Annotated in this window: 34 protein-coding genes (2 of these 34 cut by a window edge); 23 read left to right on the top strand and 11 right to left on the bottom strand. The window is 59.7% G+C overall.

Features of this window, described 5'->3' with window-relative positions:
- Positions 1-6,603: the 3' portion of a lamin tail domain-containing protein gene (locus N3J91_12405; GenBank protein ID MCX8157225.1), read on the top strand. Its footprint begins 2,064 nt before the window's first position; the window shows 6,603 of its 8,667 coding nt (coding positions 2,065-8,667); its start codon lies off the left edge, out of view; its stop codon occupies positions 6,601-6,603.
- A gap of 83 nt (positions 6,604-6,686) precedes the next feature.
- Here the strand turns inward: N3J91_12405 and N3J91_12410 are convergent, their stop codons facing one another.
- The gene (locus N3J91_12410; protein MCX8157226.1) at positions 6,687-7,988 is read right to left on the bottom strand and encodes a PQQ-like beta-propeller repeat protein; all 1,302 of its coding nucleotides are present in this window, start codon (positions 7,986-7,988) and stop codon (positions 6,687-6,689) included.
- 169 nt (positions 7,989-8,157) lie between these two features.
- Between N3J91_12410 and radC the strand changes: the two genes are divergently transcribed.
- Positions 8,158-8,895, top strand: a complete 738-nt coding sequence (gene radC / locus N3J91_12415) for a DNA repair protein RadC (GenBank protein MCX8157227.1) — start codon at positions 8,158-8,160, stop codon at positions 8,893-8,895.
- Between the two features lie 9 nt (positions 8,896-8,904).
- On the opposite strand, the gene N3J91_12420 is transcribed toward radC, so the two are convergent.
- Positions 8,905-10,056: a Gfo/Idh/MocA family oxidoreductase gene (locus N3J91_12420; protein MCX8157228.1), complete on the bottom strand. Its 1,152-nt coding sequence runs from the start codon at positions 10,054-10,056 to the stop codon at positions 8,905-8,907.
- A gap of 137 nt (positions 10,057-10,193) precedes the next feature.
- Here N3J91_12420 and N3J91_12425 point away from each other — a divergent pair, with 137 nt between their 5' ends.
- The 9 genes from N3J91_12425 to N3J91_12465 all read left to right on the top strand — a co-directional run bounded on the left by N3J91_12425 (position 10,194) and on the right by N3J91_12465 (position 27,667).
- Positions 10,194-11,279 (top strand): glycosyltransferase family 4 protein, encoded by a 1,086-nt coding sequence (locus tag N3J91_12425; protein MCX8157229.1) that lies wholly within the window; start codon positions 10,194-10,196, stop codon positions 11,277-11,279.
- A gap of 236 nt (positions 11,280-11,515) precedes the next feature.
- Positions 11,516-14,152, top strand: coding sequence for a hypothetical protein (locus tag N3J91_12430; protein MCX8157230.1), 2,637 nt, complete (start codon positions 11,516-11,518; stop codon positions 14,150-14,152).
- A 49-nt stretch (positions 14,153-14,201) separates the two neighbouring features.
- Entirely contained in the window at positions 14,202-16,256 is a 2,055-nt protein-coding gene (uvrB, locus tag N3J91_12435) for an excinuclease ABC subunit UvrB (GenBank protein ID MCX8157231.1), read from the top strand.
- 31 nt (positions 16,257-16,287) lie between these two features.
- Entirely contained in the window at positions 16,288-17,172 is an 885-nt protein-coding gene (locus N3J91_12440) for a rhomboid family intramembrane serine protease (GenBank protein MCX8157232.1), read from the top strand.
- Between the two features lie 30 nt (positions 17,173-17,202).
- A complete protein-coding gene (locus N3J91_12445) occupies positions 17,203-18,228 on the top strand; it encodes an aldo/keto reductase (protein ID MCX8157233.1) in 1,026 nt (341 codons plus the stop codon).
- 125 nt (positions 18,229-18,353) lie between these two features.
- Positions 18,354-21,074 carry a bifunctional YncE family protein/alkaline phosphatase family protein gene (locus tag N3J91_12450; protein MCX8157234.1) on the top strand — a complete coding sequence of 907 codons (2,721 nt, stop codon included), beginning with the start codon at positions 18,354-18,356 and terminating at the stop codon, positions 21,072-21,074.
- A gap of 67 nt (positions 21,075-21,141) precedes the next feature.
- On the top strand, positions 21,142-21,954 hold the full coding sequence (locus N3J91_12455; GenBank protein MCX8157235.1) for a DUF3299 domain-containing protein: 813 nt from the start codon (positions 21,142-21,144) through the stop codon (positions 21,952-21,954).
- Between the two features lie 74 nt (positions 21,955-22,028).
- Positions 22,029-24,989, top strand: coding sequence for an excinuclease ABC subunit UvrA (uvrA, locus tag N3J91_12460; GenBank protein MCX8157236.1), 2,961 nt, complete (start codon positions 22,029-22,031; stop codon positions 24,987-24,989).
- Complete coding sequence (locus N3J91_12465) at positions 24,986-27,667, top strand: tetratricopeptide repeat protein (GenBank protein MCX8157237.1); 2,682 nt, start codon at positions 24,986-24,988, stop codon at positions 27,665-27,667. The genes uvrA and N3J91_12465 overlap by 4 nt, the downstream gene beginning before the upstream one ends.
- Positions 27,668-27,723: 56 nt before the next feature.
- Here N3J91_12465 and N3J91_12470 read toward each other — a convergent pair whose 3' ends face one another.
- Entirely contained in the window at positions 27,724-28,605 is an 882-nt protein-coding gene (locus N3J91_12470) for a YicC family protein (protein ID MCX8157238.1), read from the bottom strand.
- Between the two features lie 292 nt (positions 28,606-28,897).
- On the opposite strand from N3J91_12470, the gene N3J91_12475 reads away from it, so the two are divergent.
- Both N3J91_12475 and N3J91_12480 read left to right on the top strand, forming a co-directional pair.
- Positions 28,898-33,028: a serine/threonine protein kinase gene (locus N3J91_12475; protein MCX8157239.1), complete on the top strand. Its 4,131-nt coding sequence runs from the start codon at positions 28,898-28,900 to the stop codon at positions 33,026-33,028.
- Positions 33,025-33,777 carry a sigma-70 family RNA polymerase sigma factor gene (locus N3J91_12480; GenBank protein MCX8157240.1) on the top strand — a complete coding sequence of 251 codons (753 nt, stop codon included), beginning with the start codon at positions 33,025-33,027 and terminating at the stop codon, positions 33,775-33,777. Before N3J91_12475 ends, N3J91_12480 begins: the two co-directional genes overlap by 4 nt.
- Before the next feature lie 16 nt (positions 33,778-33,793).
- Here N3J91_12480 and N3J91_12485 read toward each other — a convergent pair whose 3' ends face one another.
- A complete protein-coding gene (locus N3J91_12485; GenBank protein MCX8157241.1) occupies positions 33,794-34,663 on the bottom strand; it encodes a transglutaminase-like domain-containing protein in 870 nt (289 codons plus the stop codon).
- Positions 34,664-34,822: 159 nt separating this feature from the next.
- On the opposite strand from N3J91_12485, the gene purF reads away from it, so the two are divergent.
- The 3 genes from purF to N3J91_12500 all read left to right on the top strand — a co-directional run bounded on the left by purF (position 34,823) and on the right by N3J91_12500 (position 38,413).
- Positions 34,823-36,286, top strand: a complete 1,464-nt coding sequence (gene purF, locus N3J91_12490; protein MCX8157242.1) for an amidophosphoribosyltransferase — start codon at positions 34,823-34,825, stop codon at positions 36,284-36,286.
- A 300-nt stretch (positions 36,287-36,586) separates the two neighbouring features.
- Positions 36,587-37,924 (top strand): NADP-specific glutamate dehydrogenase, encoded by a 1,338-nt coding sequence (gdhA, locus tag N3J91_12495; protein MCX8157243.1) that lies wholly within the window; start codon positions 36,587-36,589, stop codon positions 37,922-37,924.
- 120 nt (positions 37,925-38,044) lie between these two features.
- Entirely contained in the window at positions 38,045-38,413 is a 369-nt protein-coding gene (locus N3J91_12500; GenBank protein ID MCX8157244.1) for a hypothetical protein, read from the top strand.
- A gap of 12 nt (positions 38,414-38,425) precedes the next feature.
- Here the strand turns inward: N3J91_12500 and N3J91_12505 are convergent, their stop codons facing one another.
- Both N3J91_12505 and N3J91_12510 read right to left on the bottom strand, forming a co-directional pair.
- Entirely contained in the window at positions 38,426-39,874 is a 1,449-nt protein-coding gene (locus tag N3J91_12505) for a hypothetical protein (GenBank protein ID MCX8157245.1), read from the bottom strand.
- 455 nt (positions 39,875-40,329) lie between these two features.
- A complete protein-coding gene (locus N3J91_12510) occupies positions 40,330-40,887 on the bottom strand; it encodes a hypothetical protein (GenBank protein ID MCX8157246.1) in 558 nt (185 codons plus the stop codon).
- 597 nt (positions 40,888-41,484) lie between these two features.
- Here N3J91_12510 and N3J91_12515 point away from each other — a divergent pair.
- A complete protein-coding gene (locus N3J91_12515; protein MCX8157247.1) occupies positions 41,485-42,351 on the top strand; it encodes a glycerophosphodiester phosphodiesterase in 867 nt (288 codons plus the stop codon).
- 50 nt (positions 42,352-42,401) lie between these two features.
- Here the strand turns inward: N3J91_12515 and N3J91_12520 are convergent, their stop codons facing one another.
- Both N3J91_12520 and mnmA read right to left on the bottom strand, forming a co-directional pair.
- Positions 42,402-44,630 carry an acyl-CoA/acyl-ACP dehydrogenase gene (locus tag N3J91_12520; protein MCX8157248.1) on the bottom strand — a complete coding sequence of 743 codons (2,229 nt, stop codon included), beginning with the start codon at positions 44,628-44,630 and terminating at the stop codon, positions 42,402-42,404.
- 74 nt (positions 44,631-44,704) lie between these two features.
- Positions 44,705-45,781 carry a tRNA 2-thiouridine(34) synthase MnmA gene (gene mnmA, locus N3J91_12525; protein ID MCX8157249.1) on the bottom strand — a complete coding sequence of 359 codons (1,077 nt, stop codon included), beginning with the start codon at positions 45,779-45,781 and terminating at the stop codon, positions 44,705-44,707.
- Positions 45,782-46,005: 224 nt separating this feature from the next.
- On the opposite strand from mnmA, the gene N3J91_12530 reads away from it, so the two are divergent.
- The 6 genes from N3J91_12530 (at position 46,006) to ccsA (ending at position 53,527) form a co-directional block, all read left to right on the top strand.
- A complete protein-coding gene (locus N3J91_12530) occupies positions 46,006-47,805 on the top strand; it encodes a phosphoenolpyruvate carboxykinase (GTP) (GenBank protein MCX8157250.1) in 1,800 nt (599 codons plus the stop codon).
- A 509-nt stretch (positions 47,806-48,314) separates the two neighbouring features.
- Positions 48,315-48,683, top strand: a complete 369-nt coding sequence (locus N3J91_12535) for a hypothetical protein (protein MCX8157251.1) — start codon at positions 48,315-48,317, stop codon at positions 48,681-48,683.
- Positions 48,684-48,840: 157 nt separating this feature from the next.
- Complete coding sequence (locus N3J91_12540) at positions 48,841-49,239, top strand: hypothetical protein (protein MCX8157252.1); 399 nt, start codon at positions 48,841-48,843, stop codon at positions 49,237-49,239.
- A 217-nt stretch (positions 49,240-49,456) separates the two neighbouring features.
- Positions 49,457-50,440, top strand: coding sequence for a hypothetical protein (locus tag N3J91_12545; protein ID MCX8157253.1), 984 nt, complete (start codon positions 49,457-49,459; stop codon positions 50,438-50,440).
- Positions 50,430-51,602, top strand: coding sequence for a cytochrome c biogenesis protein ResB (locus N3J91_12550; GenBank protein MCX8157254.1), 1,173 nt, complete (start codon positions 50,430-50,432; stop codon positions 51,600-51,602). Before N3J91_12545 ends, N3J91_12550 begins: the two co-directional genes overlap by 11 nt.
- Positions 51,599-53,527, top strand: a complete 1,929-nt coding sequence (gene ccsA / locus N3J91_12555; GenBank protein MCX8157255.1) for a cytochrome c biogenesis protein CcsA — start codon at positions 51,599-51,601, stop codon at positions 53,525-53,527. Before N3J91_12550 ends, ccsA begins: the two co-directional genes overlap by 4 nt.
- 15 nt (positions 53,528-53,542) lie before the next feature.
- Here ccsA and N3J91_12560 read toward each other — a convergent pair whose 3' ends face one another.
- From N3J91_12560 to aat, 3 genes are all read right to left on the bottom strand, one after another.
- The gene (locus tag N3J91_12560; protein ID MCX8157256.1) at positions 53,543-54,916 is read right to left on the bottom strand and encodes a Gfo/Idh/MocA family oxidoreductase; all 1,374 of its coding nucleotides are present in this window, start codon (positions 54,914-54,916) and stop codon (positions 53,543-53,545) included.
- Between the two features lie 74 nt (positions 54,917-54,990).
- Positions 54,991-56,535: a ThuA domain-containing protein gene (locus N3J91_12565; GenBank protein ID MCX8157257.1), complete on the bottom strand. Its 1,545-nt coding sequence runs from the start codon at positions 56,533-56,535 to the stop codon at positions 54,991-54,993.
- A gap of 565 nt (positions 56,536-57,100) precedes the next feature.
- Positions 57,101-57,671, bottom strand: the 3' portion of a protein-coding gene (gene aat / locus N3J91_12570; GenBank protein ID MCX8157258.1) for a leucyl/phenylalanyl-tRNA--protein transferase. Its footprint extends 98 nt past the window's final position; the window shows 571 of its 669 coding nt (coding positions 99-669); its start codon lies off the right edge, out of view — the gene reads right to left on this strand; it ends in the stop codon at positions 57,101-57,103.

Consider the following 57,671-nt stretch of genomic DNA (forward strand, 5'->3'; position numbering starts at 1 on the left):
AACGGCCTGGCGGTTCAATCTGCCCGGCTGAGTGAAGATGGCTTGACCGTCAGTCTGGGGACGGCCGGGTTGAACTATGGGGTAACTTACACGCTGACCCTGCAGGGGATTAGCGATCGGGCCAGCACTCCGAATGTATTGGCGAGCGGTACCACGGTGACCTTTTTGGCTTCGCCCTATGCCCCGTTGGACATTGGCGGGGCACAACCGGCTTCGTACCAGATTGCACAACCCTCGGGCTACCAGGTGTCTGGCGCTGGCGAAGGGGCCGGTGGCACGGCCGATCAGTTTGGTTTTCAATACCGGCTGGTCTCCGGTGACTTTGACGTGCGCGTCCAGGTGACGCGCCTGGAGGGGGGCGATTTGTGGGCACAGGCCGGCTTAATGGCGCGGGAATCACTCGAGGCCAACAGCGTCTTTGCCGCCACCTTCACCTCTCCTGGCGCTGTGGGACAGTACTTCCAATATCGGCAGGGGATGGGGCTGCGCTCCGTATCCAGCGGCTCCGTGCCGCCCAATTATCCGCATGTGTGGCTGAGATTGCAGCGTGTGGGCAATGAATTCCATGGTTATACGAGTGCCGATGGCCAGACGTGGAGCCGGCTCGGTTCAGTGACGCTGAATGTGGGGCCGGCCATGTACCTGGGCATGGCGGTGGCCAGCCATGTCAATGGGGCCTTGGCCACGGCTGAGTTCGCGGCTTTGGGTGACAACCCCAGCCAGCTCGTGGCCCCGCTGGTGCAACCAGGTGAGCCGCTGGGGCCGTCCTCACGCCGCACGGGCCTGGTGATTTCTGAAATTATGTACCGGCCTGCTCCCCGTGCAGATGGCAAAAACCTGGAATATGTTGAGATTTACAATAGCAATCCATTCTTCCATGACCTGAGCGGTTACCGGCTCTCTGGGGACATCAGCTACACCTTCCCGGCAGGCACCAAATTGCCCGGAGGCGGTTTCTTGGTGGTGGCGGCCAACCCTGGTCAGGTCAGCGAAGTATATGGCCTGCCTCAGGTTTATGGGCCTTACACCAACACTTTGCGCACCAGCGGCACCCTGCGCCTGCGGGACGAGCAAGATGCCATCCTGCTGGAGATCCAATATCGCAATACCCATCCCTGGCCCATGGCGGCCGACGGCACGGGCCATTCCATTGTGCTGGCCCGGCCAAGTTATGGCGAGAATGATCCGCGGGCATGGGACATCAGTGACGTGATTGGCGGATCACCGGGCCGTCTGGAAACTTACCGCCCCAGTCCTTTGCGGGACGTGGTTATCAATGAAATCCTTGCCAATGCCGGGGCGGGGGAAGATTACGTGGAGCTGTACAATCATAGCCGGCAGACCAATGATCTTTCCGGGTGCATCCTGACGGATACGCCGGCCAACAACAAATTCCGCATTCCTCAGGGCACTTTAATACCGCCGGGCGGGAAATTGGTTTTCTACCAGAGTCAACTGGGCTTTGGTTTGAAGGCGGGCGGGGACACGATTTACTTCAAGAATCCACAGGCCACGCGGGTTTTGGATGCGGTGCGGTTTGAGGCGCAGGCTGAAGGCGTGGCATATGGCCGGTGGCCTGATGGGGCCAGGGAGTTTTATCTACTAGGCGAGAAGACGCCCGGCCAGGCCAACAGCGCACCGCGGCCCAGTCCGGTGGTGATCAACGAAATCATGTATCATCCCTTGAGTGAGAATGACGATGATCAGTATGTGGAGTTGCACAACCCGGGTCAGGCGGCGGTGAATCTGGGTGGGTGGCAGTTTGTGGATGGGATTCGCTATACTTTCCCGCCGGACACGCTAATCCCAGCGGGGGGTTACTTGGTGGTGGCCCGCAATCGCACCAATCTGCTGGCCAAATATCCGGGCCTCAGTGGCAGCGTGGTGGTGGGAGATTTTGAGGGCCGGTTGGCCCGCAACGGGGAGCGCCTGGCGCTGGCGCAACCCTGGGTAAATATCACCACCAACAATCAGGGGCGTACGGAGACCAATCTGCTCATGGTGGTGGTGGAGGAGGTCACCTACGCGGATGGTGGCCGGTGGGGGCAGTGGTCGGATGGCGGAGGCAGCAGCCTGGAATTGCGGGATCCGCGTGCCAATCGGCGGCTGGCCTTCAACTGGGCGGACAGTGACGAAACGCAAAAGGCGCCCTGGACCACGATTGCGGTGGTGGACGGCATGTTGGACAACGGCTCCAGTTACAACAACGAGGCCATTGCCTTTTTCCAGGTGGGCCAGTTGGGGGCCGGGGAGTGTTTGGTGGACAATTTTGAAGTGCTGCGCACCGGCAGCACGCAGAACTTTGCCCTCAATCCCGACTTTGAAAGCGGGATGACAAACTGGGCTGTATATGGATGCTTTGTGCGATCGCATTTGGCGCCGGGACAGGGCGTGGGCGGTGGGAATGCCCTGCGGCTGCGCACGCATAACCGGTTTTTCACCCTGGCCAATCACGCGGAAGGGGCCATGACCAGCGGGGCGCTGGCCGCGGGAAATACTGCCACCTTGCGGTTTCAGGCCCGCTGGCTGCGTGGGTGTCCGGACATCATCATGCGCCTGCGGGGCAACTGGCTCGAGGCCGCTGGACGCATGATTGTCCCGTCCAACCTGGGCACTCCGGGCGCGCCGAACAGCCGCCTGACCACCAATGCGGCGCCGGCCATTTATGCCGTGACACATCAGCCGGCCTTGCCCGCGGCGGGAGAGCCGGTGCGGGTGATTGCGCGGCTGGAGGACCCGGACGGCGTGACGGGGGCGTTGCGTTACCGGCTGGACAATCAAAGCTCCTACACGGAGGTGCCACTGCGGGATGATGGTACGCAGGGCGATGAAGTTGCCGGGGACGGCATATACAGTGCCCTGATCCCGGGTCAAGCTGCGGGAGTGACGGTGGCTTTTGTGGTGGTGGCCCAGGACGGGGGCGGGGTACAAGGCCGTTTCCCGGAATTGTTGGACGACAACAGCCCGGCGCGTGAGTGTGTGGTGCGTTGGGGCGAGCCGCAGCCGGCCAGCGCCTTTGGCACCTACCACTTGTGGCTGACCGCCTCCAACGTCACCCGGTGGGTGACACTGCCGGTGTTGAGCAACGAGGACATTGATGGCACTCTGGTGTACAACGGCCGCGTGATCTACAACATGGGCGCCCGCTATGCCGGCAGCCCATATCATCAGGCCTTTGACGGCCCCGCCGGCACGCGGGCGTGTCATTACACATGGCAGATGCCCAGCGATGACAAGCTGCTGGGCCATGCTTCGTTCAACAAGATTCACTGGATTGGCAATGACATTCAGGATGACAATGCCAACGCCAACATTAACGACAGCACCCTCCAGCGGGAGCAGGTGGCCAACGAATTATTGCGCGGTCTGGGATTGCCGTGGGTTTATCGCCGTTATGTGATGGTGTATGTCAATGGCGTGCGCCGTGGCCAGTTGATGGAGGATGCCTTGCGCCCCAGTGTCAGTGTGCCTGACTCTTACTTCCCGGATGATGAAGGGGGTTATCTTTACAAGATTCAACCCTGGTTTGAAGGGGGCGCGCCCAGCACGGGGAACAATGCCAACACCCCGTGGCAAAACAAGGAATGGGCCTCGCTGCGACCCTTCACGACGACGGGCGGCGCCTACAAACTGGCGCGTTACCGGTGGAATTACCAGGTGCGTGAGACGGCCGACAACAACAATAATTACACCAACGTCTTTAATCTCATCACGGCCGCCAATGCGTACAACAGCCCCACCTACGTCAGCAACATGATGAAAGTGGCCAACATGGAAAACTGGCTGCGATTGGTGGCGGCCAACCATGCGGCCGGCAACTGGGATTGCTTCGGCATCCAGAATCAACAGAACGTGTATGGTTACGTGAGCCCGAACGTCCCATGGACCTTGTTCATGTTTGACTTCAGCATCGTGCTGGGCAACCGCATCTCCTGGGGGCCGGCGCAGAATTTGGAGTACGTGGTGCCGGGCAGCGGTTCGTTTGCGGCGGACCCGGCTTGGCAGCGGATTTATTCGAATCCCACCGCCAACCCCAGCAACCCCGGCAATCCCACCTTCCGCCGTATGTACTGGCGGGCCTTGAAGGAGCTGGCCTTGCGGGTAATGCAGCCGCAGAACATCGAGGCCCTGATGGATGCCCGCTATGCGGCATTCCGCGCCAGCGGCCTGGCGGCGACCACCCCCCAGCCGATCAAGGACTGGATCGCGTCGGCCCGGGACGGCATTGCGGCCCAGGCGGCGGCGTTTGATACGACACAATTTGGGCCGACGGCCACGACGCAGAGCTTCAGCACCAACTCGGTGGTGCTTAATGGCAAGGCGCCCCTGGAGGTGGCCACGATTGAAGTGAATGGCATAGCTTATCCGGTGACGTGGACGACCATGACGGATTGGAGTCTGCGTTTGGCGTTGCCGCAGGGCACCAATACCATCCGGATCACGGGACGCGATTATTTCGGCAACGCCATAACCAGTGCGGTGAGCGAGGTCCGGCTGGTGGTTACCCAGCCCACTGAATCGCCCGAAGGCAAAGTGGTTTTCAGTGAGATCATGGCCAATCCAGCGGTGCCGGACGCGGAGTATGTGGAGCTGTTTAATACCTCCTCCAACACCACGTTTGATCTTTCCGGCTGGCGCATCAATGGATTGTCCTATGTTTTCCCGGGAGGATCACTGATTCCGCCGCGGGGGTATTTGGTGGTGGCCAAGAATCGCAATGCCTACTATGCCGCCTATGGCGCCAACGCGCCGTTGCACGATGTGTTCAACGGCAATCTTCAGAGCGGGGGAGAGACGCTGACCCTCTTGCGGCCCGGTGTGGAAGCGGGATCGGAGGTGGTGGTCAACCGGGTGCGGTACGAAAGCGAGGCTCCTTGGGCGCCTGCCACCAATGGCATGGCCTTGCAGCTTTTGGATGTTCAGCAGGACAACCGGCGGGTCAGCAACTGGGGTGTTCCCTCGTCTGGGTGGCGTTACGTCAGTTATACCGGGACCAACTTGATCGGCACTGCCCAGTTGGTGATGTACCTAAATGGGCTGGGCGAGGTTTATCTCGATGACGTGAAGCTGGTGGAGGGATTTGTGGCCGAGCAGGGCACCAACCTCCTGGTGAACGGCGACTTTGAGCTGCCCCTGACCAACGGTTGGACGCTGCCGCTCAGCAACCAGATCGCCGAGTTAAGCACCACGTTGGTTCGCTCCGGCCAGTACAGCGTGCGATTACGGGCCACCCATGCGCAGGTGGTGGTTAACAATACCTCGCTCAAGCAGGCCTTCAGCCCGGGGTTGCCAACGGGCCGTCCATACACCTTGAGCTATTGGTATTACCCCCTGCCGGGCAACCCCAATTTCACCACGCGCTTACAGCCAGGCACCATGAATTACACGCACAGCGCCGCGCCGCCGCCTGGTGCCACGCCGGGCACTTCTAATAGTGTGAGCGCCGTGATGCCGCCTTATCCGGAAATCTGGCTGAACGAGATTCAACCAGAGAATACGGCGGGGGCCGTGGACGGTGCCGGCCGCCGGGAGCCGTGGGTGGAAATTTATAATGGCGGCACCAACGCGGTGAGCCTGGCAGGCTGGATCCTGGCATCCAGTTATACGAATCTCACCGAGTGGCCCTTCCCGGCTGACGCATTCATCCAACCGGGCGAGTTTTTGGTGGTGTGGTTGGATGGTCAACCGGGGCGGACGACGGGCCGCGAGTATCATGCTTCGTTCCGTCCAACGCCTGGGACGGGCACCCTGGCGCTGGCACGGCTGGTTAATGCGGCGCCGCAGGTGGTGGATTATTTGAATTACCGTGGAGTTCCAGCTTCGTGCTCCTATGGTTCAGTGCCCGACGGCCAGCCTTTCTACCGGCAGGTCATGCAAATTGCCACAGCAGGCACCAATAACACCGGTGCCGCAGCTCCGCTGACGGTGTTTATCAACGAGTGGATGGCGGGCAATCAAAACTTCCTGGCTGAGCCTGTGACCGGCTTATACGACGATTGGTTTGAGTTGTACAATCCGGGGCCGGCTGCCGCCAATCTGGGCGGTTATTATTTAAGTGACCGGCTCACCAATCCCTTCATGTTCCGCATCCCCGAGGGATGGGTCATTCCGCCGGGCGGATTCCTTCTGGTTTGGGCGGACAACAACCCTGCGTTGAACAGCAATCGCACGCATCTGCATGTGAACTTCCGATTGAATCTGGATGGCGAAGCCATTGGGTTGTTCACGCCGGAGGGTGCGCCGGTGGACACGGTGGTTTTTGGGCGCCAAACCAACGACGTCAGCGAAGGGCGATTCCCCGATGGCGCTGCCACACGTTATTTCATGGTCAGCCCCACGCCGGGCGCGCCCAACCGGCTGGGCGCGCCGTCGGCCCCGCCGCAGTTGGTGTCGCCCGTGGTCAATCCAGTTACCCGGACATTGAGCTTCCAGTTCCAGACAGTTCCGGGCCGCCAGTATCGGCTGGAATACAAGGACAGTTTGGCGCCTGCGGTGCCGTGGCAGGTTCAGACCAATTATACCGGCTCCGGCCAGCCGGTGACCGTGACGGTGGGGACCACCAACGCGCCGCAACGGTATTATCGGCTGGGGACAGGGCCGTAAGCGATGGCCGCCTTCATTGAAGGCGGGGAGCGGATTCAAATCCAGGGGCTTCGGAGTTTTCCGAAGCCCCTGATTTTTAAGGGCTAATTCGCCCCCGCACCGCCCTTCACCTCATAGCACCACAACAGTTGGTGATCCCGCAGGAAAAGACGGCCGTTGGCCAGCGCAGGATAAGCCCAGGATTTTTCCATGGGTTGGCTGCGGGTGGGACGATCCGGTGGATTGAAGCGGCCTTTTTCACGATAGGCCTCGGGCGTTGCTTCCACCAAAGCCACCGCGCCATTCTCGCCGTGGAGATACAACAGGCCATCGGCATACAGCAGGGAGGCGGCCCCCAGGGAGGGATTTTCCCATTTGACCTGGCCGGTGGCGAATTCCAGACACATTAAGCCTTGGGCGCTGGTGCCGTAGAGATAATCGCCCACCAGGACAGCGCCACCGATGGCGGTGGGTAGTTTGGGGCCAAAATAGACTTCTTCGACCTGCACACTGCCGGCGGCCATGCCCAGCTTGACCGTTCCTCCTCCCGTGCCGGCGCCGGCACTGAAGATCCAGGTGCCCCGGGCCACAGGGGAGGGGATGTTGGCCTTAAATTTACTGACGGTTTTGTCGTAGCGCCACAACAGCTTGCCGGTTTTGGCGTCCACGCCGACCAGGCCGCCGGAGATCATTTGCACGTATTGTTTGAGGCCGCCCGTTTCGATCACGATGGCCGAGGCATAGGCGGCTTCATTGGCGCCGCTGATGGGGCATTTCCAAAGGACGCTGCCGTTGTTCTTGTTCAAAGCTACCAGGGTGGCCTCATTGCCGCCGGGGGTGCAAACCACCACCTCACCATCCACCAGGGGGGACTCGGCATAGGCCCAGGTGCCGGGCTTGCCCCCAAAATCCTCGCGGAGGCTCTTTTGCCAGCGAATTTTGCCGGTGGCGCTTTCCAGACACGCCAGGTCACCATCGGAACTCAGGGCGAACAGCATTTCACCATCCACCGTGGGCGTGGAGCGGGCCGCGGGAAAACGCGGTTGTTGATTGGGATTCCCCACCTTGCCCAGGCGGGTACGCCAAAGACGTTTGCCGTCCGCCACGTCGTGAGCTTGCACAAATTCGTCTTCCAGACCCTCGTTGGCGAGCACGTACAGACGATTACCTGCCACCGCGGGGGCGGCATAACCCTGACCCAAATCCTTCACCTGCCACAAGAGGCGTGGACCTCCAGCAGGCCATTGTTTCAACAGGCCGGTCTCGGGGGAAAGGCCGTTCCGTTGGGGGCCGCGCCACTGCGGCCAGTCGGCGGCGGTGGCATGGGAAGCCATCCAGGCCAGGCCGGCCATGAGCGTGATGCATAAACCGCTCCAACGAGACATGAGGCGAGGTAATGTTTTCATAGGAGACATGCGTTTGTTCTGAATTACCCGGCTACTCTAATCAATCTTGGCCCGGCTGGCGAACTTTTAATGCAGGGCGCAGCCAGCCCGGCGATGGCGGCAGCGCCAGCGTGTTTGGTCGTTGCAGTTCTGGCTTGGCGCTGGGGCAGGCACGGAGGATAATGGCGGCATGGATTCCACCCTGGATGACGGTCGCGAGGCTGTTGCCCCCATTTTAATGCGCGATTTTCCCCTCAGCGAGCGGCCGCGGGAGCACCTGGCGCGTTTTGGAGCGGAGCGCTGCTCGAATGCGCAGTTGCTGGCCATCCTGTTGCGCACCGGTACCAAAGGCCGCAATGTGATTCACGTGGCCGAGGACTTGCTGGCTCGATTCGGCTCGCTGGAGGCCTTGAGCCGGGCGACCGTGGAGCAGTTATGCAAGATTTCCGGTGTGGGCCGGGACAAGGCGGTGACGTTGCTGGCGGCCTTTCAACTGGCAGTGCGCATGGCGCGGGAGAAGGCTCACGAGCAACCATTGTTAGATTCGCCTGACAAGGTGGCGGACTTGTTGCGCGAAGAGAATGCCCAGTATCAAACGGAGCAGTTTCAACTGGTGCTCTTAAACACCCGCCGGCGACTGATTCGGGTGGAAAAACTGGCCCAGGGGACCCTGGACAGTGTGACGGTGCATCCGCGCGATGTGTTCCGGCTGGCCATTGCGGCCAATGCCTCGGCCATCATTCTGGTGCACAACCATCCCAGCGGCGATCCCTCGCCTTCGGAGGCGGATTTGCGCCTCACGCGCGATCTCATCCGGGCCGGTTATTTGCTCCGGATTGAGGTATTGGATCACGTCATCCTGGGACGGCCCGGCCCGGGACGCGAAAAAGACTATGCCTCCCTGCGGGCCATGGGCGCCTGGGCATGACGCCCGGGGTTAACGGCTGAAGGACTTGGTAAAATCCTCGGCGGTGGTTTGCACCACTTTTTTCTCGAAACGGGATTCTGCGATGAGTTGATTGAGTTTGGCCTCGTAGGATGCGCCGTCCAGCGGCAGTTCGATGGTTTGCTGCGTCAAGGAGGAATACAAGATGGCGTTGGCCAGCTCCACACTATGCAGGCCCTCGGCGGCCGGTGCAATCAGCGGGGCACCGTCCAGGATGGCGTCCACAAAGTTTTGCGTGATTTCGTGGTGAGCGGCGCCGGTGTTGGGAGCTGGGATTTCCACGTTCCAGATGTCCGGCCGCGCGAAGCCGGCCTTGGAGGTCTTGCTGAACTCCAGCATGGACACTTCATTGCGCGTGAAATTGATGCGCCCGCCTTCGAGCACCAAACGCCCGCGTTCGCCCACGATTTCCAGGCGGTTGGTGCCAGGGGCTTCTCCCGTGGAGGTGATGAAGACGCCGGTGCCGCCGTTGGGGTATTCAAAGTAGGCAGTGACGTTGTCCTCCACCTCGATGTTGTGATAACGCCCCAACTGGCAAAAACCGCGCACCCGGCAGGGGGCGCCCGCCAGCCAGATGAGCATGTCCAGATTGTGCGGGCACTGGTTGAGCAGCACGCCGCCGCCTTCGCCCTTCCAGGTGGCGCGCCAGCCGCCGCTGGCGTAATAGGCTTCGGTGCGATACCAGTCGGTGACAATCCAGTTGGTGCGGACGATTTGGCCCAACTCCCCCGAGGTAATCAAATGTTTGATACGCTTGTAGCGGGGGTCGGTGCGCTGTTGAAACATGGCCGCGAAGACCAGGCGTTTATCCGTGTGCACGGCCAGCAGGCGTTCGCAGTCAGCCTTGTGTACCGAGATGGGTTTTTCCACCAGCACATGCAGGCCGTTCTTCAAGGCATCCATGCCGATGGTGGTATGGAGGAAGTGCGGGGTGGCGATGATCACGGCATCTACGGCGCCGGAGCGAATCAGCGCTTCGCTGCTGTCAAAGGTTTTAAGCTGGGAATAGGCGGCCAGGTTGGGGGTGTAGGCGTCGCTGACGGCGGTCAATTCCGCCCGGGCCACCTGTCCTTTGAGGAGGTAATCCGCGTGAAAACGTCCCATGTTCCCCATGCCGATGATGCCCAAACGCACTTTTTTCATAAGCCGGTACTGTTTGCTGAGCGGCAACTATTCCAAGCCGCGCTGGAGCCCCGCAAGCTTTTTCGCGGGGCCAATGGGCGCTTGCTTTGGCCAGGGACGCCCGCCACAATCCGCCCTCGGGCAACATGCGGTTTCTGATGCTTAACTGGCGCGACCCCCTCAGCCCCAAGGCCGGCGGGGCCGAGCGCGTTTCCCTGGCCCACCTGCGGGAACTGGTGCGCCGGGGGCATGAGGTTTTCTGGTTTTCTTATGCGTTTCCCGGAGGCGCACCGCAGGAGGTGTACGATGGCATCACCGTGGTGCGCGCCGGGCAGATGTTTCAGGCGGTGGCCGCGGCGCGGCGGTGGTGCCGGCAACAGCCCCGTTTTGACCTGGTGATTGATCAGCATCATGGCATCCCCTGGTATGCGCCCTGGTGGTGTCGCACTCACTGTATTGCGTACATTCACGAGGTGCTTGGCCCGATTTGGAACTCCTTTTACCCGGAGCCCACGGCCACGCTGGGCCGCTGGCAGGAGCGGTGGACCCACTGGCTTTATCGGAAAGTGCCTTTCTGGACGGTGTGCCAGGGCACGGCCGAGCAGTTGCGCCGCAGCGGTGTCAGGCGGGTGTATGTTTTTTACAACGGCATTCATACGCCGGCCCTGCCGCAGCTTGAGCCCAAACCGCTGCTGGCGCCGGTGCGGCTGATTGTGGTTTCGCGGCTTGCACCCAATAAACGCATTGATCATGCCCTTCACACCCTGCCACTTTTGCGGCAGGCAGGCGTGCCCGCACACTTGACCATCGTGGGCGGGGGGGAAGATGAGTCCCGCTTGCGGGCTTTGGTGCAATCGCTGGGGGTGACGCACGAGGTGCGGTTCACTGGCCCGCTGGCAGAGGCGGCCAAGGATGAAGAATTGCGTCAGGCCCATCTGCTGCTCCACGCCTCGGTGCGGGAGGGATGGGGACTCAACGTGATTGAGGCCAATGCGATGGGCACCCCGGCGGTGGTCTATCCGGTGACCGGCCTCGCTGAATCCACGGTCCACCGCCAGACTGGTCTGGTGGTGGAGGAGGAAACTCCTGCGGCGCTGGCGCGAGGAGTGTTGTATTTTTGGAAACAGCCGGAGGAATATGAGAAGTGCCGCCGGGCCGCATGGGAACGCGCTAAAGCACTTCACTGGGACAACATCCTTCCGCGCACGTGTGACTGGCTGGAGTCCATGGCACGCGGGGGTTAGAAGCGCAGAATGGGGGCGCAAGAGGGCGGTTTTAGTAGCTGATTCAGTTATGGAAGTTGTTGAGGCAGAATGTTTTGCGGCATAAATCCCCCGTCTGAATAATGCTTTTCATGGAGTGGTCTAATCTTTGGAATGAACAACAGGCCGCAAACTCCATGGGCGCGGCTGGCAAAAGCCGGGGAGATGGATTACCCTAATGAAGCGGCCCTAACTGGCAGCATGACTGCCTCCGCGATATGAAAACACCATTTCGACGAATGCTGCAAGGCCTTGGGGTCTTGCTGCTGGCGCCGTTGCTGAGCGCCTGTTACGAAGACCAGGCCGCCTCTTCCACCACGGCGGCCATGACCGGCACCATTTCCAATGCCCCACTGGCCCCGGCAGCGCCGGTGGCTCCGGCGGCTCCGGTGATTTCCAACGCCGTTGTGGCGGCAGCAGTTTCCACCAATTTGATGACCACCAATGCGGCTGGGACCAATGCCGTGCCGGAGGGAGAGGTTTTATTCAAGAAACAATTTGATCCCTCCACGCTGAATCTCTCGCCGGGTGTGGCCGACATCGTCAAGATGGCGCAGGCCGGAGTTTCGCCTGCTTTGATGCTGGAATTCATCAACAAGGCGCCGCATGCGTTTCCGCTCACCGCGGATGAAATTGTGTACTTGAATGATTTGGGGATTCCTGAAGAGGTGATTAAGGCGATGTTACGGAAGGAAGGTCCCGCACCGGTGGCGCAACCGGCGCCGCCGGCGCCGGCCACCAATCAGGCGCCAGCACAGACGAGCGCGCCAGCGCCCGCCCCTCCGGCGCCCCCGTCATCGCAGCCTGCGCCGGATCAAACCCAGGCTGCGCCGCCGGCCACCACCACGGTGGTGCAACAACCGGTGTATGTCACCCAGCCGCAGACGGTGGTGACCTATCAATACTTCTATGATTCATTGGCCCCGTATGGCACGTGGTATTACGTCAGCGGTTATGGTTACTGCTGGCGGCCCACGGTGGCGGTGGTGCATGTGGACTGGCGTCCCTATTGCCACGGCGGGCGTTGGATTTACACCACCTACGGCTGGTACTGGCAATCCGATTACACGTGGGGCTGGGCGCCTTTCCATTATGGGCGCTGGTATCTGCATGGCTCGTATGGATGGCTGTGGGTGCCGGACACGGTTTGGGGGCCTTCGTGGGTTACGTGGCGGTATGCCGATGGTTATTGTGGCTGGGCGCCCCTGCCTCCGGGCGCGCACTACGCGGTGGGAGTTGGTTTCACCTACCACGGCAGCCGGGTGAGTGTGGGATTTGGGTTTGGGTTGGGGCATGCCCACTACACGTTTGTAAGCGCACGGCATTTCACCTCGCCCCATGTGCATCAATACGTGGCCTCGGCTCAACAGGCGCAGACCATCTATAACAACACAACGATCGTTAATAATTACATTCACGGAGACAACAACACCATCGTCAATCGCGGCATCGCCCGCGAGGAAATCGTCCGGCACACCCGCAGCGAAATTCCGACCCTGGCGGTGCGTGATTTGCCTGCTACTGAGCGTGCGGACCTGCGGCCGGACCGGGTGGCCCGTGAAGGCAACCAGCCGGTGGTTTACCGGCAGACGTTGCCGACCGTCAGCCCGGCGGTGGCCAAGGGGGATGCGCCTCCGGTCAAAGGCCCGCCGCCCGCTGTGTCGGTCTTGAGCCGTGAACAACGTGCCGCCAATGTGGCCAATTTGGCTGCCGGAGGGACGCCCTCAGCGGCCCCTTCTGAGACTGGTTCTGGAAGGACACGGACCGGGCTGGCGCCGGTTGGAGTGCCACCGGCTGCCGGACCGGCGGCAGGCGGTGAGACCAGGCCTCCTGCCGCGCGTCCCCCGGCAAGTGGTTCATCCTCGCCCGAGGTGGTGATCTCGCCGCGTGGGCGTGGCGCCCGGCCTCCTACCGGCGTGACCCCTGCGCCAGAATCCAGCGGCACACCTACAGGCGTGGGCGAAAGAACGCGGCCCAATGCCGGGGAGCGGGGCACGCCTTCGGGCAACACTTATACCCCCCCACGGCGGGATTTGAGTCCCTCAGCTCCCGTGGCTCCGGTGGCCCCGGCAGCTCCGCAGGCTGAGCCGGCGAAACCGTCAGTGCCCAGTTACACGCCGCCTTCACCCAGTTACACCCCTCCAATGAGGCGCGAAGGCCCTAACACTCCCAACACGCCGACCGCGCCTTCCTATACGCCTCCGACCCGGCGTGAAACTCCGGCGGCACCATCGGCACCGTCCACACCCAGTTATACGCCGCCCGCGCGCCGCGAAACACCGGCGGCGCCTTCCACCCCTACGACACCCAGCTATACACCGCCGACACGACGGGAGAGTGTGCCGGCACCTTCCACGCCCAGTTACACACCGCCCACCCGGCGGGAAACGCCGTCCACGCCGTCCGCGCCTTCCTACACTCCACCCACCCGCAATGACAATCGGACTTCGATAACACCGCCAGCCACGCCAGCGCCGCCCACGGCTTCCTACACTCCAACTGCACCATCCGTACCGCCCAGCCGGACCATCGTGCCCCCACCCAGCGCGGCTCCGGTGGCACCGCCAGCTCCGAGTTACACCCCGCCGGCTAGTACTGAAGTGCGCAACCAGGTTCCCATCAGTCCGCCTGAGTATCAACGCCCGGCCAACCCGCCGCCCACCGCGGCCTACAATCCACCTGCGCGGCCGGCGCCGGTGGCACCATCCCCCTCCTATACGCCGCCCGTTCGCAGTTTGACGCCCAGCGCGCCGCCTCCGTCCAGTTATACTCCGCCGACGCGCAGTCCGGCGCCCAGTTATACGCCGCCTTCGAGTGGCAACAGCGGGGGCGAGCCTTCCCGGCGCAGCCGTTGACGGCCCTTGCGTTGACACACTGTCAGGAGGGGCCTAGTGTTGGCCTGGCATGTTTGAACTTGAGGCGCCCTACCAACCCGCGGGAGATCAACCCACGGCCATCGAGCAACTATGCCGTTTTCTGGAGGCCGGGCATCGGCACCAGACGTTGTTGGGGGTGACCGGCTCCGGCAAGACCTTCACCATTGCCAACGTGATCCAGCGGGTGCAAAAACCCACGCTGGTCATTTCCCACAATAAAACCCTGGCCGCCCAACTGTACGCGGAGTTCAAGTCCTTTTTTCCGCGCAACGCGGTGGAGTACTTCATCAGTTATTTCGATTACTACCAGCCGGAAGCCTACATTCCGCGCACGGACACCTATATCGAGAAAGATTCCAGTATTAACGAGGCCATTGAGCGGATGCGGCTCTCCACCATGAGCGCGCTGTTCACCCGCTCCGATGTCATTGTGGTGGCCAGTGTGTCATGTATCTACGGCATCGGCAGCCGCGAGGATTATGAGGCCATGATTGTCAAAGTGCGGGTGGGGCAGGAAATGACCCGGGAGCAGTTGCTGGAAGGGCTGGTGAATCTGCAATACAACCGCAACGACATTGAGTTTACCCGCGGCCAGTTTCGTGTGCGCGGCGATACGGTGGAAATCTGCCCTGCCGGGACGGAGGATGCCTTGCGGGTGGAGTTTTTTGGCGACGTGATTGAACGACTGACCCGGTTTGACCCCCTGACCGGCCATCGTCTGGAAGAGCTGCAAGCGGCCACCATTTTTCCGGCCAAGCAGTTTGTGACGCCCGCCGAAAAGCTGCGGCCGGCTTTGCTGGCCATTCGGGAGGAGCTTTCCGAGCGCATTGCGTGGTTCGAGAAGCACAACAAACTTATTGAAGCCCAGCGCATTAAAATGCGCACCGAGTATGATCTGGAGATGCTCGAGGAAATGGGTTTTTGTCCGGGCATTGAGAATTACTCCCGGCATCTGGCGGGGCGGCCGCCGGGATCGCGTCCTTGCACGCTACTGGATTTTTTCCCCAAGGACTATTTGCTGGTGATTGACGAATCTCATGCCACCGTGCCCCAAATTGGCGGGATGTACGCCGGGGACCGTTCGCGCAAGCAGGTGTTGGTGGATTACGGCTTTCGTCTGCCCAGTGCGCTGGACAATCGTCCCCTTAACTTTGAGGAGTTTCAGAGTCTGCAGGGCCAGACCATTTACGTCAGCGCCACGCCGGGGGAGCGTGAGCTGGCCTGGAGCGAGGGGCGGGTGGCTGAGCTGATTGTGCGGCCCACCGGCCTGCTGGATCCCAAAGTGACGGTGAAACCCTTGCGTGGCCAGATTGATGATTTGATCGAAGAGGCCCGCAAACGGGTGGAGCGCAAAGAGCGTGTGCTGGTGACTACTTTGACCAAACGCACCGCAGAAGAGCTGACGGATTATCTGCGGGACATTGGCATCAATGTCCGTTATCTACACAGTGAAATTGACGCGCTGGAGCGGGTGGAGATATTGCGTGACTTGCGCCGGGGGGCCTTCGATGTGTTGGTGGGCATCAATCTTCTGCGCGAAGGGCTGGATTTGCCGGAGGTTTCACTGGTGGCGATTCTGGATGCGGACAAGGAGGGTTACTTGCGGAGCGCCACCAGTTTGATCCAGACGGCGGGGCGGGCGGCCCGACATCTCCATGGAGAGGTTATTCTCTATGCGGACGTGATGACTCAAAGCATTCAGAAATTTCTGGAGACTTCGCGTTACCGCCGGCAGAAACAGGAGGAGTACAACCGCCGGCACAACATTACTCCCCGCAGTGTGAGTCGGGCCCTGGAATCCGGGCTGGCCGAACGCGAACAACAGCAGGAGACGGCGGCTGCAGTGTTGCGCGAGACTGCCGGGGATCTGGATTTGCAGGAGACCTTGCGTGAATTGGAGGAGGAGATGCTGGAAGCCGCCAACAACTTGGAATTTGAGAAGGCCGCCTTGTTGCGGGATCAGATTCGCGAGCTGCAGCGCCTGGCGGGGCAGGGTGGGGTAGCCGTGGCCGGACGTCCCATCCATTACGGGAAACGTTCCTCCCGGGGCGGCCGGCGGAGGACGGCAAAAAAAGTGGTTTGAAAAGATTTTTCACAGCATATTGAGCAGCGACATGCGGCAGATTGGGATCATAGCCAACGAGAGTCAGGCCCGGATTTTCAGCCATTGCCTGGTGGCGAAGGGCATTGCCAACGAGGTCGAGGCCGAGGGGCCGAACCGGTGGGCGGTCTGGGTGCACGATGAAGACCGTCTGGCCGAGGCGGCGGGATTGTTGCAGCGTTTTCTTTCCAATCCCACGGCGACTGAATGGAAGGAGGCCGCGCGCCAGGCCGCCCGTTTGCTGGAGGCGGAGCGCCGGGAGCTGAAGGAATACGCCGAGCGGGTGCGTGACGCCGAAGAGGTGATGCCGCGAAGCCGTCCTTTTGGGGTGGGATTGCTGACGCTCGTCCTGATAGGCATTTGCGCCTACGTGGCGGTGGTGAGCAAGGCCGGGAAAAACTTGGAGGTGGTCTATCCCTTGATGATTGCCGATCCCAGCCGCTGGGCCGGCCAGTTAACCGAGGTCAGGCACGGGGAGGTCTGGCGGCTGGTCACCCCCATTTTCATCCACTACGGACCGCTGCATCTGATTTTCAACATGCTCTGGTTGTTCCAACTGGGATCGCTGCTGGAGGCGCGCAAGGGCAGTCTTTATTTTTTGCTGCTCGTGCTCGTGATCGCCGCCGGCTCCAATCTGGCGCAGTACCTCATGGTTAATCCCCGCTTTGGCGGCATGTCGGGCGTGGTGTATGGCCTGTTTGGATATGCCTGGATGCGTGGCAAGTATGATCCCGCCTCTGGCATGACCCTGGCCAGCGAGGTGGTGCTTCTGATGCTGCTGTGGTTTGGGGTATGCTGGTTTGGACTGGTGGGGCCGATTGCCAACGCGGCCCACACAGCGGGATTACTGATTGGGATGGGTTGGGGATTCTTGTCCGCCAAATGGCATCGCCGTTAGAAATGATGCTGCTCATTCATTAAAAGTTGTATGAAACGCCGCGAATTCCTTGCTTCTCTGGCTGCCGCCACCGCTGGAGCGGCAGCGCTGCCGTCCTCCCTGCCGGGCGCCCCGGACGCAGCTTCGCCTGCCCGTGACCGTTTGGGCGCGTTATTGCCCACCCGGCCGCTGGGAAAAACGGGGGTGCAGGTGACGGCGTTCTGCCTGGGGGGACATCACGCGGAGTTGAAACGCACGCCGGCGGAGACACAGGCCATCATCGAAGCGGCGCTGGAACACGGATGCCGTTTTTTTGACAACGCCAAGAATTACAGCGATGGCGAGGCGGAGCGGCGCTATGGGCAATACCTCGTGCCCAAGTACCGGGACCTGGTTTTTATCATGACCAAGAGCAGCGCCACCACGGCAGCGGAGGCCCGCAAGGAGCTGGACGGCTCGCTGCAGCGGATGAAGTGCGATTACCTGGATCTTTGGCAGATTCATCACATCACCTCGCCGGAGGATGTTGAGACCCGCCTGAAGAACGGGGTTTTGGATGTGTTTTTGGAGGCTAAACGCTCGGGGAAAACCCGTTTTATTGGCTTCACCGGCCATTCCAATTATCAGGCGCATTTGCGAATGCTGGCTCTCCTCAAGGAGCGTGGGCTGGACTTGGACACCTGCCAGATGCCCATCAATTTGTGCGATCCTCATTATGAGTCCTTCATCACCAACGTGCTCCCGTTATTGCAACAGCGGCAATATGGTATTCTGGCGATGAAAACCATGGCCTACGGAACGATGGTGGGCCAGCCGGGTTTCGGCTCCCAACCTTACCCCAATCCCTTGACCCGCTCGGGCGTCACTCCGCGGCAGATGCATGAATACGTTTATTCCCTGCCGGTGTCGGCGCTGGTCAGCGGCTGCACCTCGCCCAAGGAGGTAGCCGAGAACACAAGCTGGCTGCGCGAATTCAAAGGGCTGCCGGAGGCGGAGCGCCAACGCCTTTTGGCCCTCTCCGCCAAACACGCCGGCCAGGCCATTGAAAGCTACAAATCGCCGCCTAAAAAGGACTGAAGCGGCTTCCGGCAACCTGCCGTGTAATTGCGGCGACGAACTTCGCCGGAAATTCAGGAATACCGCCAGCCGCCTTTTTCCTTTTTCTGCTCGCCAAAGTTCTTCACGGCTGCTTGTTTGAAGTCATGCCAAACCCTGTTGCCTGTTTTCGGCCCATGGGCCGCAGCGCATGGCGATGTTTCCTGCTGCTGGCGGGTTTCCTGGTGATGTTTTCCGACATGGTCCTTGTGGCGGCACCTTCCGGGGCCACGCACGAGCGGGTGGGACCGGCGGGCGGCAATCGCTTCGTGACGCCCGCCAATCAAGTGCTGACGCCGGCGGGCCTGCATGTGCTTCTGCCCGGCACACGGCCGCAGGCCCTGGCCTTAAGCCCGGATGGGAAATTGCTGGTGGTCACCGGCAAAACCAACGCCCTGTTGGTGCTGGATCCCCGTACCGGGGCGCACCGGCAAACCGTGCCCATGCCCTCGGAAAAAGCCGTGGATCCCGAGCCGGATCCGGTTTCGACGCATATTCTGACGCCAGACAAATCGGCCCAGGTCAGCTACACAGGGCTGATATTTTCACCGGACGGCACCCGGCTTTACCTGGCCAACGTCAATGGCAGCATCAAAGTGTTTCAGGTGGACCGCGCCGGCCAGGTGGCGGCATTGTTCACCATCCCCCTGCCGGAGGTCAATGCGGTGGGGCGCAAGGCGGAAATCCCGGCGGGACTGGCCGTTTCGGCGGATGGCCGGCGTTTGTACGTCGTCTTGAATCTCTCGAATCAACTGGCGGAAATGGACAGCCGCACCGGCAAAATCCTGCGCATGTGGCCGGTGGGGGTGGCCCCGTATGATGTGCGCCTGCATGGGACGCGGGCTTACGTGAGCAACTGGGGCGGGCGCGCGCCGGGCACCCATGATATTACCGGCCCGGCGGGCCGCGGCTATGCGGTGCGGGTGGACGGGGTGCGGTATGTGGCCAGCGAGGGATCAATAACCGTGATTGACCTGGCGGGCAACCGGGTGGAGCGGGAAATATTGACTGGACGGCATGCCTCCGGCCTGGCGCTTTCGCCTGAGGGGCGATATCTTTGCGTGGCCAATGCCGCCGAGGACACAATAAGTGTCCTTGAGACACAAACGGGGCGGCTGGTGGAGAACTTCACCGCCCGGCAAAATCCCGCCGACCTGTTTGGCGCGGCGCCCAATGCCCTGGCTTTTGGGCGGGATGGCCACACCCTTTATGCCTGCAATGGCTCGCAGAACGCCGTGGCGGTGTTTGATTTCAAACCCGGCCGGACCACATTGCGCGGGCTGATCCCGGTGGGGTGGTATCCGGGTGCCATGGTTTATGACCGGCACCGGGACACCTTGATCGTGGCCAACATCAAGGGTATCGGCTCCGGAGCGCTGTATCCGCCGGGACAAAAGGAGAAATACAACAGCCATCAATACCTCGGCAGCCTGTCCATTGTCAAAGCGCCGGGCCGCGCCGCGCTGGCTGGGATGACGCGCACGGCACTGCAGAATATGCGGTATCCGCTTCTGCGCGAAGCCGCGCGTCCGGCGCGCCCCCACCAGCCGCCCCGGCCGGTGCCCGAGAGCGTGGGCGAGGCCAGCGTGTTCAAGCACGTGGTCTATATCATCAAGGAAAATCGCACCTATGATCAGGTGTTAGGCGACATGCCGGAAGGGCGGGGGAATCCGGAGCTGTGTATTTTTGGCGAGAAAATCACGCCCAACCATCATGCGCTGGCCCGCGAGTTTGTGCTGCTCGACAACACCTATTGCTCCGGCATCTTGAGCGCCGACGGCCATCAGTGGACAGATACCGGCATCACCACCGATTACATGGAAAAATCCTTCGCCGGTTTTCCGCGCAGCTATCCCGACGGCATGGAGGATGACGATGTGGACGCCCTGGCCTATTCGCCTGCGGGCTTTATCTGGGACCTCGTGTTGGGCCACGGCAAGACCTTTCGTTCCTACGGCGAATTTGGCATCACTGACAAATTCTGGCTGGATCGCCGGCGGGGTCCCAAGCCCTCATGGTTGGATGCCTACCGCCAGTTTCTCGGCCTGACCAACGGCATCCATATCAGCAGCCGGCCCGCCATTGAATCTTTGCGCGGCCATCTGGCCACGAATACGGTGGGTTGGGACATGGACATTCCGGATGTTTTTCGTGCCGCGCAATTCATCAAGGAACTTAAGGAGTTTGAATGCCTGGGGCAGTTTCCCCATCTGGTGATGATTTGCCTGCCGAATGACCACACCAGCGGCACCAAGGCCAACAGCCCCACCCCCGCGGCCTACATGGCCGACAATGATCTGGCTCTGGGCCAGATCGTGGAGGCCATCAGCCACAGCCGGTTTTGGCGGGAGACCTGCATTTTCGTGATTGAAGACGATCCCCAGAATGGCTGGGATCACATCAGCGGTTATCGCACCGTGGCGTTTGTGATCAGTCCCTACACCAAACGCCGCGCCGTGGTGAGCACGCAGTACAACCAAACCAGCATCCTGCGCACGATTGAATTGATCCTTGGCCTGCCGCCCATGAACCAGCTCGATGCCACCGCCACGCCGATGTTTGATTGCTTTACCGAGACGCCTGATTTCACGCCCTACCAGGCGCGGCCCAACAACATTGCGCTCGACGAGTTGAATCCCCCGCCGAAACGGGTGGCGAACGCCTTGCTGCGCCGGCATGCCCAGGCCTCGCTGACGCTGCCGTTGGAGCAGGTGGACCGTTGTCCCGAGGATTTGCTCAACCGCATCCTCTGGCATGCCATGAAAGGCCCGGAGGCGCCCTACCCCACGTGGGCGGTGCGTTGGGTCAAGGCGGAGGACGATGACTGAAGGCCGTCTGGCCGCGGCTTGCTAAATCGGCGGTTTTAGGCCAGTTTCAAACAACGACATCAACCTGGTGCAGGATTACCGAACGGCATACAACAAGCGCGCCCGGGGCGAATCACTTGGAGCGAAACTGGTGATTGCCGTGGTCTTTCTTTCGACGCTGGGGCTGACCTTGTGGTTGTGGCGGCGTGAGGCGGCCCCGCCCATCAGTGTCGAAAACCTCCAGGGCGAGTTGATCCTTCCCCCAAACACCAATGCAACCGCCGGGCCGGGAAAAGTGCGTTACAAACCCGGTTCGCTACCTCAGCGCCTGGTGCAATTTCAGTACCGGGTGGAGAAGGAAGGGCTGAGCAATGCCCTGAGTTCTGAATTGAAGATGGCCAATCTGCCGCCGGGGTTTGTCATTTACACCAATGACATCAGCCTGCCCACCTCGCTGGTCCCCGACAGCCGCGGTTTTTTAACCTTGGGCTTTGATTATCTGGCAAGCTTTCCCTTCAATCTGGACGCCGAGCTGGCGGCCGGGCGCCGCAACCCTGCCCTGGCGGGGGAGAAAGTCCGTGCCCAAATACCTGAGCATATCCGCCAGCTTGATCGGCGTCTGGTGCGTTTGCGCGGGTTTCTGGTGCCGGTGCGCATGGATGAGGAGCTGACGGTGGAATTTTTGCTCATGCGCGATCAGACCCTGTGTTGCTATGGCAAGGTGCCACGGGTCAATGAATGGGTCCACGTGCAGGTCAAGGGGCGCGGGGTCAGACCCATCATGGACATTCCCATTACCGTCGAAGGGGAGCTGCGGGTGGGTGACCGCTGGGAAAACGGCTATTTTGCCGGCATCTATTATCTGCACGCAGCGTCAGCGGTGTTTGAGCGGCGCGAGTGATGCGGGAAATCCTTGGATTCTTCGCCCTGGCAAGTTAAACTGAGGAGCTTGGTCTATGCGGCCCTTTTGCGGGTATGGCAAAAGAATTCATCAGAATCGGCGGGGCGCGTGAGCACAACCTCAAGAACCTCACGCTGGAGATTCCCCGGGAACGGCTGGTGGTCATCACCGGCCTGAGCGGGTCGGGGAAGTCGTCCCTGGCCTTTGACACGCTGTATGCCGAGGGACAGCGCAAATATGTGGAATCACTGTCCGCCTATGCCCGGCAATTCCTGGACCAGATGCAAAAGCCGGACGTGGACTACATCGAGGGGCTGTCCCCCGCGATTGCCATCGAGCAGCAGAGTTCGGGAGCCAATCCCCGCTCCATCATTGCCACCACCACCGAGATTTACGATTACCTGCGGTTGCTGTTCGCACATCTCGGCCAGCCACATTGTCCGGACAGTGGCGCCCCCATGACGCCGCAGACAGCAAGTGATATCGTGGACAAGATACTGGCCCTGCCGCCGCGCACGCGAGTGATGCTGCTGGCGCCGGTGGTGCGCAATGAGAAAGGGGAGTTTCGGGATGTCATTGAACGGCTGGCCCGGGAGGGCTTTGTCCGCGCCCGCGTGGACGGCCAGATGCACGAACTGGCCGCCAACACCCGCATCAAGCTCGATCCCAAGCTGCGTCACACCATTGAGGTGGTGGTGGACCGGTTGGTGGTGGACGAGAAAATTCGCATCCGCCTCAGCGATTCCGTGGAGACGGCCCTCAAGTGGGGCGAAAATGCGGTGGTGGTTTTGCATCAGCCGCCGGAGGCATCCGCCAGTGAGGTATGGACGGAAACCCTGCATTCCACGCGCGCCTGCAGTCCGGTCACCGGGCGCAGTTATGAGAAAGTAACGCCCAAGCATTTTTCGTTCAACGCGCCGCAAGGGGCCTGTCCGGTGTGTCATGGACTGGGGCAGAAAATGGTGTTTGATCCAGCGCTGGTGGTACCCGTCCCGGAAAAGTCTTTGGAGGACGGGGCGATTCTGCCCTGGCGCCGCGGGGGCAAGCGCATGATTGTGTACTATAAGGCGTTGTTGCGGGGGCTGGCGGCGCATTATGGGCAAAGTCTGGAAACTCCCTGGAAAAACCTGCCTGAGCATTTTCGGCACAAAGTGCTTTATGGCACGGGCCCGGAGGAGATTGAATTCACTTTTTGGCGGGCCGGCAAGATGAGCAAAATCACCCGGCCTTTCGAGGGGGTGCTGCCCAATCTCGAGCGTCTGTATCAGGAAAGTGAAAGTGAATTCACCAAAAACCGGCTCAAGGCTTTCATGAATCCCCAGCCTTGTGACGCCTGTGGCGGCAAACGGCTCAAACCGGAGATCCTGGCCGTGACGCTGGGCGATGAGGCGCTGGCGGCCCGGTTCAAGAAAAGCGCCTTGGTAAATAAAGAAAACAAGACGCCACAGATTCCGGGTCTGTCCATCATGGACGTATGCGCCTTGTCCATTGAAGAGGCGGATGCCTTTTTTGCGGCCCTGCAATGGACCGATTTTCAGAAACAAATTGCCCAGGACCTGGTGCGGGATATCCGGGCCCGGTTGGGCTTTCTTAAAGATGTGGGGCTTGGTTACCTTACGTTGGATCGGGAGAGCGGGACGTTGAGCGGGGGCGAGGCCCAGCGGATCCGGCTGGCCACGCAAATTGGGGCCGGCCTGGTGGGTGTGCTTTACATTCTGGATGAGCCGAGCATCGGGCTGCATCCGCGCGATAACGAAAAATTACTGCGCACGTTGGAGGGATTGCGCGATTTGGGCAATTCGGTGATTGTGGTGGAGCATGATGAAGACACCATCCGGCGGGCCGATTACATCATTGACCTGGGCCCTGGCGCCGGCGTGCATGGGGGGGAGGTAGTGGCAGCCGGGCGGTTGTCCGAGATTCTGAACAATCCTCGTTCCCTCACCGGCCGTTATCTGAGCGGGGATCTCAGCATCCCCGTGCCGCGCAAGCGGGTGGCGCCGGCTCCCGAGCGCGGCTGGCTGGAAATCCTGGGGGCCCGGGAAAACAATCTTAAAAACATCCATGTGCGTATTCCGCTGGGCACGTTGACGTGCGTTACGGGGGTGAGCGGCTCGGGCAAAAGCACGCTGGTGGATACCATCCTGCGGCGCGCCCTGTTCCGCCAGTGGTATGGTTCCAAGGAGCAGCCAGGGGCGCATACCGCCATTCTGGGGGCCGACAAGCTCAGTAAAATTGTGGTGATTGATCAGACGCCCATCGGGCGCACGCCGCGCAGCAATCCGGCTACGTACACCGGCATTTTCAATCACATCCGGGAATTGTTCGCGCGGCTGCCGGCGGCGCGGGTGCGGGGTTATGATGCCGGCCGGTTCAGTTTTAATGTGCGCGGCGGGCGTTGCGAAAAGTGCCAGGGGGACGGTTTGATCAAAATCGAGATGCACTTTTTGCCGCCGGTGTATGTCACGTGTGAAGCCTGTGGCGGCCGCCGCTACAACCGCGAAACGCTGGAGATTAACTACAAAGGATTGAATATTGCAGACGTGCTCAACCTCACGGTGGACGAGGCGGTTTCCTTCTTCCGGGCGGTGCCCCAGATTTGCGAAGTCTGCCAGACGATGGCCGAGGTCGGACTGGGCTATCTTAAGCTGGGCCAATCTGCCACCACCCTCAGCGGGGGCGAAGCCCAACGGTTGAAGCTGGCCGCGGAGCTGAGCCGCAAACAAAGCGGCCACTCGCTCTATATTTTGGACGAGCCAACGACGGGTCTGCATTTTCACGATGTAGCCAAATTGCTGGAGGTGTTGTTCAAGCTGCGCGCTCCGGGGAACACGCTGGTGGTGATTGAGCATAATCTCGATGTGATTAAAACCGCCGACTGGATCATTGATTTGGGCCCGGAAGGGGGGGACGCCGGGGGGCAGGTGGTGGCTTGCGGCACCCCGGAGCAGGTGGCGGCCACGCCGGGCAGCCATACCGGCCGTTTTTTAAGTCGCGTTTTGGGCTTGCCCGCGGCACAATCCTTCCCTGCATGAGGCTGCCGTTGACCATGCGTGCCCGCTTGTGGCTGTGGCTGAGCGGCGTGATTGTCGCCCTGGCCATGGGGGGCGCTGTGCCCCTGGAGGGGGCCACCAGCGCCGCGGAACGCCGCGCGCTGACAACAGCGCAAATATTATTCAATGACGGCTCGTATGATCTGGCCGAGCGCGAGCTGGCTGATTTTGTGCGGCGCTATCCCAACTCTGACCGGTTGGCCGAGGCCGTGCTCCTGCAAGCCCAGGCCCGATTCAAAATGAAAAATCTGGCCGGCGCCATTGAGTTGTTGCAGAACTACTTTCCCCAGTCAGGCACGTTGGCCGACGAATATCGGTTCTGGATTGCGGAGGCCCATTATGAGGCCCGACAATATGGGCCGGCGGCTGCGGCCTATGCCCAGCTTTTGCGGGATTTTCCCAAGTCGCGCCGGCGGCTGGAAGCCATCTACGGTGAAGCCCTGTGCCGCTTTCAGTTGCAGGAATGGAATCGCGTCAAGGAGCTGCTGGGACAGCCAGAGGGTGATTTTCAGCGCATGACGGCGGGGCGTTTGCAAGACCCTCCCGTGGTCCGTGCCTACCTGTTGTTGGGCGAAACTTACTGGCATACGCGGGAATACCGCGCGGGTGAGGCCGCCTTGCTCAAGCTTAATGCCGACCGGATGCCGCCCGAGCTGGCCTGGGAGCATCACCATTTGCTGTGCCGCCTGCAGATGGCCGACCAGCGGTTGACGAACGCCCTGGCCACCTCCCACAAGCTCATGCAATACGCCCGGGCAGGCAACTTGCGGCAGCGCATTGCTGACACGCTGGCGCTCCAGGCTGGCCTCTATGAGCAGTTGCAACAGTGGGACGAGGCGGTGCGGGTGTACGAAGCCAATCTGTCCGACATTGCCACCCCGGCCCAACGCCGGCAGGCCCTTCTCAAGGTTATCGAGTTGACCCTGGCGCAAAAGCAGCACGCCCAGGCCCTGCAAAAACTCGAGGCCTTCGTGGCGGCCTATCCCAACGATCCGGTGCAGGATTTGGCCCAATTTACCCTGGGTGAGCTGAAGCTGCGGCTCTACGTGGAACGATCCTCGGCTGTCTCCGGCGCCGTGACCACCGCCGGCGAGACGAATCTGTTGCAGGTGGCCTTGGGACACTTCAACCGCGTGATCACGGATTTCCCACAAAGTCCCTACACGCCCAAGGCGTTGCTCTTGCGCGGGTGGTGCCAGTGGCTCGACGGCAATTACGTGGCCAGTCAGGCTGCTTTCCGTCAGGCGGCGGAACGACTGCCCCCCGGGCCGGATCAGGCGGTGGCGCAGTTCAAGCTGGGCGATACCTACCTTTATCAAAAAGATTACTCCAACGCATTGGTGCAATTTCAGCTCGTGCTAAGCAATTATGCCGGAGTGGCGGAGATTCGCACGCAGTTGCTGGATCAGGCGCTGTATCAGGTGTTGCGCGCCAGCATTGAACTGGGGGATTTGCACAGTGCCGAGTCGGCTTTCCGTCAATTGGTGGAGTGGTTTCCGGAGAGTTATTACAGCGATCGCAGCATGTTGCTGCTCGGCCAGGCGCTCAATCGCGTGAATCAGCCCGCCCGCGCGCGCGAAGTCTTTGCCCAACTGGTGCAACGTTTTCCGCAATCACCCCTGGCGGTTGAAGCCCGGCTGGCCATGGCGCGCACCTATGCGCAGGAAAACCGCTGGGAGGAGGCGCTGGAGCACTACAATGCGTGGGCGGCGGAGGAAACCGCCCGCCGCAAGGTGCCCACCGCCGAGTTTGACCGGGCCTGGCTGCATTACCGTGCAGGGCGGGAGAGCAATGCGCTCGAATTGTTTGCCCGTTTCGTGCAGGATTTCCCGCAGCATTCCCTGGCGCCACGGGCGGAGTATTGGATTGCCAACTATTATTTTCGCCACAACGATTTGACCAACGCCGAAACCCACTACCAACGGCTTTTTCTCAACACGAACTGGCCGCGCTCGGAATTGACCTACCAGGCGCAATTAATGGCCGGCCGAGCTGCTCTGGCCCGGCAGAGCGTGCGGGATGCCACCAATTATTTTCTTGTGTTGATCAATGACACCAATACGCCCACCCCCTTGTTGTTGTCGGCTTACTTCGCCTATGGCGACACCATGGTGGACCTGCCGGTTTTCGGGGCCACCAATGTTTATGAGCAATTTGCCACCGCCATCACGATTTTGAGCAAAATCCCGCAGACAGATCCCACCAGCCCGCTCGTGCCGGCGGCCTGGGGGCGCATAGGGGATTGCTACCTGCAGCTCGCCGCCCAGGACCCCAAGTATTACGACAGTGCGGCGGAATTTTATCAACTGGCCATGACCAATGCGGCGGAGGTTTCCGTGCGCAGCCAGGCCGAAGTGGGGCTGGGATTGGTGCGAGAAAAACAGGCGGCGCTTCAGCCGGCCCAGCGCGAGGCTTTGCTGGCCGAGGCCTATGAGCACTACCGGAATGTGCTTTATGGCCGCAACCTGGTGGGCGAAGAGACGGCGGACCCCTTCTGGTTGCGGCGGGCCGGGCTGGCGGCGGCGGCCCTGAAAGAAAACCAGAAAGACTTCCCGGCTGCGCAGGCCATCTATCAGCGGCTTAAGACGCTCCTGCCCGTGATGGCCGAGTATTGCGATCGCCGCCTCGAACGTCTGCGTGAACTCTCAGTCTCCCCCTGAATCGCGTGCCGCCCACGAAGGCGAGGGAGGCCGGCCAGGTGAATCATCCCTTTCATCTATTCGACGTTCATGGCCTGCTCCCGGAATTTCTCCAACTCGGTCTTCAGGAGCACTACCTCGCGTGCGATGAGGGCATCGTTGGCCTTGGAGCCGATGGTGTTGATTTCGCGGTTCATCTCCTGCGCCAGGAAATCCAGCAGCCGGCCCACCGGCTCCGTGGCGCGGCGGGCATCCTCAAATTGCTGGAAATGACTTTCCAGCCGGGCCAGCTCCTCGCTGATGTCTGAGCGATCCGCGAATAAGACGATTTCCTTGAGCAACCGTTCATCATCCTCCGGCAGATGGGCCAGGCCGGCAGCTCGCAGGCGCTCGACGAGCTGCTGGCGGTAACGCTTTTGCACCAGGGGGGCGCGGCGGCGAATCCGGGCCGCACTGCGGCGCATGAGGGCCACGCGCCGCGCCAAATCTTTCTCCAAGTGAGCGCCTTCACGCTGGCGGGTGCGCAGCATGGCCTCCAGCGCCTGACGCAGGGCGGTATGCAACGCCGGCCAGAACGTTTCGGCATCGAGCGCTTCCTCGTCGGATTCCAACACGCCAGGCGCCTGCACCACCAGATCGAGCGTTACCGGACTGGTCAGCTTCAGTTCGCGGGCCAATTGTTGCAATTCCTTCAAATAGGCACGCGCGAGCTCATGATTCAGCCGGGGACACGCTTTGCCGCTGCGGTGGGAGAGGTGCAAGGTGACGCGGACGGTGACCTTGCCGCGGGAGAGGGACTGGGCCACCACATCTCGCATTTGCGCCTCCAGCACCTCCAGGTCGCGCGGCAAAACCACCAGCAAATCCAGTTGCTTGCGGTTGACCGAACTGATTTCAACGCTGACTTTGTAACCGTCACGGGCACATTCCGCGTGCCCATAACCTGTCATGGACTTCATAGAATGCCACTATGGGAAGGCGGCGGCCCTGCCGCAAATCAATTTTACAGCCAAATAAGCGCGTTGGCCCGGTCCCCACAGAGAAGGAAAACATTTGGTGGTCAGAAAAACGTTTCGCAGCTATTTTCTTTGTAACCCTTCCGCCCAAAGGCCTCAGAAAGAAGTTAGTATGACAACTGATGCTACCAAGCCAGAGCGTTGCCCTCGCTGCGGGGCGGAAGTACCGGCCGAAGCACCCCAGGGATTGTGTCCGCGATGTGTCATGGTGGGTGCGGCGGCGCCGACGGACGGGATGGGAAGCCCCACTGGAACGTCGGAAATTCCGTCACTGCAACGCATTGCAGCGGCATTTCCACACCTTGAAATTGTGGGGTTAATTGGGCGGGGCGGCATGGGATTCGTGTTCAAAGCCCGCCAACCACACCTGGACCGCTGGGTCGCCTTGAAGTTGCTACCCGACAAGCTGGCCCGCGATCCATACTTTGCGGAGCGTTTCAACCGCGAGGGCCGGGTGCTGGCCAAATTGAATCACCCCAATATCGTTAGCGTATACGACTTCGGCAAAACTGAGGAGTTTTATTACCTGCTGATGGAATATGTGGACGGCGTGAACCTTCGCCAGGCCATGCAGACGGGCCGTTTTTCCCCCACCGAGGCCCTGGCTATCGTGCCCAAAATCTGTGAGGCCCTGCAATATGCACACGAGCAGGGCGTGTTGCATCGGGACATCAAGCCCGAGAACATTCTGCTTGACGCCAGGGGCCGGGTCAAAATTGCCGACTTTGGCATTGCCAAGGTGGTCGGCGAGGAACGACCACCATTGACCTTGACCGGCACGGGCGCCACGTTGGGCACGCCGCACTACATGGCTCCCGAACAATTGGAGTCTCCCAATCAAGTGGATCACCGGGCCGACATTTATTCGCTGGGGGTGGTGTTCTACGAAATGCTGACGGGTGAGCTGCCCATTGGGCGTTTTGCCCCGCCCTCCGCCCGCACTCCGGTCAGTTCATCGGTGGATGAAGTTGTTTTTCGCACCCTGGAGAAGGACCGTGAGAGACGTTTTCAAAGCGCACTGGAAGTTAAAACCAAAGTGGAACTCCTGACTGCCAGCGGCTCAGCATCCGTTGCAGCAAGGCCGCTGCCGGTGCTGTTGCGGGAAACACGTGGTTACATCAGCACTTTGGCGCATATCCAGAGTTTGGCAGGACGTGTGTGCTCAGCGCATTTGGGGACTGGCCAGTGGAAATTGTATAGTGACCGCCTTGTTTATGTGGAGGGACCCCAAAGTCTTGCCCTGGCTTTGGACAGTATTCGCTCCATCACGCTGGGCCATTTCCCGGCCTGGGTGAAACCTGCGGGCAGGGCATTTCTGGCAATTTCCTTTCTGCAAGCGGGGGAGGTTCGCACGCTGTTATTTGCCCCCATTCTTCCCGGCACCGCAACGGTGGAGGCGGTAAATCGGCATACCGCAGAATGGCAACAGGCATTGAGAGAAGCAATCCATCAGGCCATCGGCCTGCCACTGTCCGAATCCTCCCCGGCCACCTTCCCTCTGCCTGCCTCACGTCTGGATGGCAAACATCTTTGGTTGTTGGGCTTGCTTGGGATGGTTTCGGCGCTGCCCGTCTTCTTCCAGTCCTGGCTCAAGGGCCGTCCTCCCGGCGGCTACCTGGAAGACTTGCTGCCCTACCTGCTGGCGCTGGTGCCGGGTGTTTTGTGGGCCAGTTGGTTGTTCTGGTCCAGGCGCAAGACCAGACGCGCGCTTTTCCCGCCCTCTTCTCCGCCCGCGAACCGTGGCCCAGCCGGGACTCAAGTCCTGGATTCTTCCAAGGTTTCGGTCAAAGCCATCATCAGTGCAGCCTTAACGGGCCTGGCCTGGGTGCTGGCGGGAGCTCCCTTGGTGCTGGCCTTTGCCGGAGGAGGACTCGGTTGGGCGGAGCTGCTCCTTTTTGGTGTCCCGGCCTGTCTGGCAGGACTGGCCGGGTCTATTCTGGGTTGGGTGGCACTTGGCGATATGCGCTACAGCCAGGGCCGGCTGCGTGGCTTGCCGCTGGCGATCTATGGGGCGTTGGGCAGCCCCCTGTTATTGCTACTGGTACTGGCCATTGGCTTTCCGTTTGTCAATGTGATTGCGGGCCAGCCTTCCCTGGCTTTGCGGATGCTGGCCTGGCTGCTGCCGGCAGGTGCCTTGACTTTTGTTTTTTGGGCCATTTATGCCACCAGCCGTTGGGCGTCTCATGCGCCGCGCGAGCGCCGGCGCGGGGTGTTAAAGTGGGTTTGTGGTGCCTTGATCATGATTGGGCTGGTGATACTTGCGCCCGTATTTTTCTATTTGTCGCGCAAAACTTCGCAGGCGGGGTATGGTTATGCCTCCCTGCTGCAGAGCAACCCGCTGCCGCCGGGGATGGTCAAACTGGCTGCCTTGTCTGACCAGCGCGGCGATGGTTATTGGTGGCAGCCCGACGGCTCGCAGGTGGACAAAACGCCGTCTGTGGCAATGAAAGCCGAACCCAACTGGCGAAATTCCCAGCCGGATGAAAGGCGGGTGCAGATGCTCTTGGAATTGCATGGGGTGCAGACCGGGGACTCCAGCCCTCGCTTGATTTTGCCGGAGGCTCATGGTTGGAGCGGTCAGACGGTGCAAAACCCATCGGCCGGTGAAGGCTCCACCACGTTTTACCTCCTGAGTGCAGCCTTCCCGACAGAAAAGAAAACCACCACCATTTACGTGGGCCTGGCCCGTGGCCCGTGGCGCACTCTGGCTCAGGATGCCATCACGGCCTCTTCTGCTTATGCGGTAGCGCTGGACAAAACGAATTGGAAAATTGCCTTCCACGGGGCAACGGAGGAGAAGGAGGGCCACACGGTCGTTCAGGCCAGTTATGCATGTCGCGACCGTGATTTCTTCGAAATTCGAATATCAGCCATCTTGGCCAATGGTACCAAGGAAGCGGGGCTGGTGTTACGTGAGTCTGGCGGGCATCTGCGCGCCACCTTTCCCAAGCGTGCCCTTCGCGACATTCAAAACTTTATTTTTGAAGTGCGGCCGTACCAATGGACGGCCTTTAAGGAGGTTCATTTGTGGCCCGCGCCTGCTCAACAACATGCCAGTCGCGCCAATCTTGTCGGCTTCGCTGTGGTCAAGGTGCCCAAAAGCCAGGTGGCTGTTGTGACGCTGATAAGAGGAACCAACGCAATACCTGAAGTTGGAGGGTTTTTGGTGGCACCGGATGATGAAAATATCTCTGCCGAGGTGAAACTGGAGCCTGCCACAGATGCCGAGGGACGGGGCGACCCCGCAGAGTTCACCATGAACCTCAGGACTGCCGAGGGGCAGGAAGTGACAGCCGGCACAACAAGGCTGGAGAACGCACAGCTTTTGGCAATAGGCCCGCCGCCCTTGCGCCTGCCCCTCCCTCAACCGGGGCAGGATGCCGTAAAAGTGCCGTGGCTGCAACTGCGCGTGGGGGAGAAGGCAGAAACCATCTATATCCAGGTGGCTTATACCCACCGTTTTCGTCATCTGGCAGTCAGTGCTTCCCCCATCGTTGGCGGAGGTACCAACTGGCAGGAAGCCTTGGAATTGGTCTCGGCCGCCGCTGCGCGGGATGGCGAGACTGCGCTCGTGGTGCGTTTTACGATTACGGAAGTTGCCGTTGTGGAGGAAGCAAATCAACCATGGTTGCGCATCGATTACGTGGCCAATTTGAACACGAATTGGCTATCCCTCGTCAGGGCTCAGGGTGACGGATTTGAGACCGAGGTCAGGCGTCTGGCCTTGCGCGAAGGGGTGGCGGGATTGGCCTCGGTGCGCCATGAACGAGCCCTCATTCGTCTGCCGGCCGGATTATCGGTTTCCGCCGCAGCCGAGCTGGCGCAAAGTCTCGCCGTGGCACTAGTCGCACAAAACTTGGAAGTACCTCCCGGCAGGGAAATCCCTCTCTTCAGAGTGCCGGTGGTCGAGGCAGGTATGTTGGAAGTGGCTTTGGGTGCGGCACCAGTCACCCAAGTGCCATCCACCAGTTTAACTTTTACCGGGGTGGCCATGTGGCAGGAGGGGCGGCACTTTTGCCTGGGCTTTGATTATACCCTGAACAGCGGCAGGGCGCAGGAGGTTTTCCGATTACAAAGTCCCGTTCCGGATGCATGGGTTACCTCCGCAAGCACAAAATTTGTGCGCCACGAAAGGGCGGACGCTCCTCCCCTGGTAACCTATCGGGCCACCTTGGCCTTGCCGCCGGCGGTGGATGAAACTGAAGCCCGCCAGATGCAGCAGACCAACCGCCTTGGCTGGGTGGGACGCACGCTGGAATTGCGTGCCGGCGAGCGTCAAGCATTGTTCTCCTGGGCCCTGAAGCAGGGAGCGGTTTTGCACTTGACGGTAGAAAGCCGCATGCCCAGCGTTGATCGAAGCCGGTGAACAAGACGCCTTCCTCTCATGGACATGGTTTCGGCCCAACGCGTTGGACGCTGGTTCTACGCAGTCAGGGGGGTACGCCGGAGGCCCGTGCTGCCTTGAGTGAGTTGTGCGAGGCTTATTATCAACCAGTACTTCGTTTTTTACAACGGGAGGGTCGCCATGAGGACGCGGCACGTGAACTGGCGCATGATTTTTTTGCGCGGCTGCTGGAACGGGGACAGGTAGGCGGGGCTCATCCCGCCAAAGGTCGCTTCCGTTCGTATTTATTGGGGGCGTTGAAGCACTACCTGGCAGATCGGCGCGAAAAAGAAGGGCGTTTGAAACGTGGAGGTGGTGTCATCCTTCAACCACTGGAATCCGAGACCACCCACCCCACTGCTGCCATTGCCAGGGAAGGGGCAGAGGCCACCTCGACCGTGACCGACGCCTGGTTTGACCGGCAATGGGCCCTGACGGTCATGGCCCGCGCCTTGAAGAATTTGGAGGAGCAAATGGTGTCCGAAGGTCGTGCCGAACATTTCAGGGTGTTGAAACCCTGGCTGGCTGGCGATGGAGCAGCATTGGACGCGGCTGCTGCTGCGGCTCAACTGGGACTGGGTGAGAGCGCTTTAAAGGTGGCTGTGCACCGACTGCGCAAGCGTTTTCGCCATGCCGTGCGGGAGGAAGTGGCGCAAACCCTGCCGGAGGGAGCTGATTTGCAGGCGGAGTTGCGTTACCTGATCGAGGCGCTGTCGGCGCCATCGCCTTGACTGGCCCCGTGGACGATCAGCGCGCCAGGGCTACCAGATAGCGTTGCAGGCGCATGGCCTCCTCCGATTGCCGCTGCTGCTGGTAAATCTGGTGCAGGTTGGAACACATGCGCATGAGCATCCGCCGCGGGGTGACCGGGGTCAGGAATTCATCGTACAAGCCATGATGATGCGTGTGCAGATACTTTACGCAGTCGGCCTTGGTCAGCAGACGCCCCCCGTTGAAGGGATCAATGTAGATTTCCTCGGTGGGTGACTGATAACGGCAAATGAAGTGGCCGGGCAGGCCGATGCCGGCGACGGGCATTTTAAGGCGCCGCGCAATCAACAAATATACGGTGCACAGGCCGATGGGATTGCCTGTGCGCCGGTCAATCACGCGGTTGAGATAACTGTTGTCGGGGTGGTAATAATCCTCCTCGTTGCCGTGAAATTGTTCCTGAACAAAGAGGAAGTCGTTCATCACCCCCAGCATTTGCACGGAGTTGGAGCAGGGGCGCAGGCGCTGGCGAAGTTCCTGGGCAAAGTAATCCAGCAGCGCCCGATACCCCTCCACCTGAATGTCGGCATACTGGGTGCGCGCCAGGAGCCAGGCGCCCTCCTCCAGGTCGAAGTCGTCGCCCTGCCGCAGGCAGAAGGCCAGAAATTCATTGTCGGCGTCCTGCCGGGCAAAGTGCAGCACGATGCTTTTGGCACGTTGACGCAGCAGAGGATCGGGACTGGCCAGGTGGGGGCGCAGCCAATCCGCCGCTTCGTGGCCATAAGCCAGAAGCTTCTGCCGCACGGCCTGGTGGACAGCCGGGTCATCATCGCCCAGGAGGCTGATCAGCGCTTCGCGTTGGGCGTCAGACAACCTGGGCAGGACGGTGCCGGACGTTGGTTTCATGTCAACTAATGCAATTGGACTGCAAAACAATTGATGCTTATTTGGGCAAATTATTCAAATCAAAAGTGCAGGAGGCGCACCTGCCGTAGCTTGGCCGGTAATTGGACTTGCGCCAACCGGCCAAAGCCGTTGGAATAGGAGCGCATTGGGCGCGCACCTATGCCGTACCACCCCAAACATTATTGCGGCGTTTTCGGCGTTTTTGGACATCCCAACGCCGCGGAACTGACGTATTACGGACTGTATGCCCTGCAGCATCGCGGGCAGGAAAGCGCAGGCATTGTCACCTGCGACGAGAGCCGCCAGTTTCACGTGCACCGCGGCATGGGCCTGGTGTCCCAGGTTTTTGGCGCCGACGTGTTGCGCCATCTGCAGGGGCATGCTGCCATTGGACACACGCGGTACTCCACCACCGGCTCCTCGCATCTGCGCAACGCCCAGCCGCTCACCGTGGATTGTGCCCGGGGGCAGATTGCCATTGCCCACAATGGCAACCTTACCAACGCCGCCATTCTGCGAGAGCAGCTTGAAGGGCGCGGTTCCATTTTCCAGACCACAGTGGACAGCGAGATCATTTTGCATTTATTAGCCCAGCCTTCGCTGGGCGGGGCGGAAAACAACCTCGTTCAGACGGTCCGGCGCATTGAGGGGGCGTATTCCCTGGTCATACTAACCGAGACGGAGTTGATCGGCGTGCGGGATCCGCATGGATTTCGTCCTCTGGCCCTCGGCACTCTGGACGGAGCCTATGTGTTGTCCAGCGAGACCTGCGCTTTTGATCTCATCCATGCGCGCTATCTTCGGGACGTTGAGCCCGGGGAAATCGTGGTGATCAGCCGGGAGGGGCTGAAGAGCATCCAGGCCTTTCCCGAGCATCAGCGGGAGGCCTTTTGCATTTTTGAATACGTGTATTTTGCCCGGCCCGACAGCCACATCGCCGGGCGCAATGTGTACAAGGTGCGGGTGGAGATGGGCCGCCAACTGGCGCGGGAGCATCGCATCGAGGCCGATGTGGTGGTGCCCGTGCCCGACAGCGGCAACTGCGCAGCGCTGGGGTATTCGCTGGAGAGCGGGATACCCTTTGAAATGGCGTTTGTCCGTAATCATTACATTGGGCGCAGCTTTTTGCAGCCGACCCAGTTGATTCGGGACATGAACGTCCGGGTGAAGTTGAACCTCATTCCGGACCTGGTGCGTGACAAGCGGGTGATTATTGTGGATGACTCCATCGTGCGGGGCACCACGTGCCGCACGCGCGTGCACAATCTCAAGGAGGCCGGCGCGCGGGAGGTGCACGTCCTGGTGAGCTGTCCTCCCCACATGCACCCATGCGTTTATGGCATTGATTTTCCGGATCGCAGCAAACTCATGGCGGCCAATTGCAGTCAGGATGAAATTCGCCGCTACCTGAATGCGGATTCTTTGCATTACCTGTCCCAGGAGGGCATGGTGGCGGCCACGGGCCGGCCGGCTTCCTGCTTCTGCATGGCTTGTTATGATGGACGATATCCGGTGCCCTACGATCCCGCGCTGGACAAACATATCATGGAACGCCGCCGGGCGCGGCTCACCTCGGTGAGCGAAGCGCTGGAACGGGAGCAGCGCCAGATCCGGCTGATATAACTCAACTTCCGCCCCGGCTCATCCAGCCCAAGGGACGGGACGAGTGTCGGTGGATGATTAGTAAAGCTAAAAACAATTTCTCAATTATGGTTTCAGCTAATACTTTGTGAGCTGTATTAATAATTGTTCGACAAACTTTTTTTGGGTTCGCATACATTAGCCCGTCTTACAATATGTTGTGGACATTAACCAGCCGGCCTGCTGTTGCCCTGGCCCTGTGGTGGGGGCGGGGATGCAACTCCACAACCCCCGCGGCGGCGGTGGGCTGCTGGCTCAACCCCTAACCTTACACCTCATACTATGGGACTCATTCAGGAAACCCTCGACATTGTGCGCCGGCGCAACCCCAACGAGCCGGAATTTCTGCAGGCCGTCACCGAAGTGCTCGAATCCATCGAGCCGGCCATTCAACGTCATAAAAAGTATCGCGACGGCAAGATCCTTGAACGGATCGTGGAACCGGAGCGGCAGATCATTTTCCGCGTCCCCTGGCTGGATGACAAAGGGCAGGTGCAGGTGAATCGGGGATTCCGCATTCAGTTCAACAGCGCGCTGGGCCCCTACAAGGGCGGCCTGCGTTTTCACCCCACGGTGTGCGCCAGCATTTTGAAATTCCTGGCCTTTGAGCAAATCTTCAAGAACTCCCTGACCACGCTGCCCATGGGTGGTGGCAAGGGCGGTTCGGACTTTGATCCGAAGGGCAAATCGGACAACGAAGTGATGCGCTTCTGCCAGTCGTTCATGACCGAACTCTACCGGCACATCGGTGATGATGTGGACGTGCCGGCCGGCGACATTGGCGTGGGCGGTCGCGAAGTGGGCTTCCTGTTTGGCCAGTACAAGCGCCTGACCAAGCAATTTAATGGTGTGCTCACGGGCAAAGGCCTGAACTGGGGCGGCTCGCTCATCCGTCCGGAAGCCACGGGTTATGGCGCGGTCTATTTTGCGCAGGAAATGCTCAAGACCCGGGGCCTCTCGTTCGAGGGCAAGGTGTGCACGGTCAGCGGCTCGGGCAATGTGGCCCAGTACACCGTCGAGAAATTGAATCAGTTGGGCGCCAAGGTGGTCACCCTGTCCGACTCCAACGGTTACATTTACGACAAGGACGGCATCAATGAGGAAAAACTGGCCTGGGTGATGGACTTGAAGAACGTTCGCCGCGGGCGCATCAAGGAGTACGCGGACAAGTTCGGCGCGAAATATGTGGATGGTCGCCGGCCGTGGGAAGTGCCTTGCGATTGTGCCTTCCCCAGCGCCACCCAGAACGAAATCAGCGGCGAGGATGCCCGCACGCTGGTTAATAACGGCTGTTTCCTGGTGGCCGAAGGGGCCAACATGCCCACCGATCCGGAGGGCGTCGAGGTGTTCCTGGCCAAGAAGATTCTGTACGGGCCGGGCAAGGCGGCCAACGCCGGCGGCGTGGCCACTTCGGGCCTTGAAATGTCGCAGAACTCCATGCGCATGAGCTGGAGTCGCGAGGAGGTGGACCAGAAGCTGCATCGCATCATGGTCACCATTCACAAGAACGTCAGCGAAACCGCGGCCGAGTACGGCCAGCCGGGCAATTACGTGGTCGGCGCCAACATCGCCGGTTTTGTTAAGGTGGCCGATGCGATGTTGGACCAGGGCCTGGTTTAAGGCTGCATTGGCACTGGCGGAATCCGCCAGACGCAAGCGAATCAACGGCGGCTGGAGTAAATCCAGCCGCCTTTTTGATTTGCATCTTGCGCCAAGGCCACAGTGGGATAACCTTTGATTGTGCACAGGAATCTCGCATTACTAGGCGCCCTGGCTGCAGGCTGGGCCATCAGCCTCGCCGCCGCTCCGGATGTGGCTTCAGCAGGCGAAACAGAGGCGGCGCTGGTGGCTGCCCGCGCCCGCTTGGCGGAACTTCGCCGCGTGTGCAAGGAGGCCCATCCCGCCGTGCAGGCAGAGTTGCGGCGCATACAAGATTTGGAACGCCAGCGCCGCACGCCGGCCACCCCGCAAGCCGAACTGGCCCTGGCGCGAGAAAGACTGGCGGAATTACGCCGCACCTGCAAAGAGCAGCACCCGGCGGTCCAGATTCAGCTAAAACTGATCGCCGAATTGGAGCGCAAAGCTGGGGAGAAACCCGCAGCGCCTTGAGGCGGTCGAAAACTATTGCGGTTTGAAAAGATGCTCATTGAGCTGGCGAATTAAATCGCCGGGACTGTTGAGGCTTCCTGCGAGGGCCTTGTTGCCGAGGACCAGTTGTGGCATGGCGCCGGTGCCCAAAATCAAGTAATTCGTGTGATACAGGGAGATGCTGGTGCGCAATCGCGCGTCAATCCAGGGATCGGTTAATGCTCGTCCCAAGGCATCAGCTCCCACCAAATTGGCTGCGAAATCACTGGCTTCGCCGACTGGGGGCGGCTGGGGCCGGGAAAACATGAAGTCATCAAACTGCTGGAAACGCTGCCGGTTGGCCCGCCACACGGCCAGTCCCAGCCGGGCATAGACGCAAGCGTTGCTCGCGGTGGGGTGGGTGCGGCGGATCAGCGGATTGCAGGTGCTGTCCAATGGCATCGGCAGACTGATGATGGCCAGGCGGTTGCTGAAATATTGCAAGGCCGTGCGCAGGTGCGCGTGCATGATGTGGCAGTGGTGACAGGTATAATCAAAGAGGCTCACAATAACGTAGGGGGCATCCGGTGACCCCAGGAGCGGGACGTCATTTAAATCAAACTGAAACGCTCCTTGATGGGTGGAAATAAGGCGACCGGTGCGTCCCGGCTGTGCCACGGGCGGGGCAGGGGAAGGAGCGGAGGTCTGGGCCAGGGGAAGCGGGGTCACCTGGTTGGTAGTCGGCGGGGGCGCGGAGGTGATGAGCTGTTGAGTGGGCGCCAGCGTTGGGGGGGGAGCGAGCGCAAGGGCAGGTGCAGGATTGGAATTGGCGGCCGCTTGGGCCGCTGGAGGGGCGATGGTTTTGATTACGTGCCCCGACTTCTTGAAAGCCAACTGGCCGCCAATCAGCGCCCCTACCGCTGCCAGACCGACCCCAGTGAAACGCCATGCCAACGCGGGTGCCAGATACACTTGTTTCTGCTTTTTGTTGGTTGATTTAGGTTCTGATTTAACAGGCGCTGAACGAATGATCCACAGGGCGGCGGCCACTGCCGAGCCATGCGCCGCGAGGCAGAAAGGACAGAGGCCCTTGATGGCGAAAAGCATGAGCGCCACAAACCAGGAAGCGGCTCCCACCACCAGCACCGACAAGCCTAGCACCACCGCCCAGAATTGGCGTCTGCGTTCTGTCGTCTGGCGGGGGTACAGAGTCATCAACGTGAAAAGGCTGGCATAGGCCAGGAACGCCGGGGCACTTACGGGCACGCCCAACCAATAGGCCCAGCGGCTGCGCAAAACACGGTCGCAGCCGGAATCCGGCCCGCAACCAGCAACGCCGCCGCCGCTTAGCGATACATACAGCAGGTATAAGGAACTCGCCATGGCCACCGCCAGCAGGGCGCGAATGGCCGTGCGTTGCCAGGAGGCCGCAAAACCATCCACGTCAGCAGGCGCACCAGAAGCCTGCATGGGAGCTGCTCGGGTGCCTGATTTGTCGCGCATAGTGGATTCCGCAAAGCGAACCTACACCGCCGGCCGCGCCGGGCCAACCTAAAAGCGCTTCCAGCCGCCTATTACTAAAGTCGTCTTGATGTAAATGGAATGGAGAAGTGATCGATGTCAAGTTGTGACGTGTGGCCGGACTGGGTGGAGTATGGCGATTTTATGAGCCGGCTTAGCTTACGCACTACAAAATCCCCTTTTCAAGGCACAAAGCACCCCAGGGCCTCGGTCTTTAGCATACATTAGCTTCACTGGGGAGGGGAAAAGGGTTCGGTTTGGAATTGAGCTCGGCAGCTGGCGACTACCAGTCTGCGAGAATGGAGTGGTCAGTGTTGGTTGAGAAATGCCAGTTTTAGCCGGATTTTAGCTTGGTGATAGTGAACAGGTTCGTAAGGCAATATATCCGGCAGAACCCCCTTGTTTTACCTTTTTTTCACACTCGTAACGCTTGGGGATTATCTGTCCTCCTCCTTATGCAAGCGAATGGTGGTGGTAAATATTCCCTTTTTCATTTGACGCTCATAATGCTCCTCCTCCTGAACGGCCAGCCGGGCACGCTGGATAAACGCTTCCAATACCCGTGGGTTGTGTCTCTTGGTATTAAGAAGACGCTCCGCTACGCGGATGACCTTGCGATGCCTTTCCTCCGCCGCCCAACGGCTTAACCGCTTCAGCTCCTCTTTTGCCAGTTCCACGTCGCCTGAATCGCTGTCCACTGAATCGAAAAAACCCCAAATGGCGTCTACCAACGATTGCGCCAACTTGTCGAACCAAGCAATGCCGATACATCCCGAAGCAATACTACCAAGAATGACATAAGCGAATAAATCCCCACCGGTAAGGTCGTAAGCTGACTGAACTACCAAATAACATCCAATCGAAAAAGCCATCCGCAATGCCGTCTGAGGCGACTGATCGTGGCGGACCCACAACAAAAGCATGCCGAAAATCAATATGCTTGCTGGGTAAAAAAGAGTGTGGTAGTGATTTAGACAAATATCAATAACACTCATAACTTTGCGCAGATGATTTTCCACCCAATGGAAGGAAATCCAGCATGACAAGTCTTCTTTAATGCCTTTCGCAGATTACTAATGACCATATTGTATGTCGTCAAGTGGAAAGGGTTGGTTTAGCAATTAATCCAATAAATATTGGGATGTGAGTAGGGTTGACAATGGAAGGATGCCGAGGGGGAGATTTGGGCGGTCAAGAGGGAGGTTGAATGTCTTCAGGAGCCGCAGAGGCTTCCTGCGCCTCCAATAGCCCCCTTTTCTGGGGTCCGCTGTTGCCAAAACAGAGCTCCGCCGCGTTTCAACATCAAAATAGGGAAGAGAGGAGGGGTTCAGTTCGAGAGCTATCTCCGCCGGCGGCGACTACCAAGCCGGCGGGGTTGCGATGATTGGTGTTGGATGACGTAATTGAGCTCAAGCTGGATGCCTTGTTGATTTTGGCGGGTAAACCACTGAGACAGGACGATAATGCGAAATGTCCGGAATTTAAATACCCCAATTTTCCTTGTTTCATCTCGTCCGAAAATGAAAAGGGGAATGTGGGAAAGGCTTGGTGTGGGTTGTCTGAAGCAACTGTTGGGGGTAGAATAGCTGGCCATGAATGATGCCCGGCACGATGCTGCCGTTTTTCGCCTGCTGTCAACAGCCGTGCTGCTGTGGGTGGGAAGCCTGATCAGTTTTCCCGCGCTGCCCGCCGCTCCCACGATCGAATTTGTTGCCCATCGCGGGGCTTCTTTTGATGCCCCCGAGAACACTCTCGCCGCCATGAAAATGGCATGGGAACAAGGGGCTGACGCTATTGAACTGGATTTATGGCTCTCCAAGGATGGCAAAATTGTGGTCTGCCACGATGCTGATACCGGGCGCACCGCCGGCGTGAAGCGTAAAATTGCCGAGCAAACCTGGGCGGAGCTGCAGCAGTTGGATGTCGGCGCGTGGAAAGCCCCTCGGTTCAAAGGTGAACGTATTCCCACCCTGGAAGCCATCCTCGGCACTATTCCCCCCGGCAAACGCGCTGTGTTGGAAATCAAGTGCGGCCCGGAAATCTTGCCCGCCCTGGAGGGCTGCCTGAAGGAAAGTCGGCGACGGCCTGAAGAAATGGCCATCATCAGTTTCAACTACGAGGCACTGCGGCAGTCCAAACAACGCCTACCGCAACATGCCCACTATTTTTTGCACAGCTACAAACCCGACACTAAAACAGGCAGGCTGCCCGAATTGTCCGATCTGATTCGCCGCGCACGGGAGGCAGGCTTTGATGGTCTGGATTTACATTATGATTGGCCCATTACTAGCGCCTTCGTGGAACAGGTGCGTGCGGCTGGCTTGGAGCTGCTTGTGTGGACAGTGGACGATCCGGCCGTAGCACGCCGGCTCGTTACCGCCGGAGTGCGAAGCCTCACCACCAACCGCCCGCAGTGGCTCCGACAACAGCTTCAAAAATCGGCGCCAGAGCCGCGTTAACCTAAAAAACCGGGGGCGGAGTGGAACCCGCCCCTTTTCCCAGCAGTCCCTTACACCGGGTAATCCAATGCCTCGGGAATCATGACTTTGGTCAGCGCGGCCGCGGCACGATCCTTGGCCAGCCGCGCGCCAGTCAGACAGCCGTCCAGGCGAATGCGCAATCGGATAAAGCCCTCCAGGCCTTCCATGCACACACACGGGCCGGCCTTGAGGGGATGGCTTTCTCCTGGCGGCGTGACCTCCGGCGCACTGCCGGCAATGCCGGCAATCACCGACTCAAGGGCCTGCAAATCCTCTTCCAAATAACAACGTTGACAGGCTTCCGGCGTCCATTCGGGATGGCGGTTGTAGCCAAAAACCAGCTCGGCACAAATCCGGCCCACCTCCCCCGCCGCCCGGGCACATTGGACATGAGCCAGGTCCTTCATGAAGCGCAACAGGCCCGGCAAGCCCGGGGCCACCGCGGGGTTTTCCGATCCACGGACGCCCAGTTCCAACACATCCATAATGAAACTGCGGGCTGCCAGCAGCCAGCACAGCGCATCGGCCAGCGGGAAGGTGACCCCGTGACGGTTGCTCTGGTAAAGTTTGCGGCCCTCGGCGTCCCTGGCATTTTGCAGATGCTCCAGACTCCACAGCCACATCTGCATGGTCGTGGCCAGGGTGCAGGCCCCCGTATCAGGATGCTGGCTGCCGATCTGCCGCATCTGCTGAATCCACTGCTTGAACTGGGCCAGAAAAACCTCCTGGGTCATGGTGATGGACAACTGGCGGCGCTGCACCGCCTCCGGGCCCTCATAAGTGGCCTCCAGTTGCGCGTCCATCCATTTGTGCCCCAAAAATCCGGGGCAATCCTCGGTGACACCGTACCCGCCCATGAGACTCACGGCTTCACGCATCATGTTGGCGCCATGGCCGGTGTTCCACAACTTGCAGGCGGGGCACAGCACATTGGCCAGCGAATCCAGGAGCACAAACTGCACCAGCTCATTGGCTTTTAATTCGGCGTAACGTGCCGCATCGCGCTCCGCCTCTGGTTTGGCCTCCAAGGCCAGCAACTCGATGGCCTGCTCACCCACCCGGGCCAGGAATTTCATTTGCGCGCGGCCGCCTTCAATTTTTTGCCCTTTGAGCAACTGATCCTTGCGTCGCTCCAGGGGGTCGAGCGTGTCAAACAAACGCGCCGCCTCAAACCCCAGCGACGCGCTGGCTTCGCCCGTCGCCCAGATGTCCACTAGCCGCTGCACGACGTCTTCCTTGGTTTGCAAACCCAGTTGGTTGCGCGGGGAGTCGGGATCTCCTTCGCCCCCCCGAAACCGTGTGCGCTGGTAGCGAATCACCGGCTCGATAGCTGACAGCAGCTTGGCCGAGGTCATGACGCCCACCGTCACACGGGTGCGGCGGAAAACGGCCTCGATAATTTCCCCATGAGTGTAGTTGGGGATGATGACCCCATCTTTGATCGTGTAACCGCCGATGATGCGACTGGCGGGCACTTTCAAACTGAACACCGGATCGCGGGTGGACGAAAGCTGATGCACGAGTTTGCGGGTGGGCACGCCGCGGTCGAAAATCCCGGGATCGTTCTGCTCCAGAATGATCATGCAACTGCCTTTGATGCGCGGGTCAGCGGAGTCTACCGCCGCGGTCACCACGTTGGCAAAGCCCATGTTGGTAATGAAGCGGCCGCGCTTGTCCACCTGCAGCAGGGGTTCTTCCCCTTCCTTCCACTCAGCCACGCGGACCTTGCCGCTGAGCAAACCCGTCTCCACCCCAACGTATGGCAGGGGCTCTGTGAGAGCAAAGGCGGCGCGCCACGGCTGCCGGTTCTCCCCCGGTTTGGGCGGGGCGCAAAGTTTCATGTATTTTTCGCGCTGTTCCGGGGTGCCTCGCTCATGAATGGGAGACAATCCCAAATTGCCCGCGAGGCTGCCGGTAGCCGCTCCAGCGTCCACCCAGGCCAGTTCAAAGGCCATGAGTGCCAGCGCCAGGTTTTTGGGGCCTTCGATGAAACCACCATATTCCGGCTCCAGATAGGCGGCCGTGATGCCGGCGGCGTCAAAGACACTGAGCAGGTTGTTCTTTTCCTCGGTCCATTCATGCGTGTTGCGGCCCCCCGCCGCCACCAGGCGGGCCACCGGCCCGCGGGCCACTGCGCGGGTGGATTGAACCAGCATGGCCAGATCGTAGCGATCGGCAAAGCGCCACATGATTTGGCGCACTTCGTCGGACGGCAGGGTTTGCAGGGTCTCTTGTGGTACTGCGCTTTCGGTTGGCATAATTGTGCAATCTGTTGCGCCTTTTGTACCTGCCGGCACGCGGCGGCGCAAGTGAAAGCCTCCCCCCTTTCGCTTTAACGACGTATCCAGCCCCCGCCCACCACGAGTTCCCCCTGATAAAAAACACATGCCTGACCGGGGGTTACGGCTCGCTGCGGTTCAGCAAAGCGCACCTCCGCCGTGCCGTCCGCCGCCGGGAATACCACGGCACGGGCGCCCGGATGGTTGTAACGAATCTTGGCCTGGACATCCAACTGGGCGGGCGGTCGGGCAAAGGCAATCCAGTTGCATCGTTCCACTGTTAATTCCGTCCGCGCCAGTGACTCCGCCCCGCCCACGATGACCCGGTTGTGCACCGGATCCAAATCCACCACATAAAGAGGTGTGGGATGCGAAATCCGCAGCCCTTTGCGCTGGCCGATGGTATAAAATTCGATCCCCTCGTGCTCGCCCAGCTTCCGGCCATGCAAATCCACTATGTCCCCCCGATGCGGCTTCACCAGCCCGGCCACGCGCAGGAATTTGCCGTAATCCTTGTCGGGCACAAAGCAAATTTCCATGCTTTCCTCCTTGGCCGCCGTTTTGAGCTGGCACTCGCGGGCCACCTCCCGGGTGTCATTTTTTGTGCGGTCTCCCAGGGGAAACAACACCTGCGCCAGTTGCTCCTGCCGCAAGCTGAATAAAAAATAACTCTGATCCTTCCGTGCATCCGTGCCGCGCAACAGCAGGTGGCGGCCGCTGCTCTCGTCACGCCGAATTCGGGCATAGTGTCCGGTGGCCACATATTGGGCGCCCAACGCCCTGGCCTTGCGCAGCAAATTGCCAAACTTCAGATGTTCATTGCACATCACGCAGGGATTGGGGGTGCGCCCGGCCTTGTATTCGTCCGCAAAGTATTGGATCACCAGCCGTTGAAATTCCTCCGCCTCGTCCACCAGGTAATAGGGAATGTTCAGCCGGTGGCAAACCGCCCGGGCATCCATGACCGCCTGCGGCCCGCAACACTTGTCTTCGGCACGGTTGACACAATCTTGGGGCCAAAGCTTGAGGGTGACCCCAATGACCTCGTAGCCTTGGGCCAATAAAAGCGCGGCGGCGGCGGAGGAATCCACCCCGCCGCTCATGCCCACCACCACCCGTTTGGGGTTGATGTTCACAATCAGGCCAACATAGGCGCAGCGCCCCCGGGTGTAAAGGGAGGCATGCTCAATTAGGCCCCCTCATCTCCCCTCTTCTGGCACCTTAAAGCAGGACGCGCCCACCAGTTTTTTGCTGGCTAACCCGGCCCCAAGTTTCTACTGTAACCCGGCATTTATAAGCAAATGCCGGTGACTAAGGCCGGCCTGCCAACAAGAATTGCCGCTAATTTATGACCATGGCGCAAGCGCAGACGCAAAATCAACGCCTCCTCAAGTGGGTGGAGGACATGGCCCAACTCTGCCAGCCCGCGCGGGTGCATTGGTGCGACGGCTCCGAGGCTGAAAACGCGCACCTCTGCAACCTGATGGTGCAATCTGGGACGTTCATTCGCCTGAATCCAGAAAAACGGCCGGGGTGTTTTCTGGCTCGTTCGCATCCCAGCGACGTGGCCCGGGTGGAGGATCGCACCTTCATCTGCTCTCAACGCCGTGAGGATGCCGGCCCCAATAATAATTGGGCCGAGCCGGCGGAAATGAAGCAGACACTCCTGAAGTTGTTCCAAGGCTGCATGGCCGGCCGCACCATGTACGTCATACCGTTTTCCATGGGCCCCTTGGAATCGCCCATAAGAAAGATCGGCATCGAATTGACCGACTCCCCCTACGTTGTGGTCAACATGCGGATCATGACCCGGATGGGCAGCGAGGTCCTTCAGGCGCTTGGGCAGGGGGATTTCATCCCATGCATGCACTCCGTCGGCGCGCCGTTGACCCCCGGCCAGGCGGATGTTTCCTGGCCCTGCGAGCCCGATCCGGCCAAAAAATATATTGTTCATTTTCCCGAAGAGCCCTCCATTTGGTCTTATGGCTCAGGTTACGGCGGCAATGCCCTGCTGGGCAAAAAATGTCTGGCGTTGCGAATTGCCAGTGTGGAGGCCCGGCGCGAGGGCTGGCTGGCCGAGCACATGCTGATCCTGGGTCTGACTTCGCCGCAGGGCAAAAAGTACTACATCGCCGCTGCTTTCCCCAGCGCCTGCGGTAAGACTAATCTGGCCATGATGCGCCCCTCCTTGCCGGGGTGGAAAGTAACTTGCCTGGGAGACGACATCGCCTGGATTCGCCTGGGCCAGGATGGACGGCTCTACGCCGTCAATCCCGAAACAGGCTTTTTCGGCGTGGCTCCGGGTACCTCCATGCGCTCCAATCCCAACGCCGTGGCCACCATCGCCCGCAACACCATTTTCACCAACGTCGCTCTCACCCCGGACGGCGACGTCTGGTGGGAAGACATGGGGGTGCCGGCCCCTGCCACAGCCAATGACTGGCAGGGACAGGAATGGAAGCCGGGTTGTGGCCGCAAGGCGGCGCACCCCAACTCGCGCTTCACGGCGCCGGCAGCGCAATGTCCGGTGATTGATCCTGACTGGCAGCGGCCGGAAGGTGTGCCATTGTCAGCCATCCTTTTTGGCGGCCGCCGGCCCTCTACCATCCCGTTGGTGAATGAGGCGCTCAGTTGGGAGCATGGGGTTTTCCTTGGCTCCGCCTGTGGTTCAGAAACCACAGCGGCGGCCTTGGGCAAAGCCGGGGTTCTGCGCCGCGATCCTTTTGCCATGCTGCCTTTCTGTGGCTACAACATGGCGGACTATTTTGCTCACTGGTTGTCCTTTGCGCAAAAAACTGATCCGGCCAGACTACCCAAAATATACTTTGTCAATTGGTTCCGTAAGAGTGACACCGACAGATGGCTGTGGCCGGGGTATGGCGAAAACAGCCGAGTATTAAAATGGATTTGCGAGCGGGTCGAAGGTACAGCCAAAGCAGCAGCCACTTCCATTGGTAACTTACCCACTCCTGACGCCCTCGATTTGAATGGCCTAAACCTGCCGGCGGAAGATGTTCATGAACTTCTGTCTGTCGATAAACAAGGCTGGCTCAATGAAGTTAAAAATATTGAGGAATATTATCAAAAGTACGGCGACCGAATGCCAGCGGCATTATTTCAACAACTGGAGGAATTAAAGAAGCGCCTGGCCTAGAGCAGGGTGTCTGCGAAAAGTCCAATATAGCCGGGCAATACAAAACCTATAGATTCAGTTTTTGGAATAGAATAATTTTTGTTGTAGGTATTCGGACTACAAACAAATCAGACTTTAATGCAGCGCCGACTCTGATCAGGCGGCAGGCCAATAAAAAAACTCTTTTTCCCATGAGTGGATTTCCCTGACGGCGAATAAGCACAACTTTCCTTCCCAAATATTCTTGGGACATTTTAATTATTTGTGAATCAATGAGGAATGCCTGCGCCAACCTGTAAATAATGTCAATTTTTTAGTCCAGGATGGATGCGTTTTGCTTATTTCAACATTTCTCCGGTCTGCTTGGAAAACTCTTCGATTGCTCGAAGATATCTATTTGGCCTGCTGATAGCGGAGAAGCAATGGATTAATGGCATTCCGTCTAACTTTTAGTTGTAAAAAATGAGTTGCATTAACTAATATAAAAAAACTCTTGATAAATCAATTACTAAGAGTACTTTGGATCTTGTATGAAATCTGATGTTTTGAAAGAATTCGCTACACTACGGGCACTTTTGGAAAAAGAACGCGACCAATTACAGGAGCGTTTGAACGCCATTAACGCCGTGTTGGCGGGACAAACGGCTGATGTTGAAAAAGCGGTCGCCGCTCTGGGCGGAAAGAAAAAGCGCGGACGCCAGAAAGCTGCGCCGAAAGCCGCCAAAGAACAGCAAACCCGGAAGCGCGGTCCTCGCAAGATGAGCGAGGCCGCCAAAGCCCGGATTGCAGCCGCGCAGAAACAGCGATGGGAAAAGATTCGCGCTCAGAAAGCGGCTGCCGCCGGGGCTGCCCCCTCGGCTCCAGCCGGGCAGCCTTCCTCGCCCGCCCCTCAAGCCTGAACCTCCTGAATTAATAAACAATACTCACAGGGCACCCAAGGGTGCCCTGTGTTATTTTTGTATGGCTTATAAACGTGATTGTGCTGCCGCAGGGTAAAGTTACATTATCTGCAGGGATGAATCTGATTTTGAGGCTTGCAATGGTATATTATTTTACATGATCCCCAAGCCGCCACCCCCACCGGAAAACAAACCCCGGCCAGAACCATCACTGGTTGTACCCGAGGTATTGCCAGCCGCGGCCGAGTCCACTTCCCAGCCGGCAATCGGCGCTCAATCCCTCCCCCGCTGGCTGAACCGCAAAAAGCTGATCCTGGCTTTCATTATTGCCGCCTTGTCCGATGCCCTTTCGATTGCCTTTCAACTGGTGTTGCCATTGCAATTGGGGCTGGACTTTTTGACGGCGCTGCTGTTGTTCGTGGTCTTGGGATGGCGGTGGCCTTTGCTGGCAGGTTTGCTCATGGAAGCCCTGCCCGGTGTGGCGGTTTTCCCCGCATGGATTTTGGTGGTCGCAGCCATCGCCGCGCTGGGGGAAGTGCGGCCCAGGTTCCGTTGACCCGGCTGGGATGCGGCACAACGCTGGAACGTTCATGCTTCACAGCTTCCCTTGCACTTTCCCAAAAGTGGGGAATAATAACGTGGTGATTTGCATTCGCGAAATAACGAGGCGCAATCTTGCATGGGTCTTCATAGCCGCAACCCTAAGTCTGACGGCATGCAAACCCACCGAAATTCATGTTTATCAGGCCCCCAAAGAGCAAAGTCAGCCGCGCATGCCCGCCGATGACGTCCATGCCCATGGCATGGCCGGCATGGGCAGGCAACGTTCGCTCTCATTCAAACTCCCTGAGGGTTGGAGCGAAAAACCGGCCCAAAGAATGCGCGTGGCGCAAATTGTTGTTCCGGGCAAAGACGGTTTGGAGGCCGAAATATCCATTGTGCCACTGGCGGGGATGACCGCCAGCCGTGAGGATATTTTGAACATCTGGCGGGAACAATTGCGCCTGCCAGCCGTGGACAAGGCCGCTGCCGAGGCGGCCGTGAGCCGGGTCGAAATCAGCAGCGGCCAGGGGGATTTGTATGATTTGGCCAGTGCTGAACCCCTCATCCAGGAAAAATACAAAATGCGGATTCTGGCCGCGGTTTATGAGCAGGATGGCGTCTCCTGGTTCATCAAAATGAGCGGCCCGGATGAAACCGTGAGCCAGGCCCGCAAGGATTTCCTGGCTTTTCTGAAAAGCCTCAACTGGACCGCCGACACTCCGGATACCCCCCCGGCTATAGCCGCCAACTCTCCCGCTGGCTCCTCCGAGACCGCGGCGCTGCCCCAGTGGCAGGTGCCGCCGCACTGGCAGGCCCAAAATCCACCCGGCCCGATGCTGACGGCCAAGTTTACCATTAAAGATGAGCAGGGCCGGCAGGCGGAGGTCACGGTCAGCGCCCTGGCAGGCGACGGTGGCGGCCCCCTGCCCAACGTCAACCGCTGGCGCGGGCAGTTGTTGCTGCCCCCGGTAACCGCCGAGGAATTGCCCAAACTCGGCACGCCGGTGGATGTCAATGGACGCAGCGTTACACTTTATGAAATGGAAGGCACTTGGGCTAAAACCGGTGAACCGGCGCGCATGCTGGTGCTCAGTGTGGCCTCCGGCGGCCAAACCTGGTTCTACAAGCTCACCGGCGACGCCCAACTGGCGGCCCGCGAAAAGGAAGCCTTTCTCTCGTTCGTGCGTTCCGTAAAATATCCCCATGCTCACTAAGATTTTGGACTGGCTCAGCTCAATGCGGCTGACCGTGTGGTGTCTCTGCGCCGCCATGGTGCTGGTTTTCATTGGCACCCTCGCCCAGGTGGAACATGGGCTTTACCGGGCCCAAAAGGAGTACTTTCAGAGCTTCATCGTTTTCTCCTCGCTGACGGTGCACTTCTTCGGCAAGAAGTTCATCCTGCCCGTCATCTTCCCCGGCGGCTACCTGATTGGGGGCGTGCTGGTGCTGAATCTTATTTTTTCCCAATTTCGCGCCGGCAACATCGTGCCGCGTAAAATCGGCCTTTACCTGGTGCATGGCGGATTAATCCTGCTGCTGTTGGGACAACTGGTCACCGACATGTTTCAGCGGGAGACGCACATGCGTCTGGTGGAAGGACAAGCCAGCAATTACTCGGAAAGCGCTTTTTATCACGAGCTGGCCGTTATTGACACCTCCCACCCCCAGCACGACACGGTGGTGGCCATTCCGGAGCAGCTTCTGGCCACCCGCAGTCACATTGCACATCCAGCCCTCCCATTCACCATCCAAGTGCGCAAATTCTTTCCCAACTCACGTCTGGAAAACCGGCCGCCCAACGAAACCAACGAACCGGCCGCCACCCAGGGGTTTGGCCGCACCCTCGTGGTGCGCGAGGTCCCGCTGGCCACGCGCTCAGATGAAAAGAATCTGCCCTCCGCCATTATCGAGCTAAGCGGGGAGGGGGTGCCCAAGGGCACCTGGCTGGTGTCCACCCTGCTGAGCGAGGCCCAGACTTTCACCCACGGAAACAAACAATGGCAGCTCATCTTCCGTCCGGTCCGGGTTTACAAACCCTTCAGCATCGAGCTGATCAAGTTTACCCATGAAAAATACCCTGGCACGGAAATCCCCAAAAACTTCGCCAGCCGCGTCCGCGTGATCAATCATCAAACCGGCGAAAACCGGGAGGTGCTGATTTACATGAATAATCCCCTTCGGTATGGGGGGCAGACATTTTATCAGGGCAGCTACGATCCCAATGATCCCCGCGTAAGCATTTTACAGGTGGTGCGCAACCCCGGCTGGTTGACACCCTACATCGCGTGCCTGCTGGTCGGCATCGGTTTAACCCTGCACTTTATCTTGACCCTGATGAACTTCACCCGCGCCCAAGGCAAAGGAGGCGCCCAATGAAAAAGAACCTTCCCTGGATTCTCTTGAGTCTCGGCGTGCTCTATGTCCTGTCCGGGCTGCGTCCCATGCCCAAGCCCGGCGGCTTCGAGCTGTCCGAGTTTGGACGCCTGCCGGTGCTTTCCAATGGCCGCGTGCAACCGTTGGATTCGGTCGCGCGCAATTCGCTGCTGCAGATACGCACCCGCCAAACCGTATATGTGCCGGGACGCGGCTCCATGCCGGCCACCGAATGGTTGCTGGAGGTGTTCACCCAACCCGATAAGGCCGACGGCCAGAAAATCTTCCGCATTGATAATGGCGAGGTGTTGAGCCTTCTGAAACTCTCGGAAAATGAAAAGTACTTCAGCTTCAATGAACTGGAGCCGCAGTTGGATGAAATTGAACGCCAGGCCGCCCAGATCAATAAAATTGAAAACGCCCAGCGCACGGCTTTCCAGCGGGCCATGTGGCGCTTGTTTAATGCTCTGGCCCTCTACCAGCGGTTGAAATGGAGTGTCATGCCGGAAGGCACCACCAACTATCTGGCGGATTTACAGGAGTTTCAGCAACTGTTGCCGGGGGGGATTGCGGCGTTTCATGCCCGGCGGGAGGGCAAAGAATTTGACCAAAAGGCCCTCGAGCGCCTGATGCAACTGGCCCAGCGCTATGAGCGAATGTCACGCAATGCCTATCCGTTGATCATACCGCCGCTGGACCCGCAGCAAAACCGCGAAGATTGGGCCAATATCGGGGTTAGTTTAATGCGTAGTTTAAGCTCGCAACAACTCCACCCGGCAATCCTGGCGTATGGGCGCATCACCACCGCCTGGCAAAAGGGTGACCCGGCTGAGTTTAACCAGGCCGTGCGCGATTACCGGGAATGGCTCATCAGCCACGACTTGACCAAAGAAGTGCGCAAGGCCCGCTGGGAATTCATGTACCAGGCTTTTCAGGGCTTTTACCACGCCCTGGTGCTTTATGTCGGGGCCTTGCTGCTTTCATTGGGTGGGTTGGTGGCCATGGGCACCCTCCCTTCCTGGTCCGAAACGTTGCGCAAGTCGTCCTATTGGCTCATCGTCCTGGGAGGATCGGTCCATACCCTGTGTCTGGTATATCGCATGGCCCTTGAAGGCCGCCCCCCAGTCACCAATCTCTATTCCTCGGCCATTTTCATTGGGTGGGCGGCCGTTGTCCTGGGGTTGCTGCTGGAAAGATTTTACCGCCTTGGCATTGGCAATTTAGCCGCCTCTTGTACCGGATTTGGTACTTTGATCATCGCGCACAACCTCTCCCTCAGCGGCGACACCATGGAAATGATGCGGGCGGTACTGGACAGTAATTTCTGGCTGGCCACCCATGTCGTCACCATCACGCTGGGGTATTCCGCCATGTTCGTGGCCGGCTTGCTGGCCACGCTTTATGTGTTTCTGCGTTGGACGGGCCGCCTCCAGCAAAGCCTGCCCGGCAGCGTTGGCACTACGCCCATCGGGCAGGCGCTGTCACGCATGGTGTATGGGGTGTTGTGCTTTGCCACCCTGTTCAGTTTTGTCGGCACTGTGCTGGGCGGCATCTGGGCAGACCAATCCTGGGGCCGGTTCTGGGGCTGGGACCCGAAGGAAAACGGCGCCTTGCTCATCGTTTTGTGGTGCGCGGTCTATTTGCACGCCCGGTGGAGCAAATTGTGGAGCGAGCACGCCCTGATGAATGTAGCCATTTTCGGCAATGTGGTGACGGCCTGGTCTTGGTTTGGCGTAAACATGCTGGGCGTGGGGCTGCATTCCTACGGTTTCATGGATAAAGCCTCCCTGGCCCTCTTCGCTTATGCTGCTTTTAACGTGGGACTCATGGTTTGGAATGCCATGATGAAAGACGAGCCGCTCTCTGCTTGCAAACCTGAGATCAATGTTGCCAAAGCATCACCCGCCCCTTCGGACGCCAAAGCGTGAAGCGCCCGGACGGCCTCATATTAGCCAAGGCTCGCGATAAGTCTTGTGGCGCAAACGATTGGCGGTCGCGTCGCCAATGAACTCTTCTTTCTCGGGATCCCATTTCAGGGAGCGGCCCAGTTTCCAAGCCATGATCACAAGCTGGCCCAGGGCGGCGGCGCGATGCCCAATTTCCTCATGCGCGCTGGGCTGGCGGCGATTGCGAATACACTCCAGCCAGTTGGCGTGATGATCATTGGCCCCGGGCTGAACTTGCCGGTTGTGCAAGCCCAGCTCCGCCATTATTTCCGTCGGCCCGCCGTCAATTGGCCCGCCACTGGACATGCTGGTAAGCCACCCCCGCTCCCCCACAAAGATGCCGCCAAACAAACCCGAAAGTTGCGCATCGGCGGGCACGGCATGGTACAGGTCCTTGACCTGCCCGTAGTGCTCCACGTGATGCAAAAGTACTCCGTTGGCATACCGGCAGGTCAAAGTAGGAAAAACGCCATCGGCAGGATGATGAATCTCCACCGGGCCGCTTTCTTCCATGCCCAACGCGTATTGAATGACATCCGCCGCATGGGAATGAAACCAGGTGGAAGAGGCCAGCCCAAAATCCTCGTGAAATGACCACGGCACCACGCCCGGCGGCGGGTTGATGTGATAAAGTGGATGGTAAGGATGCCAGGGCGCCGGGCCAACCCACAAATCCCAGTCCAGACCTGCCGGCACCGGCTCGGCGGGCAAATCCACCGCCACGGGTATCTGCAAACGCCCCAGCTCGTTCCACGCTGCCGCGCGGGCATAAGGCTTGATGCGATCTCCCAAAAAGGCGGCGAGCGGATGCCAGATGGTAAACACAGACTTGATCCGCCCCAGGCCACCCTGGCGCACGAATTGGCAGATTTTGCGAATGACGGGAATGGAGCGGTACTGGGTGCCGGTTTGAAAAACCCGCCCGAAACGGCGAACGGCCTTGACTATTTCGCGCCCTTCCGACAGCGAGAGCGAAACTGGTTTTTCGCAATAAATATCCTTGCCGGCGCGGGCCGCATCCATGGCTTGCAGGGCGTGCCAGTGATCCGGGGTGGCGATCAGCACGGCATCCAGATCGGCTCGTTGTAACAACTCCCGATAATCGTTATAGGCCACACAACCCAGATAGTTCTCCCGCTGACGCGCCTGCGCGTAGATTTCGTTGACTAGCCGGCAGCCTTGCTCGCGCCGCGCCTGGTCCACATCGCAGACCCCCAGGACTTGCGCCTGCCGGTCGTTGGCCATGCGGTTGACATGACCGGCCCCCATCAAGCCGCGTCCAATAATGCCCACCGTAATCCGCTCGGAAGGCGGTCGAAACCCATTCCGGCCCAGGGCCGCGGCGGAGGCCAGTTGCGGAAAAGTCAGCACTCCCACTGCAAGTTGCTGCAGGAAGTGGCGTCGAGAATTGGCGCTTGGTGCACCAGCTAAGGGACGGGAAGGGATCATGCAACAAGAGACAGTACCGCCTGCTCGCAGGCACGCGTTGTTTCCAGTGCCGACGCAGTCAACGAAACGGCAATCATAACCGGTCGGATACCTTGCTCTTTCAGCACAGGCAGGCATTCCCCCGCCTGGCCGGCATGGCCAATCTCAACCGCCAACAGTCGCTCCCGCAAGGCCAGCACAGCCCGGCGAGGGGCAATGCTTCGCGCCACGCCATAGGTGCAGTCCCACCACACACCCACTTCAGCCGGGGTGAGCTGGCATACCTTTTGCGCCTGCATTAGAGGCTGAACCGCATCCGGCCTCACCGCCAGACGTACTTCAGCATCCACCGCACACTTTGCCGCCTTGGAGATGTCCCCCACCCGGGAAGCAGGCACCACCAACAGCTCGCACCCCATGCGCCGGGCGAAGTCGAAAACGGCGCGGCACTGGGCTTCATCTGCAGGCAGCTCCGGCGTTTCGCAGGCCAGCAGGCGCACCCCTGCGGCGTCCAGCTTGAAGCGCAACTGGCGCCGATGCTCACTGCTCAGGTTGGCATCGAACGGCTGTAACAGACCTTCCCCCAACGGTTGCATCATCCCCGCCGTCACACATAGCAAACCCAGACGCTCTGCCGACGCGATGCCCGCCCATACCGTGCGCTCCCGCGCCCCACAGAAACCAAGGCGCCACCCCAGCTTTTCCAGAGCTTTCACAGCGGGCGTCAAACGGGCGCTGGGCGTAACGGGCGCGGGCCAGTCGCCCAGAATAAATTGCGCGGCCGCAAGGTAAAAGGAAAGCAACACCGGCTCCCAGAACACATACGGATTATGGGCTATGGTGCAATAAAAACACCGCCCGCGCCCATACTCGCGCGCCCAGGCCACGGCGTAATCGCGATCGGGGCGTTCCACCTGTCCATACGCCGGCCCTTGAGCCAGTGGCATGCGCTCCAAGTCCATGCTTAACAACACCCGCAGCCGCTTGCGGGAGTAAGGCTCATGCACGCGAAAATACTCATCGCGATACTCAAAATGAGTGCCTGGGAAAGCCTGCACCAAAGGATGGCCCGGCTCCTCAATCTTCATTACCACTGGCTCGGTGCTCTCCCGATGGTTGGCCCCGCGGGCGCCAATCATCAAACCAAATTCCGGCCAGTCCTCAATGGCGCCGGGCCATTGGGTAAAGGCCACGGTGGCCCCGTGCACTCCCATCAAGCCGCCGCCGCTAAATACAAACTCCGCCAGATTCTCCCGGAGGGTGGCATCCGTGAACAAGTTGCCCACGTTATTGTTAAAAAACACACCATCCACAGTGGCCAGATGATCGCGGCGGAACAGCTCCGGGTCACTGCCGGCCACCACCGAAAACGCGCCGGTCTTTTCGCCCATCAACCGAAATGCCGTGGTCGCGGTGGAAATGGAACGATGACCGCCATAATTGACATTCCGCTCAAAGATCAGCAGCCGGCGCGGCTTGCGAGGCTTGGCCCAAGCCTTGTGCGGAAGGGCCGCAGCAATCCGGTCCAGCTCCGCCTGAGGGAGCCCCGATTCCGCCGCCATTCCCCTACACCACGACACCGCCGCCAGCGCGCCGAGCGCGCCGAGAAAAGACCGGCGGGATGTAGGGCTGGCCCTGCCCGCATGCGCAAAATGATTCATGGCTTATGCCTGAATCCTGCCCCTCCGCCTCGCCTTCCGTCGAGTGCAAAATCATGACATGGGGGTAATCCATCACCCATTATGGTGTAAATGCCGATGACAGTAGAAGCCTACGAAAGAGGGATGTTCGGACAGGATAAGGATGGAGGCTGTGCGTTTTCTGGACCCGGCAAAGGCTCTATGCGCCCTGAAACAGTCTCCATTGGAGAGGCCGCCGTAGCCCCAGGTAAAGTTTATGCCACAGCTTCATTTGGTAAACGAAATGGGTTCAGTGCGGAAGTTACCTCAACCGCTCGCAACCACCAAGCCGACGTGGATGGAGTAATTAGTGTTGGTAATGAAATGCGAGCTTGAGGCGATTATCATGCATGATCATGGCGGGCACATTTATGAAGAGTACTCGATAATCAATTTCCTTTTTTGCGCTGTTTAGGCTGGCCTGTAGAGATTGAGAATTCCCCGCGGCTCATACGAAGGAGCAGGGGAGCGCGATGGCGCGTTTCAGGCGCCGGAGGTATTCGTCGCGGCTGATTTCGATTGCTCCCAGGCGGGCGGTGATGGGGGTCACCATTTGAATGTCAAACAGCATGAATTGCCGTTGCCGTAATCGTTCCACTAGATGATAGAGCGCCACCTTGGAGGCGTTGGGCACCCGATGAAACATGGATTCCCCGGCGAAAAATCCGCCGATCGCCACACCGTAGATGCCCCCGGCCAGCTCGCCGTTGAACCAACATTCCAGGCTGTGCGCATGGCCCGCCTCGTGCAGGCGCGTGTAGGCCTCGATAAATTCTTCCGTAATCCATCGCCCCGGTTCGTGGGGGCGGGCACAGCCTTCGATGACCTGGCGAAAAGCCTGATTGAGGGTGATGGTGAAGCGGCCCTGACGAATGATTTTAGCCAGACTGCGCGGCACGTAAAACTGGTGCAGTTCAAAGATGGCGCGCGGATCCGGGGACCACCAGGTGATGGGGTCAGCAGTCCAGGGGAAAATGCCGCTGCGATAGGCCAGGAGCAAGCGGGGGATGGAAAAATCG

It is taken from the genome of Verrucomicrobiia bacterium (assembly GCA_026414565.1).
Taxonomy (GTDB): domain Bacteria; phylum Verrucomicrobiota; class Verrucomicrobiia; order Limisphaerales; family Fontisphaeraceae; genus Fontisphaera.

What these genes read in the sequence shown, in the direction of transcription:
- N3J91_12410 (MCX8157226.1), bottom strand. Translation starts at nt 7,988, where the DNA reads ATGAAAACATTACCTCGCCTCATGTCTCGTTGGAGCGGTTTATGCATC.
- radC (MCX8157227.1), top strand. Translation starts at nt 8,158, where the DNA reads ATGGATTCCACCCTGGATGACGGTCGCGAGGCTGTTGCCCCCATTTTA.
- N3J91_12420 (MCX8157228.1), bottom strand. Translation starts at nt 10,056, where the DNA reads ATGAAAAAAGTGCGTTTGGGCATCATCGGCATGGGGAACATGGGACGT.
- N3J91_12425 (MCX8157229.1), top strand. Translation starts at nt 10,194, where the DNA reads ATGCTTAACTGGCGCGACCCCCTCAGCCCCAAGGCCGGCGGGGCCGAG.
- N3J91_12430 (MCX8157230.1), top strand. Translation starts at nt 11,516, where the DNA reads ATGAAAACACCATTTCGACGAATGCTGCAAGGCCTTGGGGTCTTGCTG.
- uvrB (MCX8157231.1), top strand. Translation starts at nt 14,202, where the DNA reads ATGTTTGAACTTGAGGCGCCCTACCAACCCGCGGGAGATCAACCCACG.
- N3J91_12440 (MCX8157232.1), top strand. Translation starts at nt 16,288, where the DNA reads ATGCGGCAGATTGGGATCATAGCCAACGAGAGTCAGGCCCGGATTTTC.
- N3J91_12445 (MCX8157233.1), top strand. Translation starts at nt 17,203, where the DNA reads ATGAAACGCCGCGAATTCCTTGCTTCTCTGGCTGCCGCCACCGCTGGA.
- N3J91_12450 (MCX8157234.1), top strand. Translation starts at nt 18,354, where the DNA reads ATGCCAAACCCTGTTGCCTGTTTTCGGCCCATGGGCCGCAGCGCATGG.
- uvrA (MCX8157236.1), top strand. Translation starts at nt 22,029, where the DNA reads ATGGCAAAAGAATTCATCAGAATCGGCGGGGCGCGTGAGCACAACCTC.
- N3J91_12465 (MCX8157237.1), top strand. Translation starts at nt 24,986, where the DNA reads ATGAGGCTGCCGTTGACCATGCGTGCCCGCTTGTGGCTGTGGCTGAGC.
- N3J91_12470 (MCX8157238.1), bottom strand. Translation starts at nt 28,605, where the DNA reads ATGAAGTCCATGACAGGTTATGGGCACGCGGAATGTGCCCGTGACGGT.
- N3J91_12475 (MCX8157239.1), top strand. Translation starts at nt 28,898, where the DNA reads ATGGGAAGCCCCACTGGAACGTCGGAAATTCCGTCACTGCAACGCATT.
- N3J91_12485 (MCX8157241.1), bottom strand. Translation starts at nt 34,663, where the DNA reads ATGAAACCAACGTCCGGCACCGTCCTGCCCAGGTTGTCTGACGCCCAA.
- purF (MCX8157242.1), top strand. Translation starts at nt 34,823, where the DNA reads ATGCCGTACCACCCCAAACATTATTGCGGCGTTTTCGGCGTTTTTGGA.
- gdhA (MCX8157243.1), top strand. Translation starts at nt 36,587, where the DNA reads ATGGGACTCATTCAGGAAACCCTCGACATTGTGCGCCGGCGCAACCCC.
- N3J91_12505 (MCX8157245.1), bottom strand. Translation starts at nt 39,874, where the DNA reads ATGCGCGACAAATCAGGCACCCGAGCAGCTCCCATGCAGGCTTCTGGT.
- N3J91_12510 (MCX8157246.1), bottom strand. Translation starts at nt 40,887, where the DNA reads ATGAGTGTTATTGATATTTGTCTAAATCACTACCACACTCTTTTTTAC.
- N3J91_12515 (MCX8157247.1), top strand. Translation starts at nt 41,485, where the DNA reads ATGAATGATGCCCGGCACGATGCTGCCGTTTTTCGCCTGCTGTCAACA.
- N3J91_12520 (MCX8157248.1), bottom strand. Translation starts at nt 44,630, where the DNA reads ATGCCAACCGAAAGCGCAGTACCACAAGAGACCCTGCAAACCCTGCCG.
- N3J91_12530 (MCX8157250.1), top strand. Translation starts at nt 46,006, where the DNA reads ATGGCGCAAGCGCAGACGCAAAATCAACGCCTCCTCAAGTGGGTGGAG.
- N3J91_12535 (MCX8157251.1), top strand. Translation starts at nt 48,315, where the DNA reads ATGAAATCTGATGTTTTGAAAGAATTCGCTACACTACGGGCACTTTTG.
- N3J91_12540 (MCX8157252.1), top strand. Translation starts at nt 48,841, where the DNA reads ATGATCCCCAAGCCGCCACCCCCACCGGAAAACAAACCCCGGCCAGAA.
- N3J91_12545 (MCX8157253.1), top strand. Translation starts at nt 49,457, where the DNA reads ATGCCCGCCGATGACGTCCATGCCCATGGCATGGCCGGCATGGGCAGG.
- N3J91_12550 (MCX8157254.1), top strand. Translation starts at nt 50,430, where the DNA reads ATGCTCACTAAGATTTTGGACTGGCTCAGCTCAATGCGGCTGACCGTG.
- ccsA (MCX8157255.1), top strand. Translation starts at nt 51,599, where the DNA reads ATGAAAAAGAACCTTCCCTGGATTCTCTTGAGTCTCGGCGTGCTCTAT.
- N3J91_12565 (MCX8157257.1), bottom strand. Translation starts at nt 56,535, where the DNA reads ATGGCGGCGGAATCGGGGCTCCCTCAGGCGGAGCTGGACCGGATTGCT.